Below are 57,671 nucleotides of genomic sequence, written 5' to 3'. Positions count from 1 at the left end.
ACATTAAAACGCCATTAATACAGTCTCAAACGCTTAAAAACACCTATGGGCAGGACGACTCTTTCAAACTTGAGTCGTTACGTCAATTTATTATTTTAAAATGAACATTTCTGAATTATTTTAATATCAAGGCAAACGGACTTGACCTAAGTTATTATCCTCATCTTTATCTGGGCTTAAACTACTTTTTTGCTTATCAAAAAAGCGGTGTTTTACTTGCGACGAATCAACCGGATCAATAGTTGATTTTTTTAAGATTGAAACAATAGCTTTTCTTACTTTAAGGAGCTCTTCTTCATTGTCGGATGACTGGTTTAACGTTGCTAAATACTGATTCAGCTCTTGGTCCAGATTTTTGAATTCAGCAACTGCCACCAAGTTGACATACCTAGTTACAACATGTTCTAAGCTTTTAAGTACCGATAATTCGGAAATCATCACAGCATTCCGCCAATCTTTACACAAAAATACTATTAGCATGGCAATTCGATTATAATTTGATCTTTGTTGCCTATTAGTGCAACTGCAATGAATCGACGCGAGAAATTGACTGGACTCTAAAGGCTGCGCATTTCATTCAGTTTCATATTTAAGGCGAGGGGAATTTATCAATTGAGATATCCTTGTCTGGCTCTTTTTCTGATGAACCTTCTTTCTTTTTCTCTCCAAAAAAAGTTAAATTATATTTTTGTGATTCTAGTGGCTCGATCTTGAGTTGTTTTAAAATAAAATGTACTGCTTTTCGAGCCTGATGAATTTGTTTTGCATCATTAGACGAACTGGTAATTGCTTCAACATAGGTTTTAAGATGCTCTTCCAGTCCTTGCTTTAGTTCTTCTTTATCGTTTTTTCATCAGCATCTGTAGGTAAATTTTTTAGTAATTCAACAAGCGACTTTGCAAGTAAATGCGTTGGGTATTTCTCATTGCTGGATACTCTAAGCAACTGGTTAAAAATTTTGCTGTTTAAGAACAGCTCTTTACTACCTGGCAAATCAGGCATAGTAGGAATAGTGGCATTGCTGATAGCGGGTCGTTCTGCCATGTCCCCTACTGTTTCTGCAAGCTGCCATGGACTAGCTATAAATCCACTGCTTTCCATAAACGTTTTTATTTTTTCACTTTCAACGTGCTGAAATGGATTTAACACAAGAACGCCTATTTGTTGATTTGGGTGAACAATAAACTCATGGTCCAAGTGTTCCAATTGAAACCCATTGAGCTCTTGTTGAATAAATTGAATTGCACTATCCATTAACTGATCCTTTGTGCAATTTTCTAACAAGCTAATCGGAATGTATAATTTATATGGGTCTATGTTTTCAATACCTACCTTTTGACACAGCAATTCCATGATTCTGCCAACTTTATTATCATTACGATGGTATTTGGCTCCTGCAGGAATAAAGGGATTATTCATATAGTATTCAGACTGACTGTCAATCTCTGCTACGTGCCTGCCATACATCAGTGCTGAAAGCATAAGCCTCTTTTCGTCTTGAGGATCAAGCATTGATAGGTATGAAAAATAAGGACTAGAAGTAATAGATTGCGTTATTTTATTGCCGCGCCACGCTCTTAAGATAACCTTCGCCGCTGCTTTCCGCTGCTCTTTGTCTTCGCTATATAGACTCTCTTTAGGCTTATCCTCAGCAGGTTTATCCTCCAGATGCATTGGCAGGCTCTTGGTATAAGAAGCAAGAACATCAACTAATACATCAATTTTCTTGTTTTCATCAAAGATCACTTGGTCTGATAAAAAATTCTCAGTAGTCATATAGAACGGCTATTAAGTACTAATTTTAATGAGTATAGCAAATAACATACTAAATGATTAATAAATAGACAGGACTGGAACTTATGCCCCCCTTCATTAGATGAGAAGGGCAAAGAAATTTAAGAAATTTTTCTATGAAAGGTTGTCGAAAAATTTATTTACAATTGAGTCATGATGATACGTCATCGATGTACAAAAAAATTGTATAAAGCGTTTGTACAAGCCAATAGTAAGAAACACTGGGGTTTAGCCTTATCAGAAGTAAGCTCTGTATCGATATCTTGACTCAATTTAAAGTTAATTCACACATGGATAGACTATGAATACTGATAGTGAGCCTTACGCATATGTTTACCTTCATCTTTCTTCTCTTTTTGTAACACAGGCTTAAAAAACTGTCCAAGAACTATTTGAGATGGTTTATAAATAAAATCAGGAGGATTGTCTGCATCCAGCTGAAAAGAACTTCTCGCCCAAAATGCATCTGCATTTTGCGAGGTTGTTCGAATGGACAGATTTTTTTTATCAGCGAAACTCTGCATTTCCCGGACTAAGAATGCTCCGGCTCCTTTAGCTTGCACATCAAAGACATTAGAAAGAAGATAACGAATAATTAAACCCTTTTTACTGTCATCACCAATTAACACCGCACACAGTTGTTCATCACGTTTAGCTATCCATAAATAACCATGTCGTTCATTTAATGATTCAACTATCTGATTAAAAATAGAGATTGCATTATTCTCAATCTTGTTCATCTTTCTTTTTTTTGAAAACACTGAGTTCCATTTTTGAAGCTGTTCTAACAGGGTATCTGCATTTATTTTTTCTAGTACAAAAGTCATAATTAACAAAACATATAGATATTATTTTGGCATTTTAGCACAAAATAAGATCACATAAAACAATAAAAGTGAACATTTTACTCAGGTGCATCTCAATTACCTTATTAAGATAATCTTAAGGAAAGTTCAGTTATACTGTCATTCATTATTTTTATTCAAATTCAAATGATGTATTCGCATTTTCAACGAATGAATGACTCTGAAAGAAAGAAAAGTTTCGTTAAAGTCTTTGAACATTCTATCTTCATACCGGTCACTACGATTAACGCCAAAGAATTCACAACAAGAAAGAGTTCTGATCCCTATCATCCCGTTGATATTGCAGAACAAATTGCAGCCAAAATAACAGATTACTTCAATGCTCATACCTCTCTAAAGATTCCTAAAGGTTTTGATAATTGGTTAGGGGAACTGGTTGAAAACTCCTATGATGCATTTGCAAAAAGAGGATTAACTATTGGTCACTCCTTACTCTTTAAAATAGTAATAAAAAAATCTGATAGCAATTTAATTGTTAGCATCAAAGACAATGCAGGAGGTTTTTGTGATAAAGTTCCTGGTCAGCATTTTGGCATAGAGGATATTCAATCCGAAGGAAAAGAGGAACACTATTTCATCGGCGGAGTTGGTATAGGTCTTACTAATTTGAATACTTATTTATTAAAACATAACATCCAATTATTCTTTAAAAATAGAGGAAAAGAGAATGGAACAACAGTTTCAATGTTTTTTAATCCAACTTCTTTAACTCCCTCCTGAAAAAACAGGTTCTCATAAATAGTGTTTCCGGTTGGCAAGAGGTTAAGCCTTGTCCATGCAGTTAAGACTCAGATACAGGCCAATCATCAAGGGTCTTTTGAAAAAGTTCCTGCACTGCCGCAATATGGTGGTCAAGATCTTCAAGATTCCAGTGCGTCACATCGATAGGCGGCAAAACACATACCTGCACTGTTCCAGGTCGAAATAGCAACGATTTTCGCACCATGACCTCATAATCATTGCGAATAACCACTGGCACAATAGGTACACCGGCTTGCATTGCGATATGAAAAGCTCCTTTTTTAAATCGACCCAACTTCGGAGTGAGACTTCGTGTACCCTCCGGAGCTATCGCGATGCTTAGCCCAGCCCGTAGTCTATCGACGGCCGGCTGCATTGCTTCTATCGCGCTGCAGGTATTACTGCGATCAATGAATGCAAAGTCCAGACCACGCAATAGCCTTCCTATAAGCGGAGTATTAATGATTTCTTGTTTGGCAACACCGGTAATACCTTGTCGTAGAAGACTAAAAAGAACGTAACCATCAACAAAGCTTTGATGATTAAACACGAACACTGACGGACGATGCTCCCTCAGGTGACGCTCACCCAGAACTTCAATGTGAATACCCGTGATAGCCAACATGGCATCGCTGCTGGTCGTACAGATCCATTCTGCAGCCTTACGTTTTTTCCCTGTCGTCACGCCGTACAGGAAACCAATCATCGACGTGAGCATCAGTGCGGAATATGCTCCCAAACTGCGTACACGCGTCACTACCGATGCCTTACGTCGCGTTGCAAAGCGCAACACTTGCCAGTGTTCATTTTGAGCAACCTCAAGCAGTGATCGCTTCGGATTTACAACTGTCGCATGTCCTACGGTCTTCAGGAAAGCAATATCTTCCTTGCCGTTTGCATAACCATAGCTGCGCGCAAGATCTAAGCGGTGTTCTTTTGCAAAATCTCGCACCGCATCTGCCTTACCTACACCCCAAAACGGCGCCCCCTCAATACCACCCGTCAGAGTACCATCACGCACCATCACACGTGTACACAATAGATGCTTAACCCCTAACGCTTCAGCAAGTGGCGAAATCTGGTAGCGCGTAGCCGAAGATGCGATCACCACTGTATGCCCCATTTTTTGATGTGTTTTCACAAGGAGCCAAGCTTCAGGAAAAAGCAGCCCTGCGATCTTACTCTTGAATAAACGAGACCAGAGTTCGGCCATCTCCTGTTCTGGATGACCAGCCCATTCAGCGATGCTCTTGCCAATAAAAGTAGCAAATTCGTTTTCATCGATGTTGCTGCGCCAGGCCATCCTGATAATGTCCGCTGCCTCGCCCAGCCTCATTTGACGGCGCTTAATCCTGTCTGAATAATAAGGTACCGCGGAATAACCATCAATTAACGTACCATCGAAATCAAAGAAAGCGCCAATTTCGGGTCCTTTCGGACCTGCTTCAACTGCGGCGATGGCTTTGCTTATAGACATCAGAGTAACTCCTCTCCATGATGATGTAACCGATAATCAAGTTCACCAATCGCCGCTACAGAAGCCACGGCAGTTGCAGTTTCTTCAGCAAACTGACGCCGCTTATCCCCAAGATCCTCGACTCCCATCAGCAACAAACTGCGATTAGCTGCTAAAGCAAGAGCATTTCGAAAGAGTTCAAGACTGACACACTCAGGGTTGCGCAAGCGCTTCTGCAAAACATATTGCTTGCCGACCGCAATGCAACGCGCAAGAAAGAGTTCTTCATCGACAGGCACTTCCGATGGGTGCGCAGCCAATTGATCCGCAACAATGAAATAAGCCTCGAGAAATGCTGGCAACACACGATGCGCAATCAAAAACGGAGCCCTCTCGAGAACCGATGAACTGACGGCCTTACCGGGAACCAGATGACGCAAATCAGGATCGATCAACTTCGCTTCATTCTTGATTTCCTCTTCAAAAACAGATTTCTCACTGAAAATGAATTCAAATTTCAACAAGTCGCGCATAGCGAAGGCCTGCTCAAGTCCACATTCAATGGCATCACCTGTTCCTTCGCGCGAAGCGGCCATCACGCCAAGTTCGACAATAGCACGATTGACAAACCAGTGAATTGCGCTGTTACGGTAAAACGCGGCAACCGAATGCTTGCCTGGCTCAATATAGAATACTGATACCAAACCACCGTCATACCGACCAATTACCCCCGATTGAACAAGAGTATTTAACACGTCCTCTACTCCATGCGCGCTGCGTAAATGACCAAGAGCAGTAAGCGGCAAGTCGCGCTGAGCAACATACTCTAATAAAGGCTCAATCACGTCCTGAACCTCCTTTAAAGTGAGTGCATGATCGTGAACGCTGAGCAGTGCAATAGTAACAAGCGCTTGCGCCGTCACAGGCGTAACTTGATTAATACGCTGGAACATTTCAAAAGCAATCTTGTCAATTGTCCATCGAAGGGATTGATTGTCTTCGCTTAGAATAGCCTCGCGTAGGGAAAATGGCTGACCGAAGCGCACATAGACTTTGCCATATTTTCTTTTTTGTGCCTTTACATAGTTAGCGAACCAACGGAAATTCTCCTTTTCCTTGGCGACGCCCATTTCCTCAGCTGCCAACTTTCCCACTTCCTGTAACTGGTCATATGTTGTTGACACAGGAACAAGCAAAATGTCTTCGACAGCATCATTGTTTAACGCTCTGACGAGGTAACTGAGAAGTCCATATCTTGGAGGTCTCAGCTTACCCGTTCGGGACCGGCCGCCTTCCATATACCACTCCAGATTGGCTCTGGAGTTTACAAGGTATCGCATGTACTCACGCACCGCCAGCTTATAGATTTCGTCGTCTTTGAAACTGCGCCGAATGAACACGCCCCCCGCTCGACGACCAATGGTGCCAATAGGGAAGAAACGAAGATTTTCACCGCCTAAAACGTAATTACGCGGCATCCCAATTGATCGCAGAACTTTCGCCAGAATGAAATTGTCGGCATACGAACGATGCGTAGGAAGAAAAACCAGGGATTTGTTAGCGTTCTCTTGCTGCAGACACTTCAGCGCCTCCCAATCAACATCTAGAGACCACGCCCGTGTGTATAGCGCCCCTAATACTCGATCCATCAGGAAGCCAAAATATGGACTCTGGATGCTCACCAAGGATCGAAGTGCGCGATAAGCTTCCCTGCGTGCTTCATTCAGTGGTGTACCTGTTTTCATGGCAACAATGACAAGCTCAGCCTCAAATCGCTTGCTGTTCAACACGTCATATGCGACTGCCTTACGTGTCAGAAACGCCATATTGTGCCCCTTCACCTGACGTGCTGCCGGGTATACAATCTTCCATCACCTCGCACGGCACCATCTCAAAAAAACAGGATAAAGTACCGTAGCTTCTACTTGTTAACCCAGTTCAAAAAGATTGCACACATGATATTGTCTTTCATAGTATCAATTCATCATAAATTCAGTATATAACTGATTAAGTTTATATTCCAATCAGGTATGATGAATCAGAAGTACTGGAGCATGTTGCAGACGAGGCTTCAGTTAAATAAATGTTTCTACAGGATTTTGGCGGTAAAACAGAACTAACAAATCATATATTGCTGGATAATAATCTTTGATAATTATCGGTTTTTCAAAGAATAACTCGGTGAATACTGCAAAAAACTCCCCTGCTGATTCAATAGCATAATGATCAATAGGAATAGGATTGTGCTGTTGAATACGAAGTCCAAAATCAAAATAAGCTTTATTGAATTCTTCTGCCCATTGTTGAGCAGACATACCTTTATGGAGTGGCGGAAAACCGTTTGCCCGACCATTACGCATATCCAGCTTATGCGCAAACTCATGAATCACCACATTGTGGCCATCAATTTCGCCATGGTGTACTGCATCATTCCAGGACAAAATGACTGGGCCACGCTGCCAGGATTCACCACTCAGATTGGTTCTGCCCAGATGTTCTATACCAAACTCGTCCACCTCTCTGCTTTGTCTTGAGAAGGCACCAGGATAGATCACCACTGAGACCCATCCATCATACCAATGCAATCCAAGGTTTAAAATGAGTAAACAAGCCTGCAAAGCAACAGTTAACTGCATGGCGGTAGTGATTTTCAGATCACCAACGCCTTCCAAAGTTTTGTAATAAAGAAATAAAATAGCTAAGCGTTTTAATCGGGCTTTTTCCTGATCGCTCAAGCGATGGAGTAATGGCAAATTTTGAAACGCAACATTCCATTCATCATTAGTTATGAGTGAACGTCGCACAATGCGTTCCTGCCACCATTCTTGTAACCATTGAAACATTAGATAGCCTTTTGAAATTGTGAATGTAAAAATCCATTAATCAATTTCAGAATATCTGATCTGAGCGAGTGTTGAAACGTCAATAGATGAAATTAGATTATCGAAAGCAGTTTGGCTTAACAAGCAATGAATCTAATGAGATTAACGCCACAACTAGAGTATTCAAAACAACACCAGATACTCGTTCAATTAACAATTCATGAACTATTGGCATATCTGGTGAAATTCAAGCGGCACATCTTATCTGAATCTTAGTCACAAATAAGGAATCTTGGGGAAAAGTCCGCCATCCTATACCGCCATTCCGAATGTGTTACCTTGCTTAATCTGCTGGTGCCTGGCTACTTCTTCACAGCATTCTTTGACGCCCTCATCGAAACTTTTAAGATCCGCGGCAGTTTTGTTCTTATGGTTCACAAGAGTACTGTCAACCCGTTCATCCTGCAGTAATCGCTTAACACAACTTAAATGCCCTCGTTCCACAGCATCATGTAGGGCAGTATATCCAACATTATCCCGCTGGTTAGGATCCAGTTTGGGATCAGCAAGGAACAAATCAAGTACTGCGGCATCATTAATGGATGTAGCCATGAACAGGATCGGTTCTGAGCTTGCCATGCATGCATTAATGTCAATACCTGGAGTTTTCATAAGCAATTGGACTATTTCAAATGCTTCATCATAGTCTTTCCCTTTTAACTGAGCCAGATTTTGTATGGCTGCTGCCAACGGAGTAGTGCAATAGAGTTTGCTATTATTGACCACTTTAATATCCGGGTATGCGAGTAAACATCCTCGTATAGCACGGACGTCTTTAAAATGAATGGCTAAAAGAAGATAATCAATATCCTCTTCAACGACACCTGGATTGCTGTTTTTAAAGGTCTCAAAATGCTTCAGATCCGCCTTCTTTTCCTTTTTCTTTAGTTTAATTGTCCGCTGCAGATCGTCGTCTTTGGCCATCTTAACAACAGAATCACCACGATGCGGTGACTTGAATAACGTACCTGGATATTGAAGCAATAAACGAGCGGTATCATTGTGTCCATTTTTAAGGGCTAATTGAATCGGTGTAACCCCATTCACATCACTCGCAGCAGGATTTGCCCCGCCGTAATAAACCAGGGTACGAAGATTTTCATTATGACCACTACGTGCTGCAGCATGAATAGCACTGCTGTGATTGTGAGTAGGTTTTGTAATAGTAGCGGGATAATATTCCATTAAAGACTGTAAAATCTTTGGATCCTTGGTGGCGGCATAATAAGCACTGTATTCACTGGGTTGAGCACCATTTTTAAGTAAAGCACTGACCAAATCGACTCTGTTCGCCTTAATCGCGTAGTCTAATGCATTATCGTCCTCAGTCCTGGATGTACTGGCTCCTGCCTTGATTAATAGATCAATCATTTCAACCGATTGAACCAGGCACAAAGGCTCTTGATCGAACCAGTTTGTTTGATTAACTGCTGAGGGAAACATCTGAATCAACTGAGTAACAAGCGCTGTATTGTTATTCATTATGGCAAAGTGCAATAAATGATACCCCTGGAAGGTTTGCTGATCTGCAGGCCATGATCTCAATTCATCCAAATCATCACCAGTCACTTCATCATTCAAAAAACGCTCCAACAGTTGCAGGCGTCTATTCATGTCAGGTTTGAGCTCCACACCCAGAGTGTGTAGCTGCGTATCAAACCGACCTGTAGACCCGCTATTAAAACGCAGCTTCCATCGATGAATCATGAATTCAACCTGCATAATCTCCTGATTCGCTTGAGAGATAAAATGATCTTTTAATAAGGTACCTGCTAACTCAAGCTGTCCCTCTGGTATTAACTTCTGAATGATTAACCGCATTAATAGATGAGGTAGTGTTGAATTATTGGAATACTGAGACAGGTATTCTGCCAAATAAAACTGTTCGAAAAATCTCACCGTGTCGGTGAATAATTCGTCGGCTATGTGTTCAGGAAAAAACAACCGATATTTTATTTTCAAAGCGATAATCAGGCTTTCAAGACTACAATTACCAACAGTCTGAAATGTTCCGGCAATCATCCCCTCAAATATCAAGCCGAGAATGGCATGCAAATCACGTTGAATGTAGGTTTTATTTGATTCTTGATGACTCTTGCCATAGAGCTCTTCAATCACTGCCGGGGTTAAATTCTCTGGTTTGGAGATTTTGTAATGTTCCGTCGTGGCATCAGTACTGCATCCACCGCCATTATTGCGATATAAGTTATCCTGTTTGACGATGAGGTTAACTGCATGCCCTGTCCAACCAGTGATCAATTCGACACCAGTGTTTTTGCTGTCCTCTATCATAGATGACACAACCCTGTCCCTGGAATTTTTCATTGAAGGATAATAATTTGGCCATGATTTAGACAGAAAATAAAAACGCACTGCTTTTACTGTCATGTTTCGTACTTGCCGAATACCCTCCAGATGTTCACTATGAGCTCCACTTGTCTCGCAATGTGATACGTAGGCATTCATTAAATGCATCAGAAATGGAGCGGTATCCGAGGAAAAACCGCCAGTAAGTTTGAGTGGATGATTATTAACAGGAATTGACCCGCTTAATGAAAAGAGATGTCCCAACATTTTGGAGTCTCTATCAATCCCGGATTTTGATTTGTTTCGCAGATAGTCTGTTTCCAAGGCAAGTATTTCCCCATCGAAACAATCCAGTTGAAGACCTAACTCTGTAACAAAATGTAATCCCTCCGCTCGATCTTCGCTGTTTTCTTTAGTTAACCGCTTCACATGGCTAATAATTGTGTTTAGATTAACTTCCGGGGCGAGCTTTGTAAGACTATTATAGAGTTCCTCTTTTTGGTAAAAAGAAGGATGAATAACAATATGAGCGAGGCAATATTCTAAGTCTATAGTAATATCGGCCTCAATGATTGCTTTGCTTAACGAGATGATTGATGCTTCAGATATTCGTTTGTTCCTAAAATCATCAAAACAATCCGATATTATATTTTTAAGTAACTCAGTACTGTTTTTTTGTTTTTTGCATAATTCAAGAAGAGTACTAAATTCTGAAGTGATGGTATAATCCTGGCTTCTAAATAATTCTCTCAAAATCATCAGGCCACTTGAATTTTTTTCAAAGAGTGATGATGGGTGAAGCTTGAGCATATCCAGGAATAATTTTTTATTTGCATAATCCGATCTGCCCGCTTTATTTTCACTAATTAAATCAAATACTGTTTTTCCCTCATTATTTTTATGCGTAACATCAATACCCTTATTGATCAGTAGTGTTGCAATCTCCTCGCTCTGATATCTGCAATGAATACTCACAAGTTGCAAATAGTTATTACCCTCTTGATCTAAAGCATTAATATCACATTGCTCATGGTCAATTAACGGGGAAATCAAACTCATATTCTTGTATTGAATATCTGACAGAAGCAAGGCCAAAGCGGTTTGTCCATTTTTATTTTTAATATTGGGATTCGTCTTAGCATGTGCTGCCATACCATACATTTGCTGTCTATGTTGATACACAGGCTCAGAGATCATATGCAACAACACGGAATTATGTTTAGAGGTTTTCTGATTAGGGTCGAACTTTTTATGTTCTATTAATTTTCGAAACAGTTCTCTTTGATGATATTCAGTTAAATTATAGAGAAATTCAAACAATGATTGGCCATTTTCAGGTGTTTGATTGATATTAAACTCGTTACTGTCCAATAATAGATCGAAGATTCTGTGCACATCGCATAACCTTGCATTCTTTAAAAAGTCGTTTAAAAAACCGTTACCTTGTTTGTCGACAGCATTGGGATCAGCTCCGGCAGCCATCAATACTGTAAGATATTCTGAAAAACCACTGTTTTTAGCCAGATTTGCCCTAGCCAGTACGTGCAGTATTGAATCGCCTTCCTCCGTAAATTCGGTGACTGCAAAATTCGCTTCGTCAAGTCGAATTAAAAGTTCATCCGGTTGCTTTACTTCATTGAGAATTTCCAGCAGCTTTACACTTTTCATCTATTGTACTCAACCTGTTTTTTTGCGCGTATTATGACAGGCAAATATTAATACAATATTAAGATTCGATGACTCAGTTCTATAAACTCCTAATGCTCTAAATCGCTCAATCCCGACTTCCTCACGAAATTATGGACAATCCTGTAAAACCGCCAATAAAAAAATTCAAAGGCACGAAGTACAAGACTGGCTCCTGATCTGTTGTTTTCCCTATCTGATGCTATTTCTACATCAATCCAACCCTGAAGCCAATGAATTTACTGTTTAATAAAACGCCAAACGGACTAAAATTGGTCTAATATTTTAAGTATGTATTAATCGAATGAGATACATCATGACTGATTTAGCTGCAGCGTCAACTCTCAGCGCTATCCAGATAATAACAGTTCCCAGATCGACCAATCCTATTGATTGGATTAAGGAAAAACGTACCTTTAGTGGCCATACTGCCATAAATGTTGTTAATAATGGGGAAAATATAATAACAGAAGGCTTCTCTCCAAATAATGATCTGGATATGGTTCTTCCAGTTGCCAGTTATTGGCTGGAAAACATACTTCATCATTCAATTGCTCAAAAGCTTAAAGGATCCAAGGAAGCATCATGGCAAGATGATAGTCCTATGTTAATGCACCCAAAGCTGGACTCGCTCAGCTTTGAGATGTCTTCAGACATGGTACATAAATTCCTGAACTATTTTGAAGAAGTTAAAGCTGACAGTAAAAAAAAATATACTCTAATGCCTGGACTGCGTGATGCAGCTAATGATTTAACAGAAAAGAACTGTGTTTTTTCTGCCATTAATGTTTTAAGTGATTTTCTATACGATCATCAAAGCGAATTTTCAGCAGATGAATGGGGCCAGATTGAACCGAAATTAAACGCTCTTATAGAAGATACCTCTAAAAATCTGAATACTCGACAAGGCCATCTCAATAGAAACATTGCAAAATGGAAAGAAGGAAACATTAAGATACGTAAAATGATAGCGAAAGCAGAAAATATGATTCTGGAACACAGCGTAACCCTACATAATGCTACCGAAATGAAATTAAACGAAAAATTCATCGATTTTATACGTGGAATGTCCGTTCTTTTTGATGAAAAGCAACCCGTGTCAGCACAAGCTATTGATATGACAGAGCTGTTTATCAACATTCTGGACGACACAGAAGAAACAAGGGCCATTAAAATGGAATGGGCTGAAATTAAAGGTAAATACGGACTGTCTGCAAGTCATTTAACGCAAATTATCGAGAAAAATAAAAGTGAATTTGGTCCTATTTTAAGTACTAAAGTTCAAGATTTAATCGAAAAATCAGGTGAGATTTTATTTACCAAAAGAGATTCACTGGATAAAAACAGCGAGGAATATAAAGAATATGAACAGCTCTACGGTTTGAGTGAAGGGATAGCTATTTTACTTAATAGCACGCATCACTCAACACCTGCATTCATTGATTTAACAGAACTTTATATAAACAGTTTGGATGATAGTCCAGAAATGACAGAGATTAAAGAAGAATGGAATGAATATAAGAATAAATTTGGCATATCCCCAAGACCGGAGGATCCAACTGATCTGGATTTAATGTCGAAACAAGCAACCAACTCGGATAAAAAGTACACTGCAGAGTTATGTTCCATCTTGCAAAGCGGTCAATTTGTCGAGCCTGGAGTGTCTATGAAAGCGCAGCTGTATCCTAATTTAGTTAATTTAATCAAAGCATTACAAGCCAATGATGATTTTGCAGTGATTAAAGCAATTGCTGAGAAAGGCATCGAAAAGAATACTCAAATACAAGAACAAAATCCCACCAGGAATACAGCGCATATAGATAAACGCTTAACTGTATTTAAAGCCATTGCACAAGCCAATAGACTTGAAGAGGCTCTTGATACCATAAAACACCAGTTGCCTGAATTTAATAAAGAACATGATGCTGGGTTACAACTCTAATGAAGGCTTTGATATCCTGAAGCATCAAAGCTCATACCCTCACTGCTCAGTAAGTGGGACATAAGCTCATCTAATATCTCAAGAATAAAACAATTAAAAGAACTGTTCTCCAGACTCATCAGGTGTATCGTTGCCAACAGGTGAACTATTGGGATCAACGGGGTCTCCAGGAATTTTTCGAGTTTCGTTGGCCCACTCGCCCAAATCAATCAGTTTACATCGTTCAGAGCAAAAAGGTCTGAAGTTATTTTCAGAATGCCAGGTATTTTGTTTGCCACAGATTGGGCAGGAGATTTTCTGTAGTTTATTCATTAGGTTCTTTGTGTATTGATGTCAGGAATGCAGTATGCAATACAGAATAGTGGTTTTTCAACCCAGGAAATGAAGCGTTCTCATAAATAATTAATTAAACCACACTAAAATCCGATATTCTGGATTAAAAATCCCAAAACATCGCACTTTATTGAGGGATGTTCACTACTCACCCACTTTACGCACGCCAAGATCGTGTACGAAGCGCAGCATGTAACCATCCGGATCTAAAACTATAAATTGGCGATTTCCAATCTCTACGTTATCTGCTCGATACCACTTATCTTCAATAGGTAAAAAAATAGTAGCTCCTGATTCTTCGCAGCGTTGATATAACTGTTCAACCTGGTTGGTTTTAATCTCCAGATTAATCCCTCTGCCAAAGGGTGTTTCCATAGGCGCTGAAAGCCATACTCGTTTACTACCCGTAACAGAATTCCCTCTTATTTCATCCAGCATAATACGTGAACCTTGCCGTTCAATCATTGCAAACCCTTCATATTCCCGCTGATATTGAATTTTAAATCCAAGCAACTCAACGTAAAAAGAAAGACTGGATTTAATATTGGAACAACAAAGCTCTGGTGTCAGCGATGTGGTCAGATAATTGCCTGTCATAGTGCCTCAGTAATTTTTTATTAGTTGCCCGATGATATCCATTATTACCTTAACTGAGCAACTCACCACTTCCCCTTGATAATTAATGAACCGCCCAATATGTAGGGTTTGGCATCAAGAAAAACACTTCCGATTTCTCAATAATTATACGTGAATCAAATAGAATGTTTAATGAACATGAGTTCCATAGTATTCTGTCATGAATTCAATAGATAAAAGGCTGATGTTCATGTCTATTTTCAAGAAATTTAAAAAATTTTATCGCTCATCCGCAGAAAATCGCACCCAGATACATCTATTTCTTGGTTTTGTAATTATTCCAGTTATAGGAATGTCTCTATTGTACCTTTGGGTACGATTATTCTGGTTGTAAAACGGGTTTAGAGTAAATCCACACCGATGATTATTCATGTTCCATAATTAAAATTCCTCTAATTTCCAAACTTCATATGAAGGCGTTTCATAGGGATGACTGCTTTTTAAGGCGTCAATAACCTCCTTGATGCATGAGCTCTCACAAACAGTCTCTACTTTATATTCCGCTACTTTTTCTAACTGATTTATTGCACCGATAAATGCATTACTACCAGCTAACGGCATAAACTGGCCTTCCCCTAATATTTGCCATGAACATTTGCAGTAATTACCAATAGCTCCTGCTCCAGCTGCGAAAATGGCATTTTTCACTAGTTCAAGATGTGTTTCAGGAACATTGAAACAAAGTTTATACATAAGATTAAACTCCTGTAGTCGAGGATCAAATTCAATGTGCTTGATCATAATACAAAACACCTCCATATCACGAATACAGTCGAAGGTTTTTTAATTACGTCTATCAATGCGGATTGTTTTGTAGCAAAACGTTTTGGAGGAGACTTGATACATCCCAATTCTTAGAAGTTATGCATACAATTTACGAGACGACACAGATTATGAAGGATGCGCTATCTCCTCAAATAGTGCGGGAGATTGCTGAACTAATACGTTCATCCTTGCGTTCGCTATGCAGAATATAAAGGGCCATAACGATACCCAAAGCCATGAAACCCGCAGCCATGCTTGACAAAGTAACTCCCAGAGCAAAGAGACCAAAAAATCCTAATGGCACTCCTATCATTCCACAAGCCAAACCCACACCAAAGCCGACATTAAGAGCGTACAGCGCATTTTCTTTTCTTAAAGTATGCTCTGATTTCTTATGTCCTTCATTTGAAACCTGCTTTTGCTTTGTTTGTCCCGTAGGTAATGAGGGGGTAAAAAATGCGGCTTGTTGTTGCATTATCCTACTTGTATTTTTTAAATCATGATCCTGATATTCCGCAGAATCAACAGACTGGATATTCGCACTGGAATCAGTTTCCTGCGGTACTAAGGGTGTTTGATTAGACCAGTTGAATTCTTTAATTAATTGTTCCAGTTTATCATTAGCCTCATTACTGAATTCACTACTCTGTAAACTGGTTTGACAGAGATTTATCGCTGATTCTTGCCCGGCACTCACGGGATGCTCCGATCTTACTGTGCGTACCTCATCCATCAAATCAGGACTCCTCTTTAGCAACGGATAGAGATTATATTGAGTGATCACAATAACGGCAATCAGACTTGAGATGACGAAGAGATTTTCATATTCTAATGTCTCTATGGGTGAATTTTAAAAAAGCACATAAAATCATAAGGATACATCTTTTTTCTTCTAAATTCTTGTGGCATAAGTCTGGTTATATAAAATATAAATAACCACTATTCTATTTTCGAATACTGGTTATGAGCGCCTTAGTTTGTCCAAGCCACGAATCCGTTGTCAATCCGTCGTTAAATTTCGATTGAATGTACTTGAATAGGGACCAATTTGCCCAACTCATTTCGGAGAATTTTATTCCGATTACTGCGCGGAATACTGGTCACAAAATACAATTGATTGGGAATTTTATAATCAGTCAAATGCTCTTTAAGTAAATGAATAATGCTTTCAACGACTTCAGCTTGCAATGCGTTGACGACTACATAAGCAATAATTTGATTGCTCCCGGCATTGGGTTCTAAACGCGCGCCACAAGCGGAATCGATTACTTGTGGGTGTAGATTAAGTACATGTTCAATTTCTAATGGTGAAACTCGAAAGCCACTGTTCACTTTTATGATCAAATCAGCCCGTCCTAAATATTCGATATACCCCTCCTTATCCATGCTGACAATATCCTGGGTCAAGAACCAGTCACCACGGTAATGACGTTCAGGATCCGTATCATGCAAGTAGCCAATCATTAACCCTAACTCATCACGATGAATTGCCAACATACCCGGTGTATCTGCGGGAACAGGTTGCTCTCTGCACTCTATCGGCACTACAGCAACTTTTCTGCCCGGTTGAATGATACCAAGTTTATTTTTACGATAAGGAACATTGGGTCCCGTACTGATAAATGTTGAAATTTCTGACATACCTAATGCAATATAGATGGGGAAATGGAACTGATTTATCCACAAATCCTGAGTTTTCTCCATCATCATAGACCCTGCTGCGCCCACCTGTCTTAATTTCAAATTTGGATAATTGGAAAGCAAATTGGAAGCAGCTATAGATTGCAGGATATCTGGAGTGGACGTAAGAATACTGACCTGATAAAAATCAATTATTCTTAACCATTGTTCGGGAGTAATCTGACTTTCCGCAAGAGAAGTATTATTTGAGGCCTTAATTATTACGGCTGTAGCCCCTACCATAAGTGGATCCAGTAGACCTGTATACATGGAATAGGTCCAACACAGATTATCTGTCTGCATTACCCGATCCTCAGCCGTTAATGTCAACCAGCTTCTTATATTAAGCTCTCTTGCCAGAATGGCGTGTTGCGCATGTAATACTCCTTTTGGATGTCCTGAGCTGCCTGAGGTATAAAAAAGAAAAGCCGGGTCGTTAAAATGTGTTTGTGGTACAAAAGGTTCGACTGGAGCTGCTTTTAACTCTTGAAACTCTTTTTGCCCTACCGTTCGTGTTGCAGCAGGATTAGTTATCGGATTTGTTTCAGTTTTTAAGCAAAAAAATAGTGCAGCTTGAGTGTCCTGTAAGATGTAATCGGTTTCATCTTCACTCAAATGATTCAACAATAAACAGGGAATCCATCCCAATCCATTGCAGGCAAAAAACAACAAAATCAAATCGTAAACATCATCTGCCTGTATACAAACGATACTTTTATCCAAAACGCCTAAACGCTTCAATCCGGCAATTAAACAGCATACATCGTGATATAATTGAGAATAACTGATCGATTGATAAAGGCCTACATCATCCACAAGCAACAACGCTGGATGGTTCTGTCGCTGTTGATGATGGCGTAAAACATATTCTGTCACATTGAGTTTCATCTCTGCCCAACCTTTTGACTAAAAAGATAATGTAACCGAATACTCATCTCAGCTTAATGAACAGAACCAACATGATTATTCAGATTGCTACCTAACCTCGAACAATAAAAGTATAGTCGGTAATGGCCTTAAAGTTTTGTATAGTCCTCAGCGTTACCCTGACTATCCCATATTATTAGTGTTTAACTTGCACTCAAATTAGGAATACAGGCACAGAACAGTTCCCTTCTCCCTTTAATAGGAGAGAAAGGAGAAAAGCTAGGCCTGTATTCATTATCTGTGTTCAAATTACGAATACAGGCACAGAACAGTTCCCTTCTCCCTTTAATAGGGGAGAAAGGAGCAAAGCTAGGCCTGTATTCATTATCTGTGTTCAAATTACGAATACAGGCACAGAACAGTTCCCTTCTCCCTTATTAAAGGGAGAAGGGTTAGGGATGAGGGTTCTTGTTCGGTTACAACAAAGCAGGGTTGAATTGACCTTAAATTCAAAAGGATAATGGAAGAAAAATAGCATTTGGCGATCAGGTAGCAATAATGAATTTATTAAAGAGCACCAGGGCGTCTTGAAGCAAGTATTCACTTTACCCGAGAATGTGTTCCCTGATCGGAAACCCTCATCCCCAGCCCTTCTCCCTTAAAAAAGGGAGAAGGGAGCAAAGCTAAGCCTGTATTCATTATCTGTGTTCAAATTACGAATACAGGCACAGAACAGTTCCCTTCTCCCTTATTAAAGGGAGAAGGGAGCAAATCTAAGCCTGTATTCATAATTTGCGTTCAAGTTACGAATTCATGCACAGAACAATTCACTTCTCCCTTATTAAAGGGAGAAGGGAGCAAAGCTAAGCCTGTATTCATTATCTGTGTTCAAATTACGAATACAGGCACAGAACAGTTCCCTTCTCCCTTATTAAAGGGAGAAGGGGAGCAAAGCTAGGCCTGTATTCATTATCTGTATCCAAATTACGAGTACAGGCACAGAACAGTTCCCTTCTCCCTTATTAAAGGGAGAAGGGTTAGGGATGAGGGTTCTTGTTCGGTTACAACAAAGCAGGGTTGAATTGACCTTAAATTCAATAGGATAATGGAAGAAAAATAGCATTTGGCGATCAGGTAGCAATAATGAATTTATTAAAGAGCACCAAGGCGTCTTGGAGCAAGTGTTCACTTTACCCGAGAATGTGTTCCCTGAGCGAAAACCCTCATCCCCAGCCCTTCTCCCTTTTTTAAAGGGAGAAGGGTTAGGGATGAGGGTTCTTGTTCGGTTACAACGAAGCAGGGTTGAATTGACTTTAAATTCAAGCAGAGTCATGCCTATTGTGTGGTACCTGACTAACTTAATTGCTTAAATTCCAGTACACAAACAAATTGAAACACAGCTTGCCAAATCAACTCCAAATTGTAGCCTGTATTAGGCGAAGCCGTAATACAGGAACTATGAAGCTTTGAACCTCCCGTATTACGGCTGCGCCTAATACGGGCTACGTCATTGAAGCAGAGTCATGCCTATTGTGTGGTACCTGACTAACTTAATTGCTTAAATTCCAGTACACAAACAAATTGAAACACAGCCTGCCAAATCAACTCCAGATTGTAGCCTGTATTAGGCGAAGCCGTAATACAGGATCTATGAAGCTTTAAACTTCCCGTATTACGGCTTCGCCTAATACGGGCTACGTCATTGAAGCAGAGTCATGCCTATTGTGTGGTACCTGACTAACTTAATTGCTTAAATTCCAGTACACAAACAAATTGAAACACAGCTTGCCAAATCAACTCCAGATTGTAGCCTGTATTAGGCGAAGCCGTAATACAGGATCTATGAGGCGACTATATACTCCTATTTTGTGATCCCGATACAGAATCAACAAAATCCAGCTCAACTAACTCTCAATAATTAGACGTTATAATTTACGACAAATTTAAAATTTAATAATCAACATGAATAATTGAATACCGATCATCAGATTTTTTTTAATCTACAGGGTTGTTTAACATTTTTAAATTTGTTTTAATCCGCGAGGTGTGTTTAAACACCACTATGGAAAAAAAGTAAGCTTGGTTAGTTCAATAAACAAATCAAGCTGGATGACTGCAAGTTAGAAACTATGGAAAACGGAAGATGTCTAACGATCTGGCAATTTATTTAAGCAAACAATTACTATGGCATAGCCTGCTCATTGCAGCACCAATAATTCTCATTGCCCTGATTAGCGGTTTAGTCGTCTCAATTCTTCAAGTAGTAACTCAAATACAAGACTCCACATTAAGTTTTATACCCAAAATATTAGCAGTAGTGCTGATGCTCATGCTTTGCGGGGAGTGGATGCTGCATACCCTGATTGAGTTTGCTCAGGGAATATTTGTTAGTATTCCAGGAATAATTAAATCATGACGCTCTCCATTACCTGGTTAATCCATTTATTTTTTATCGCGATTCGCCTCGGTACAGTCTTATTGTTTACCCCTGTTCAGGCAATACATCAACTCCCCATCATGATCAGATTAATGTTGGTATTTGCTTTAAGTTGTCTACTGACTTTTAACGTATCGCAACAGGTGCAGCTCGATAACACAGGAATTCTATTAGGTGGTCTGGCAGAGTTTGCCAACGGATTGATACTTGCTACCGGTTTATTTGCCGCTTTTGCAGTATTTCAAATCGCAGGACAGTTAATTGATAATGAAACAGGATTAAACTCGTTAGCGATATTTAACCCTGCCGAACACAACCAGGAATCGATATCCAGTCGATTATTAACTATGTTAGCGGTTTTATTCTTCTTTGGTATGGACGGTCATCTTTGGTTGTTTAAAGGTTTATCTTATTCCTTTATCATCATTCCACCAGGAACCCTTGCACTCTTTGCAGGATTCACCCCCATTATCAAACAGTTTGGTTTTATGTTTACAGTTGGCTTCATGATAGCCAGCCCAATCATCCTGGCATTATTAGCTGTAGATTTATTCGGTGGACTTATCACCCGCAACATTCCCCAAATAAATACCTATTTCCTGATCCTGCCTCTTAAAATTTGTCTCGGTTTATTTTTATTGGCCATGATGCTGGGCTTCATTTACCCAATATCGAATAGGGTGTTTGAACGATGTTTTCAAACTTGGCAGGAACTCATGTCATGAGTGAAAAAACTGAACAGCCCACGCCATACAAATTGCAAAAGGCCAAAGAAAAAGGACAGGTCAGTAAAAGTATTGAATTAACTACATGTACTACTCTGCTTGTAATGGCTGGAATGATCACCGCTTTATGGCCTAAACAATTACTCGAAATTAAATCAATGCTTCGACATATACTCCATTATGCGGCACATCTTCAATTCAATAGTGACAATGTCATGCATCTTCACCAATTCATTTTGTCCCAATTGATCAACTTGTGGCTGCCATTTGCTCTGGCTAGCGGATTGACAATAATACTGTGTACCCTGGCTCAGACAGGAATAATCTGGTCCACAGTACCATTAATCCCGGATTTTAAACGTCTTAACGTGATACAAGGATTCAAACGACTGTTCTCAGTCAAAACATGCGTTGAAGCAATAAAAAGTACCTTTAAATTAGGATTAACCTTCCTTCTATTATTTTTTATCATCAAGGTTCAATTATCCAATATTCTCCACTTAATAATAACCAGCCCCTCTCAGGATCCCGAGTTAATGATGGGATTTCTTTTAAAACTCATGGTTCAATTAGTTATTCTGCTTTTAATCATTGCTTTATTTGACAAACTATTCACCCGCTGGAAGTTCAACAAAGACAATCGTATGAGCAAGCAGGAGGTCAAGGATGAATACAAGCAAAGGGAAGGCGATCCTAAAATCAAAAATAAAATAAGACAGTTACAACATCAACTCCGTCAGAAAACCGCTTCTTTAAATGAAGTAAAAAAAGCGGATGTGGTGGTAACCAATCCCACCCATATCGCTATCGCGCTTCAATATGAACGCGGTTCCATGCCCGCGCCAAAGGTAGTCTGTAAGGCAAAAGGTGAAATGGTCAAAGAAGTAAAAAAATTAGCTAGACAGTTCAACGTACCCATAATAGAAAACAAAGCGTTAGCTCGGATGTTGTACCAAACGATAGAACTGAATCAATGGATCTCAAGAGATTTATATCCTGCCATGGCCAGTATCTTTAGAGAACTCTACGAGCAAGGAAAAACGCATGATCAGTAAATCAAATTTTTTGAATAACAGCAGTGAACTGATCATGATAGCATTCGCTACCGGAATTCTATTTATCCTGTTCATCCCTATTCCGTCAGGTTTGCTGGATCTTCTTCTCATAGTCAATTTCAGCTGGGCATTAACCATTTTACTGCTCACCTTCTACACAGATAAACCATTAAGCTTTTCTACATTTCCTGCTCTGTTACTCATCTCCACTCTGTTTCGGTTAGCGCTCAATATCTCGGCCACCCGTCTGATTTTATCTGATGGTGATGCAGGAAAAGTAATTCAGGCAATGGGACATTATGTCATTCATGGCAATTATGTAATGGGTTTGGTCGTTTTCCTAATCCTCATTATTGTGCAATTTATTGTCGTCACCAATGGAGCCCAGCGTGTAGCGGAAGTAGCTGCGCGATTTACCCTGGATAGTATGCCCGGAAAACAAATGAGTATTGATGCCGATTTGAATATGGGCAGTATTTCTCAAAGTGATGCCAAAGCCAGAAGATCACAAATTGAAAAAGAAGCGAACTTTTATGGTGCTATGGATGGAGCCAGTAAATTTGTAAAAGGTGATGCAATAGCCGGGATCCTGATTATTCTCGTGGACATCATTGGAGGATTTGCAATAGGCCTTATCCAGAAAGGCTTAAGTTTGTCCGAATCAATTCAAACGTACACTCTTCTTACGGTCGGTGATGGATTGGTTACTCAAATTCCGGCTTTAATTATTTCAACAGCTACTGGAATTATAGTCACACGTGCCGCTACCGATGCGCAATTAGGCAGTGAAGTCGCAAAACAAATAAGCTCCTATCCTAAAAGTTTAATTATGGTTTGTTGTAGTTTAGCTGGCTTATTATTTGTAAAAGGTATCCCTGCTGTTCCTGTACTATTCATTTTGAGCCTTTTTGCTGGCAGTACCTGGTTTGCCATTAAAACAAAAAAGAAAGAGGGCATAGTAGAGACAGAAGAGAATCTCTATGAAAAAATTCGCATCCATCCTGTTGAAATAAATCTTAATAAAGAACTTTATAGTCAATTAATTCACTATGAAAAACACTTGCTTGAATCCATTCAAATAATTAGAGAACGAATTGCTTTTGATTTAGGTTTTGTTTTACCTGAAGTTAAAATCAAAACAGATAAAAAACTGGGTTTTCCCTTGTATTCCATTGGCATCCAGGGCAATAACACCGGAACGAATCCCCTGCATTTGGATAAAGCGCTGGCAATAGTTTCAACACGCAGCAAGAATACTCTTTTACCAGCCGGAATTGAAGTACGTGATCCCAGTTATGGACTTCCAGCCATCTGGATTGATCATCAAAATAAACAAGATGCTCTTGATAACGGATTCACCGTCTGTGAACCACTCATGGTACTAACGACGCATCTCAATGAAACCATACAAACACATATTGCTGAATTATTGACTCGAGAAGAAACAGAACAATTATTAGTACAACCAGGAGTTAAAGCATTAAGTGATGAATTAATTCCTTCTCTTTTGCCCTTAGGCCATGTTCAACGCATACTGCAAAACTTACTTAAAGAAAAAGTCTCCATCCGTTATTTAACTCAAATATTGGAACTTTTATTAGAGCACGCAAAAAAAATACCCGACCCCATACAACTGACGGAATTGGTACGGTCTGGTTTAGCCGTTCCAATTTGTCAAAAACTGCTCGTCAATCAAGAAAGTTTGCATGTACTGACACTCGAAGCCACCTTAGAACAAAAACTCAATCAAAACATCCTCAATAAAGAGTTTTTTTCATTGGAGCCCGGCTTAACTGAACGTCTGATTACCTCATTGGCTAATCAGGTAGAGCAAATGCTGGGCGAACGTAAACGCCCTATCCTGCTTTGCTCATCGCAATTAAGACGACATTTAAAACAATTAACCCAAAGAGTGATCCCTCATTTAACAGTGCTGGCAATGAATGAAATTCCGGTCAATGTTCAAGTGGAATCCTTTGGGGTTGTACAATAAGGAAATAAGATGTTCGATGCTATAACGGCAACACAATTCGCTATGGAATTTGATCAATTAAAACTGCAATCGATCAGTCAAAATGTGGCGAATATGAATACGCCAGGATTTAAAAGACAGCTGGTAGAAAGTGCAGGTTTTGATGAACAGTTAGAACCCCAAATCAATAATTCAATTCAGCAAGTACAAAGAGCGCAAATAAACATCCAGGGTACTTTAACTCAAACCCATAACCTGAATGATTTAGCTTTGACTGGAGACAGCTATTTTCAGGTTCAAAGCGATCAAGGTATTTTCTACACGCGACGCGGTGATTTTCAAATCAATAAGCAAGGCGAATTATGTACTGCTACAGGTGAAACGGTACTGGGAAAAGGAGGTACCATAAAAGTAGAAGACAGCTCCTTTACTGTGGATACTCAGGGCGCTCTTTATATTGATCATCATAAAGTAGATCAACTTAATATTGTTCGATTTGAACAACCTCAGTTACTTGACTATGTTGGCAATGGTCTCTATCAAACCAATGAGTCGCCCAATCCATCCGATGGTACTACACGTGTATTACAGGGATTCATTGAACAATCAAACGTTAAATCCATTGACGAAATGATGGACATGATAAAAACCTCACGTCACTTTGAAGCCAGTCAACGAGTCATGCGAACAGCGGATAACCTGCTTTCAACCGCAATTAATCAGTTAGGAGAAGGAAATGTCTGACGCGCTTTCAATTGCCGCAAGTGGTCTAAAATCCGAAGAGTTTTATATAGATAAAATTGCCAATGATTTGGCTAATCTAAATACTGCCAATTACAAAGCCACTAAAATAACATTCGAGGACGTACTCTATCAGAATATCAATGGAGAACAATCACTGTTCAACAACCAAAGCTCTATAAAACTTGGGCTAGGCACTGCTGTTTATAAATCAGGAAAAGATTTTACTACGGGGCCGTTAAAATCCACAAATAACTGGAATGATGTAGCGATCAACGGGGTGGGTTTTTTTCAAATCCTTAATACCGACGGTACTATTGCTTATACACGAAACTCTACGTTAAGTATTGATTCAGAACGCTATCTTACCACCCAGGATGGGTTAAGATTAGCAGATAACATTCAAGTTCCTGATGATTTTACCAAGATAACCATACAACCCAATGGTGATGTCGAAGTCACACTGAGTGACGAAACCGAACCCCAATTACTGGGCACAATTCAACTTGCCAAATTTATCAATCCTGAAACATTGAACCCAATCGGCGCTGGAATTTACCTGCCAACCGATGAGTCAGGTGAACCGCTGACTGACAATCCCGGCAGTAGTGGACTTGGATCTTTAGCACAAAACCAAATCGAAGGATCTAATGTCGACATGGTTAATTCTCTAATGCAGTTAACTATGGCGCAACGTGTGTACCAATTAAATGCAAAAGCAGTACAAATTGCTGATGAACTGGAAAAATTGACTAATGAAATTCGTGATTAATCTGATGATTCCTTTTGTATTTTTTGTACAGGCCCATGCAGAGGCAGTGATGCGTTTTCAAAAGCACATTACACCTCATGCGCAGTACCTGGGTGATCTGGTTGATATCAGTAGTGACAGGAGTGATTTAATGAAATTGCCATTGGACAGTCATCCGAAACCCGGTGAAATCATGAGTAAAAAACAAATTATCGATTGGGTAACGAAAAAAACAGGCTCATTAGATTATCAATGGAAAGGGAAAAGTACTGCCCTGGTTCAAAGGCTGATCCAGACTACAGGTAATGAATTACGTCATAAGGCACAAATTGCTTTAGAACATCAATTTAAAAGCAGGTATGATTCCATGACACTAAGTCCCAAGGGAACAATTAAAGACAGTGAATTTCCATTATCAGAGTTTCATATTGAAATACCGGAAGCATACCCACCAGCTAAACAGATCTGTGTTCGTCTGTCACATGGTAAACATACTATTCCCATCTGGTTCAAGATTAGCGCATTTCAATCCGTACTGGTGGCCAAATACCCGATCAGCAACCGAACCCAGTTGCATAAAACTGATTTTATTCTAAAAAAACGAAATATCGCTGGATTAAGGGATAAACCGCTTACCAAACTGCCACAGGCGATTTGGCTAAAAAAATCCATTACTAAGAACCATATTCTAATAGAAAGTGATGTAGCGCCCACACCACAAATTATCAAAGGACAATGGGTTCAGGTCACCGTAATGAATCGAAGCATTTCGTTACTATCCAGAGCTATAGCAGAACATGATGGATATACCGGTCAGTTAATTCGCATGAAGAATCCCCTGTCCAATAAATATTTTGTAGCGAGAGTTACCGCGCCACATCAAGCAGAGGTTTCATCATGAACCAATTAATCATTCTTTTTCTCATCGTTTATTTTTCGCCGCAAATGAGCTGGGCTGTCAATTTATTCAATGAAGAAGTCTATCGCCCCTTAATTGCCGATCGTGTTGCGTCATTACCTGGGGATATACTTACGGTTATTGTTCTGGAAACATCCAATGCTCAGACCAGTGCCGACCTTTCATCAGGAAAAGAGATAAAATCAGCTCTGGAAGTTGGGTATAACAAGAATAATCATGAAGTAGAATTTGGTCTGAAGGGAAAAGGAAAAACAGCAGCCAAAACAGGACGCAATGGTAAAATTAAAGCCTCGTTAACTGTGCAGATTAAACAAATATTTCCTAATAATACGTATCTTGTAGAAGGCATGCAGACCATTACCATTAATGGTGAACAGCAACACATCCTGTTAAGCGGCATAGTTAGACCCGAAGATATCAGTCCTCAAAATACACTCTTATCTACCCGTCTGGCAGACGCTCATATCACCTATGCAGGAAATGGTTCCGTTTCAGACTCTCAGACACGGAATTATTTCTATAAAATTCTCTCGTTTGTAGGGCTAGTCTGATGAATAAATTGATAACCCTGCTGATGCTCTTCATCTCTATAACTGTACATCAGGATGTATATTCCGCTGTCCACCTGAAATCCCTGGCTCGTCTTTCGGGTTTACAGGAGAACCCGATAAGTGGTTATGGTCTCGTCATAGGATTAGCTGGCTCTGGAGACTCCAGACGGAATAAAGATACAACACAGGCGATTTCCAATTTATTACAGACTTTTGGTGTCAATATCAATCCAAACGAGATTAACAGCAGAAATACCGCCACCGTAATAATTACCGCCAATCTTCCCTCCTTTGCTCATCAAGGCGATAAAATTGACATCAATGTCGCATCGCTGGGCGATGCGAAAAGCCTACTGGGTGGCACCTTATTGGTGGCTCCTCTTAAAGGAGCTGATAATCGGGTTTATGCACTGGCTCAAGGTCCAATTTCCATAGGTGGATTTAAATACGACCTCTATGGCAATGTGATTCAAAAAAATCATCCAACTACCGGCTTAATCCCCGGTGGGGCGGTTGTTGAAAAAACACTTTATAATGATGTAGTCGATAAAACAGGAGACCTTCATCTCATTTTAAATCATCCTGACTTTACTACCGCAGATCATATAGAAACGGCCATTAACAAAAAATTTGGCAAAAATACAGCACTGGCACGTTCTGCCCAGGATATTGAGATACATCCTCCCCTGCCCTACAGAAAGCGCTTTATTCGTTTTGTGAGTCAACTGGAACACATCGAAATTATTCCGGATCATCTACCCACAGTCGTAGTCAATGAACGAACAGGTGTCGTTGTAGCAGGAGCCGATGTCAAAATTGATGCGGTCACTATATCTCATGGCAATCTGCAAATAGCGATTGCCACTGAATTTAATGTATCTCAACCCACTCTAATCCAAAACATGGGAAGACAGGTCCATACAGCTGTAACTCCTTCAACGAATATCCATGTTAAAGAAGCATCGGCAAATACAGTAAACCTGGACCAGGGAGCAACAGTTGCGGACTTAATTACTGCCTTAACCAAGGTACAGACTTCAACCAGAGACATCATTGCAATTTTAGAAAGTCTGCAAAGGGCTGGAGCATTACATGCTGAACTGGTTATTCAATAAGGAACTTAATATGAACTCAGACTCGACTATAGAATTGGTAAGCATGGCACTGGATGCATCTCTGATGCGCCAGACTGCCATAGCCAATAATATTGCCAATAGCAACAGCGCTAATTACCAGACTATGGAAGTGAATTTTGAACAACAATTAAACGAGACTCACTTCATTAGCGGAACGGACGAACTGTCCACTATCAAGCCTTTTTATCAATTGAGCGATCACCAATCATCTATCGATGAGCAAATGGCATTAAACGTTCAGAACATGACTCATTATCGTGCCTTGATCAAAGGCTTAAATCAAAAACTGGCAATCATGAAACTGGCATTACAAGGAACAAATCAATAATGAATTACGATCAAATTTATGCGATTGCAACCCAGGGAATGAATGCAGAAAAACTTCGTGTTGATGTAGTAGCCAATAACATTGCCAACCAACACTCTTTAAAAACTACGGATGGCTCATTGTTTCAGGCCAGTCAGGTTGTAACCACTGCAAAACCCTTCTCTGCCTTATTGGAAGGCGATGAAACAGGGATTGATTCTATTGAAATAGTTTCAAAAGAAGTACCACCCAATAAGGTATATCAACCCTCTCACCCAGCTGCAGACAAACAAGGTTACGTCACCTACCCTGGCATAAGCACCATTGATGAAATGACTACTCTATTACGCGCTTCACGTGCTTACGAAGCGAACATCAAGATCATCAATACAGCTCACAGTCTGTATTTACAAGCATTAAGTATTGGAGAAGAACGATGAACATTACTCCAGTGAATAACTTGCTTTTGACCACAACAACACCGTCGATTGAACGCCTTGAACAACCAAAGGCGACTTTTACCAGTTGGATGGAGGAGAAAATTTCTGAAACCAATAACCAACTCAATGCAGCAGATGAGGCTTTAACCCAATTAGCGAGTGGTCATGCAGAGAATCTGCATCAGACGATGATTACCCTTGAGCAAGCCAAATTATCGTTTCAGTATTTAGAACAAATACGAAACCGCTTGATGTCGGCCTATCAAGAATTATTAAGAGAGCAAATCTAAAGTGAATTATCTACAACTGACTCAACACTGGTTCAATGATTTAACGATACAGCGAAAATTAAGTTTTTCGTGTTCACTGATCCTAATCCTCATTGTTACCTCCCTTTCAGGATGGTGGTTGTTATCACCAACCTATGAAGTACTTTTTAATCATTTGGAAGAAGAGGACGCCAATAAAATTGTAAGTCATCTGGAACAAAACAATATCAATTACCAATTAAAAAACGGTGGCAAAGACATCATGATTGATAAAAATCTGATTGCCAAAACCCGTCTTAAAATTATGGGCAGCGGTGTGCAATTGGCAGGCAGTGTTGGCTTTGAACTCTTTGATAAAAGTGATTTCGGAATGACTGATTTCTCGCAAAAAATCAATTATCAACGTGCTTTACAAGGTGAGCTGGAACGAACCATATCCAGTTTAGAAGAGGTTAGACAAGCCAGAGTTCATCTAGTAATTCCTGAAAATCATCTTTTTGATAAAACAGACAATCAACCAAAAGCCGCAGTGACCCTTCATTTAAAACAGAATCTAAGCAACAGACAAATTCAGAGTATTCAGCAATTGATCTCGGCCAGCATTGCCCATTTGACAGCTCAAAACGTTGTAGTAGTCGATCAAAACGGCAATACACTGTCCCAGGGTGAGACAGATGATTCCTCCAATCACTTCAAAACCAAGAAAACTATAGAACATTATCTCAATGATAAAGTAACGCAAATGCTTCATAAAATATTCGCCAACAAACAGGTTATGGTGAAAATTGACGCAGCCATCAACTACGATGAGTTACAAAGAGAATTAATCAAACCCCAAACTCAAGGATTAATCACTCATGAAAAAGAAATAACCCATTCTTCTTCCGGAAAAACAGATAAAGACAAACGCAATCAAGATGTCACTCTTGAGAAATCGTACCAATTAGGCAGTGAAAAAGAATTATTCAAAAAAGCCAGCGGGACAATTGAGCGCCTTACCATCAGCGTTATTGTGCCGCAAAATACACCAATACAGACTATGGATCAGATACGCAGACTTGTAAAAAGCACCGTAGGCTTCAATGAGCAACGTGGGGATGTAATTAACGTTGAAGCGTTGATTGAACCAATGGATACCCCAAATCTGGAGCCATCCATCATCCCACCTGCTCCAATGGAACAATCCCCAGCACAGTTGCCTCTGTTTTTTTGGATTTTTTGTCTTGCGATAAGTACTACAACAGTTTTGTTGATAAAAAAAGCCCGGCATAAAAAACGCCAACGCTTATTAATCGAATTAACTCACTGGCTGTCTCACCATGAATAAAGAACTTAAAAAATTATTATTAAAAATAGCTGCTTTGCCAAAGTCCGATCAAAAATGGATCCTGAATCAACTAACGGCTAATCAACAAAAACAGTTTGAGCTATTGGAAGGAAATAAATTACTCGCCAAAGCACGACGATTTCGGACTTTAGCCTATGAGGACTCTGTCACAGTCAATCCAGATTTAAAGTTACCCGCACTCTGTCATGATCTGAAGCATCAGGATTCGTTATACATCGCCATCATCCTCGATCAGGGCCAATTTCCATGGAGAGAGCAATTTATTCAATCCCTAAATAATGGTAATGAAATTCAACAAATAATGAATGACCAGGTCAAAACACTGAAACCCGATACCAAGTCCAGTGTATTCAGGCAATGGCAAAACCAACTTAATTTTGATGATCAACTGGTGATGAATTATGGCTAAATTAATTCATCAGGCATTGATCAGTCATGAAACGGTCACTATAGGTACAAAACCTGTAATGACTTCTGATGATATTGACCAGAAACCTGAACTGACACTCCAAACTAATGAAGCCGACTTGGAAGAGCTTCGAGCTCAGGCCTTTCAACAAGGTTTCATAGAGGGACAAAAAGATGGACTGCTCCTTGCAGAACAACAATTGGCTCAATCAAAGCAAGAACTGCAGATTCTGTTGTCAGCAATTCCTCAAGCTGTAGAGCAAAATCGACTGGAATTACACGATGAAATTGCCGATATCATTTTATTAATTACTCAGGAATATTTCATAGAGCAGCAAAAAAAACCCGAAGCGCTCCACCAGCAAATCAATCAAATATTAAGCCAATTAAATAACAAACAAAGCATCGAGTTACACTTGCATCCTGATGAAATCAAAACATTACACCATTCCAATATCAAACTGGAAACTGCTCATCTCAATGGATTACTGATCAAAACGGATCTCAGTCTTGCTCCTGGTGGTTGTGTCATAAAAACGGAACATGGTGTGTTTGATGCCAGCCTGGAAACACGTCTTGAACGATTAAAAGAAATGCTCGTTCAAATGAAACATGGGAGACAACATGCACTCCTGGATTAACCGATTACAATCTGTAGAACGATTAGGGGAAATTGAACAAAGTGTTGGTTTAAAACTGGTAGCCAATGGACCACCACATGCTTTTATTGGTGAAGTTTGTGAACTATTGGATCAAAACCATAAAATAATTACTAAAGCAGAAGTGGTTGGCTTTGAAGAAGGTAAAGTATACCTGATGCCCTATGATACTGTCCCAATTCGTATGGGTTATCGAGTTCGAGCGACTGGTTATCCAGTAACAATTAATGCGTCCCCTTCGCTGCTTGGGCATGTAGTCGACGCTTTTGCGGCCCCCATCGATCACCCCATTCCATGCACCTTTACAAAAAACATAACAACTCAAAACAAAAAAATAAATCCATTCATCCGCGAACCAATTACAGAACGCCTTAATACAGGAATTCATGCTATAGACAGTTTGCTTCCCATGGGAAAAGGACAGCGAATTGGTGTGTTTTCCGGGAGCGGCGTGGGAAAAACGACCTTATTGGCAACTATTGCACAACAGAGTACTAGTGACATCAACATTATTGCTTTAATTGGTGAACGCGGAAGAGAAGTTAATGAGTTTATTCATCATCATTTAAATAAGGACAACCTTAAAAAATCAATTCTGGTTGTCGCATGCAGTGATGAGCCAGCCCTAATGCGGCGTCAGGCAGCTTATACAGCCACAACTCTTGCAGAGTATTTTTGCCAGCAAAGTAAAAACGTTCTGTTATTTATGGATTCCATTACCCGTTTTGCCATGGCGCAAAGAGAAATCGGTTTGAGTTTGGGCGAACCTCCTACAGCTCGAGGATATACCCCAAGTGTATTTTCGCTGTTGCCAGGATTAATAGAGCGAACAGGGAATTTCCAAAATCAAGGAAGTATCAGTGCCATATACACAGTGCTGGTCGAGGGTGATGATTTTAACGAACCACTAGCAGATCATATGCGCGCGTTGTTAGATGGTCATATCGTTCTCAAAAGGGAATTAGCACAACGGGGCCACTACCCTGCTATCTCGGTGCTGCACAGCATTTCGCGTCTGGCCAATCAACTCCTTTCAGACGAGGAGAATAAAATAGTAAAGCAAGTAATTTCTACTCTGAGTATTTATCAACAAAACAAGGATCTGATCGAGCTGGGCGCTTACAAACCTGGTAACAATAAGTTATTAGATCATGCAGTCAGTCGTATTGATTCCATAAATCAGATATTAACCCAGGATGAACAACACAGTTTATCGTTCAGTGCTCTCATCCAAAGCTTTAAGGAGATTCTGCAATGAATCAATCTCTAACGGCTCTCATGACCCGATTAACCTGGCAAAATAATGAGCTTAGTATTCATCTACAGGCTGCAGAAACTGAGTCCCAGACCGTGATGCAACAAATTCAGGACTTGGAACAAAAAATAAATGAATCCTGTATTACGTCAATCAGCATCAATCCAGAACTAGAAATCAATAAATTGAATTTTCTTACTCAGCAACAAGAAAAAAAAGAAGAGCTATTGATGATTTTAAAAAATCACCAGGCATTGGAAACCAAATTAAAGGACAAATTACTCCGCATCAAAACGGAACTCAAAATGTTGGAGCAATACATGGAACGAGAAGAGCATGCAGCCAGGCAACATCAAATGAAATCGCAGGAAAACTCTCTTGAAGAATGGGTGCTCCAAAAAAGGAAGTCAGTATGAAAATAAGCGATCACTCTGTACCTTCACTGAATCAAAACGTCCAGAATAATCAAAAGACGCAACCTGATTTTGAGGATTGGTTAAAGTCGCCAACCAAACAAAACAGCGGAGATGAGTTTTATTGGCAACATCAAGATCAATTGCAGCAATCCAGTTTGCAATTTAATCATCATCCTGAGCATAATCAGCACGGTGAGACTGTATTAGAAATAAGCACAAAGCAGCCTCAGAGCACTAGTTTGGATCCCAAAGCAGTCATTGAAACGGAGCACATACAGCAAACAACGGATTTCTCTAAAACGACTCCCAATAATCGTCTAATCCTGCATTCAACAGAATTAATGAGAGCTCTCACTGAACTGGAACAGAATAATTCACAACCACCTGTTCCAGAATCCAATTCCGCATCAAAAATACAGGCATCGGATGCACTTCAATTCGAAAATACAAGTTCGGTTGAATTCAAAGATCTTTGTAAGGGTCCGCTCAAAAACCACCACCTGTTTATCCAAAACGATGAAGTCGAAATATCCCTTTATGCTGAAGATCTGAATAAAGAAGAACAAATTGAACTGAAACACATGATAAAACTCAATTTAAAAAATAAAGGTCTTTCTTTAAAACAGTTACTAATTAATGGAGTACAACATGACTGAACCCGTGAGTGCCTCCGGTGTTAATCAAGCAGATTATCTAAAACTATTCATGCAGGAATTAACTTATCAGGATCCTTTAAAGCCAGTTGATAACCGTGAATTTATGGCTCAAATGGCTCAATTCTCCGCACTTCAGGAAGCAAGGACTACGAATGAACATTTGACTCAATTACTGGGAATGACCAGTGGAACCCAAAGTCTTGGTTTATTAGGCAAAAAAGTACGGGTAAAGGATATTGAGGGTGAAGGACAAGTCACCAAAATCGAGTTTCATGATGACTCACCTCCACTAGTGACTGTTGCCATGAGTAATGGGGAAGTTCCCAAAGTTGAGCTGGGACAAATAACTGAAGTCCGGGAGAGATAATGAGTAACACTTACTATACAAGCCTGTCAGGAATGCTTGCCGCCAGCTATGGCTTGCAAAATACATCTAACAACGTGGCGAACATGCAAAGTCCTGGATTTAAACGTAATGACGTTTTTTATTCTTCATTAGGTAATGGCAGTGGCGAAGAAGGACTGGGTTCAGGAGTTTGTATCGGTGGCAATGCAACCAATTTTAGTGACGGAAATTATCTCGAAACCAGTAACCCGTCTGATTTAGCTATAGTTGGGCAAGGCTTTTTTGTACTCAGGCTTAAAAGTGGTGAGCTACGCTATACTCGTGATGGGGAATTTGAATTCAATAATGAAGGCATCTTAATCGATAGACGCAGTGGAGGTGAAGTTCAGGGGTATAATAATGCCGGTAACCTGGTGCCCATTCATGGAAAAGGGCCTAAAAGTTCTCAAGGCAAAGCCAGCCATGAGATTTTTTTAAAAGGTCAATTTATCCTTTTGGAAAAATCAGGCTCCGAGTTAGAGCAGCCTGGTCCATTTAAAAACAAATATAAAAACATTAAATTTTCCGTTGCAAAAATTTATGATAAACAAGGCAAAGCACATGAGGTACAACTGGAGTTCGAATCCACTCCTGTACTGGTTAATGGAGGTAATACAACAATAGATGAAGGAAAACCTCCAATAAATGATAATGGAACAAGTTGGGATTTAATCGGAGTGACTTGTGATGATGCAGATATTTCTGCTGTTTTAAGAGATCAGAAAATCATTTTTAATGCCACATCCCAAGGAGCCAATCTGGAGAATTGCTCCATTCACTTTACAATGAATGGCGATCAAGAAATAAAACTGCAATTTGGTACTTTTAAGGATGGATCTGACAGTTCGGTTCAACTCAAAGAATCAAAACAAAATCCCGAAGGCACCCAAATTGAAACCTATCAAAATGATGGATATGGTGAAGGGAAACAAATCGGTTTTTCTTTTGATGAAAACGGGCAGATTTCTTATAACTACGATAATGGCCAAACCATACAAGGCATTTGTATAAGTATGGCTCGCTTCGATGAGTTGGAGCACACCCTGGTCCAAACTCATGACAGTTTATTTCGGGCAAAAAATGATCGAGGAATCCATATTGGTCGTGCTAATAAAGACGGATTTGGCAGCATAAAAGCAAAACAACTCGAATCATCCAATGTTGATTCCACCACCGAATTTGCCAATATCGTCATTTTGCAAAGAATGTTTCAGGCCTGTTCTCAAATAATGGATATAGATAAACAACTATTAGAGGATCTGGAAGCAAGATGATCAAACCCTATAGATTAATTAATGCATTTGAGCTTCAGGAACTTTCTCGACAATGTCTCAGAGCACTAGAGAGTTGGAACAGTTTATACACGCTACATCCTGTAACTATGGATCTTCATGTACCTCCAAAAGAGTACTCACCGGGTGAAGGTTATTCAATTAAGGAGAATGAGAGTACTTTGGCATGTATTGAGACACATTATCTAACTGTTTTAAATCAGGCTTTATTTGGTAAAGACACCCCCTGTTTTAATTCCGTAAGTCAGGAGCTGTTTACAGTTTTTATTCATCAACTCCTGAAAGTAAATGAATGTGCGATTGATTCTGAGACATGCTCGACCCACGGCTGGTTTTACCGTGGTTCAACAAGCCTGCTGCTCAGGATATCTTGTTGTACAACCGAGTTCACCATTATTCTGCACCCCAATTGGGTGTATCAAAACCTGCCTCAACCGAACAACAAAGGCACACAAACGGTTTCTTTGGATGAAGCATTGGCAGACCAAAGGTTAGCCTTAAATCTGGAGCTCTATCCCCTCACCCTGCCTTTGCACCAACTCATTACTTTATCAGTTGGAGATGTAATCGCTACGGATCACCCAATAAGCGCTTCGATGTCATTAACACAAAATCACCAATTGGTTGCCCGTGCCGATTTGGGGCAATCCGATCACTTCAAATCAATCATTTTAAAAGGATCATCATGAATACAACAGTAAAAAAAGTAGTACTGGCTGAACACCATTCCCAACCAGAGGCTCAAACAGTCAATCAAAATTATTTAGGTCTGGTAGGAGGCATTGAAGTTCAATGCAACATACGCATTGGCACTCTAACGGTAACCATCGCTCAGTTAAGGGAACTTAAATCCGGACAAGTCATGCATTTAGAACAAAAAACCAATGAACCTGTCGAAGTACTTCTTAATGATAAGGTAATCGCTAAAGGAGAATTGATGAGTTATGAAGACAAGTTTGCCGTCCAGATTACAGAGGTCATGTGTTGATGGAGCGTTTTTTAATAGTTATTTTAATGTCCTGGATAAATCCGTTATCAGCAAACCAACCCGTGGTGTTTAAAAAGGAACTTGTAACGAATACGCATTGGTCTCCCTATGTGCTGGTACTGTTTGTTTTGCTCGGGGTTTTATTCATTCTTGCCCAATACTCAAAAAATTCAAAGAGTACGAGTCCCAAATGCAAGGTCATTGAACAGGTATCAGTGCATAACAAAACCAAAATCTTTGTTATTGATTATCAAGGGCAACAGTTTTTATTAGCAGATAATCAAAATGCCTTAACCCTACTTCCATTGCAGGACATTGAATCACATCATGAATAATCACTATCTATCCAGTATTGAAGGTTTGTCCCCCGAATCAACAAGCCAAGTTAATGCTCACACTGTATCGCACTCCCCCCTTTCTGCTGCACCAAGCATTCACTCAGAGCAAAGACCCGAGCATCGTTTGCCCAGAAGCATTAGTCACTTTCTTTATTTTCTTTTATTATTCCTCCCTATCAGTAATGCTTTGGCTGGAACCCAATTCGGACCCGTACAATTTGATCAAGATAATGTATCACCAGCCCTGCAGGCTTTCGCGCTTCTGACCGTTTTAAGCCTCGCGCCCAGTATTTTAATTATGCTGTCTTCCTTTACCCGCATTGTTGTTGTTTTATCCATGCTACGAAACGCTCTTGGATTACAGCAAACACCACCCAACACCGTACTGATTAGCCTATCCCTGTTTTTAACCCTGTTTACCATGATGCCTGTTGCCAAAGCGATTTATACAGAGGCCTATCAGCCCTATGAGAATAAGCAGATTAACACCAGCACTGCGCTTAACAGAGCGGCCATACCATTAAAACAATTTATGATTAAGCAAACCAGAGAAAAAGACATGCAGGTTATTCTAGAACTGGCAAAAGAACCGTTACCGGCTTCTGCAGATGAAATCAAACTGTATCAACTCATACCGGCTTTCATATTAAGTGAATTACAAACCGCTTTTCAGATAGGGTTTATGATTTTTTTACCTTTTTTACTGGTTGATCTGATTGTATCCGGAATTCTGATGACCATGGGCATGATGATGATGCCGCCTATGAGCATCTCTTTGCCAGTAAAAATTTTACTCTTCATTCTCATCGATGGCTGGGACTTGGTAGTTCAGGCTCTAGTAGGAAGTTTTAACTGATTTGCTCTCAATAACTTCAAGAATTTCGTCATTAAGAACGCAGTGAAAGAACTCCCCAAAAAGGCGTTTTGCAGGTTTTAGAAGAGATTCCCGTTCGTTCAAAATGACGACTATGCGACCAATTATCGACCACAAAAATTATTCCTGGATTTAAATTAAGTGATCATTGTGATACCATGCCGTTTTATTTTTTATCATTAATTGGGAAAATAATTAATAAAAGATAAGCCAGGACTTTAAAATTCCAACCTCAATTAAATGGGTATATCCAATCTGTATTTACCCCTAATAGATGAAGTTTAATCAGGATTTTACTAAGGAAAAACACGATGAATCAAGAAAGAATACAGGCATTAATTAGTTCTGATAAAGATGACAAGGAAATAGCAAAAAAATTAATAAAATGGTTTATAGCCCAACCGGATTTAATTGATTCACGCTATATATTGGATAGAACTGTCTTTCATCTTTTAGTAATTAAAAAGAAACATCTGGTTCTCGAAGCACTATTAGAAGATACTACCTGGAAAATACTGCAGGATAAGTCCTGGCTTGAAATAGCTGCTTCAGCTGATAGAAATGGATGGACTCTCTTCCACTACGCAGCACGAGGTGAAGAAAATACTAGTGCAACAATGGATGTTTTGTTCAAATATTTTCCCAATAAAATGGATACACAAAATAATTATGGTAACACTCCATTACATGAAGCGATTGTAGCGCAACGACTTTGGGCTGTTAAAAAACTGGTAAGTAAGAAGTGCGATAGATCAATAAAGAATAATGATGACAAAACTGCTCTTGAACTGGCTGAACTCAATAGTGAATTAAGGTTGGCCTTATTGGCTATCGATCTGAGTACAATAAACTCTCTCGATCTAAGATATCGGGCACCGGCTCCAAGCAATAGGGAAGAAAGTCCGACAAGTCTGAACAGCGTACGTGAATCATGCCCACTACTTTCAACTGGACGTTCTTCAGATCCTTCGATATCAAGTTCGAGCAGCCTTGACTCGTTACATTCTTCCTTAAGATATCCAAATTCAGGTGCTTCAGAAGCCAGTTCATCCGATTTAAGTGTAGAGCAGGAAGCAGATGTGGATAAACAGCAAGTTATTGCGAATAAAATGGCTCTTCAACTTTTAAAAAATCTGGTTAAAGCATATCAAACCAATAAACGGTCTGTAATCTCGGTGTCTTTACACAATGAATTCAATGAGTTGTGCATGAAGAGTTTATTAGCTGATGACTTTGATTTAAGTAATGAACCATTATTTAAATTTCCAGAAAACCGGCAAATAATCCATGATACAATCAGTACTTTATATCCTCGTGTTGATGAACTGTATTCACGCATTCAAAATACAACCTATACATCAATTAACAATTTTCTTTACATTCTTGCTTCTCATATTTCGATTGCGGACTCCAACCCCCTGATTCCACCAGTATTTAATACAGGTAAAAAACTAAAAGATCAGGTTCAAGAAACCTTATGGTTGCTCACCGCATGTCAGGTATCTCACGAATCTAAAAGAACATTTGATTTTGCTGCGATAACCCATCGGGCACTGGGAATCCTGAGTTCACTATCACTATTTGAACTATTAGTTAATTTGAGAGCGTTATATCCCTATTTTGATAAGGACCAGAAAATAATAGCCAATGTCGTAGTTTTGCAATTACTTTATTACAACGCAATTGATAGAGTGAACCCCAAATCAAAACTCACGATGCAGATAAGGTTTTTAACTAAATTAAATATTGATGTGGAGAAGGGATTAGGGAAACTTGGAGAAGACATTAATCAACATTTATTAAAAATCCATGACTTATGCTCCTCATACACCAAACGACCTTTGTTACGAAATTATTACATTTTAAACCAGGGGATAAGTCAACCTGATGTACTCAAATTGCATAAATCATTTGATACGATAGTCGATCAGGCGCTTACCAAAAACAGAGCCAAAAGGACTGAAGAAGTAGGAATCATAGCCCATGAACTTAGGATGCTCACTATTTCTTTTTATCAACACGCATCGATTTCAGAATTTCATAATAAAAACTGGGAAAAAACGGATGTTTGTCCTGAAGCTGAAGAAGATGGACATGCATGTGACACTAATTGCGTCAAAGCAGGTAAAAGTACACTGGCACCGCATATTGTTGAATTTACCGAACACTTTAATAAGTTAAGCAATTACTTCGTTGTAAAAATATTATCTCAACCTCGCAAAAATATAAAGAACGCACTACAGCTTCTGATTGAAATAGCCCAGGTCTTATGTCCTCTAAACGATGAACACTACCCAGATATAAATCATTTAATGGTGATCAGCAGTGTCCTAAATAATGTGGATATATCACGACTCATCAATTATGCAACAGACTTATCTGCTGAGGACAATGCTTATCGCATGGAGATTGATACAATAACTTCCAGAAATAAAAACTTTCAGTTGATGCGCAATGTGTACCTTCAGTTCAGAACAACACTTCCCTTTTTAGGATTATTACTTAGAGATATGACCTTTGCACAGGATGGAAATAGCAATTCAGAAAAAATTGTTCGCGCTGAGGCATGTGGTGAAATATTAAAGAAACTGTTAGAAATAAAATTATTAATCAATTTTGAAAAAATCCATTTCCATACTAATTTCCCTGTATTTTTAAGAGAATACAATTGCCTTGATGAAGACCACGTTCAAAGAGCTTCTTCAAGAATAAAACCCAGAAAAAGTCATGAAATCCATTGGGAATATTCCTCTGAATTCTTCAGCTCAAATTTAAACACGTTAATCAAGGATTATTTACCAATTGATATTATTCCATCCATTATCACTCCTAAAAGAACCATCAAACCCAAAAATCTTCCTGTTTTTTTAATCGATTCAATCACTTCAATAATTAAAACGTTCAAAAAAGAATATGAAAAAAATCCATCGAAAAAGCAAGCTATACAGAATAAAGAATTACACGTGTTGTTGAGCATTTTAGGCAAATTAACTATAGCAATTCCCGAGATAGTCAGAATAAATCAGCTGTATTACCATGCGGAACAATACACTGGAACGAAAAGCATGGAATCACTCTTGGCTAAACTTGAGGAATTAAAAAAATCGATACAACCATCAATGCCTTTACTGGAATTGGAAGATAAAATAGATCCAGCAGAGAGAAGAGCTCAGATAGACAACGGATCGTTCAAAAGAAGAAGTGCTCATTTCTTACAAGGGCACAGTATATTTAAATCAGGTAAAGTAAGCAGTGATGTTTCGGTCGCCGCATGCAGTACGGATGTATCCACGTTACCCGAACAAGGATTCATCTAATAGTTCATCTTTACAGATCGAGCTTTCCTGATAATCCTCCAATAGTGTCTTTGCGAATGAAGCATAACTCATCTTCGCTAACATTCGCAAAGTCATATTCCTGGACGTCTTAACATGCAGAAATTATGTATCTTACTGAAATCAAATAATTTATCCTTGCCAGTTACTTGACGATACACAATGAAATGATAAGCTTCTACCAATTTTAAGTTTGAATAAAAAACGTCACATAATTAATAAGGACAACATATGAAATCGAACTACTGTGGTTTATTAATAATGATTTTATCCTCAGCACTACATGCTCATGCACCTATAGATAATGTAGCTTTGGCCAAAAAAACACACGCACTTTCTAATGAAATCTTAGAAACCAGGCTCCAGGAAAGTCACGAGATATGTCGTTCAGCACTCATGGAATCTGCCAATGCCACTAAAAAATCCAGTAGTCTCATAAGAGAAACACAATATTTATTAGCATCCTTTAGTCTAGGTGATGCTCGACGCGCATTGCGTAAAGGAAGTGACTGTTTACAACAAACCAAAATTCAAAACTTTACGAATGAGCTTAACTACATCAGTGATCAAATTGCAGGATTGGATTAATCCTATCAAGCAGGATAACACAACTAATTTCCAGGAATACCACCAACAAGGCAGATTTAATCTGCCTTCTCTCCTTCCTCAATACTCATGTGTTGGTGAATACTGAATGGTATATATAATTATGACTTCCCCGGATAGATCACTGAATTATCATGACTCCCATACCATATTTCTTCTTCACTTAAAGTTGTCTCGATAAACTCGATAGGTGCACCCTGTTCAGCTATCATAGCCACTTTAAAACCAGAAAAAGGTTCATAAGGTTCCAGAATCACTTCCTTACCTTTAATTGCCATCTCCAGATTATCCACTTTAAAGGCAATATGAGGCTTCGCTTGAATCAAGGGATGTAATGGACAGTCCTCTTCAAATCGGTGATATTGAACCCTGAACTCACTTTCCTGGCCACCACTGGTATAGACTTTAAAAGTAGAACTGTATTTTTCACCCTCTCTAATCTCAGTAGTCGGTATCCCGGTATGATGATACTCATATTTAATTGTACGTACGGTCATAATGCGCTCCTGTGTTAACTCAATATAGAAATTGTATTATTTAACACCTGAGGTTGTAAATTGACATAAATTCCATATACTATGAACTTATAGTTCATAATTAGAAATGCCATGCACTTTTATAATCGAGGTCAAATCCTTTGCTTTCTTAAAGTAACGGAACTGGCCAGCTTTTCATCAGCCGCACATGCCATGCATTTAACTCCAACCGCGGTAAGCAAACAGATTAAAAATCTGGAGCAAGTTATTGGTGAACAACTTTTTCTCAGAACCACCCGCTCGGTACAACTTACCGAATTTGGTGCTCTGTTTTATAATCGATGCAAGTCCATTGAACAAGAGATCGCCTCTGTAAACCGTTTTATCGAATCCAATCGAGAAGTACCACAGGGAGAGCTAAAAATACTGGTATCGACCATCACTTCCAAAGAATGGGTATTAGAGCATTTGGCTGATTTTATGAAAACCTATCCATTGCTCGAACTGGAATTGATCTTTTCAGAAGAAGATGATGCATTAGCTCAACCCGACATTGATATTATGGTAGGGTTCCCTGTTATTCCCCCCTCTACGGAAACGTTAAAATACAGAACAATGTATCGGGTCAATAACATCCTCTGTGCTTCAAAAGACTTTGTATCTCAATATGGCAAACCGGAAACTGCCGAGGACTTACCCAATTTTAAAATAATATCCCATACCTTACGTAAACCCGCTCATTTTTTACCCCTGGCCAATGGTGGACAATTGCATTGTGCCAAGCCCATTTTATACATGAATACTTTTGAGGCGTTAAATAAGGCCTGTCTTGCAGGCATAGGAATGTTCCTGACTGGTGATAGCCTGGTTAAATCATGGTTGGATAATGGGGAGTTAATTCAACTGCTGCCACAATACACCTTCAGACACTATGATATTTATATGTTTTATCGTGCCTACGATTTCGAATTACCCAAGATTCGTGCTTTTTTGGATTTTTTTAATAAATAAACTAATTGATTAAGAACTGTTTCCAATTCACGAATAGTCAACACTGTTTTAAAGTTCTTTCAAAGGGTACAGGTTTTATAAACATCGGATTTATCAGCCATTTCCCATCAGAATTTTGAACCGCATCGCAAAGTAGCTCAGGATTGTTTTTATTAATAACCAACCTTCCACCGAGTGCGTCGCGCAAAAAAACACGATCCCCAGCTGAGTCCCCTGCTGCAAAAATAATCGGTGTTGGCTTGTATAGTTGTTCTTCAGCCCTCAGTTTGAATACCACTTTATTAAGCCAACACCGTTTACCGATACGATTGCTGATAATTTCTTTATTACCATCGGGAAAAGTGCCACACCCTTGAAAGCGGTCAGTCAATTGTCCTTGTTCATTCAACACGTGACGGACTCCAATGACATGGTCTTTGCGAATTCCCACACGTTTGGCGACGACTTCAACGCTGGGTTGTATCGAGGCAGAAATAATCCAGACATCAAAACCGTTTTGTTGTAACACGGATACCAGATGGTTCATTGGCTTATAAATACGGACATAGGCAGGATAATCCTTACTCCCTACCTTCTGTGTCGCGCCAATATTGTTAGCCAAATTGAAGTCCAGGGCACGTTTGGTGAACTCGGTTATCTCATCTGGAGTATATCCTGCAAAAAGTTGTGCATAAAAAAAATAAGTCGGTACAATGCGTTCAGGATCAGGTGAATCATGCCATGCGGTGGCCCCATTCTCCAATGACTGATTATGATAGATATTCATTAAGGTATCAGCACAGGCAGGATTTTGACGAGTAGGCAAGTATTCCGATTTGCCCCCGCAGTTTTTTTCCAGCTCGTTTAACGCGTCAGAGGTTAACCAGGGATTCATCTGTTTGAAATCAGAATTACGCTTCAGTGTTCCATGCGATACCATCCATAATAACGTTGCGTCACCTATATCATTTTTCATCATGGTATTATCCCAGTCAAAAGCTGCGACGGGTTTACGATGTACCTGATAACCTGGACTGTTAATTCCGTATTGCTTGATGATAGCATTCAATTTCATGGAGTTAGTTCCAAACCACTCGTTTTCCGGAATTAATTGAGTTATTGAATTGCTAGAAAAGACGGCAAAAGAAAATGAACTTAATACCGTGAATAACAAATAAATCGTTTTTGTTCTACTCATGAGCATTTAAGTTCCTTTAGGAATAAATACCTTCAAGAATCAAATATTAAACCAATACCCCGCGAATAAATAGAGTTTGCTTATATGAGTCATGTCTTGCATGGAATTTAATCGCGCGCGATTTAGAAAGACAAGCCATTAAATATCCCTATGATAACCATGAATTTTTACACAATTTGTTAATAATCAGTTAATGTAAATGAGTTATATGGAAGACCATTTTGGTACTTCCTGTACGCTGTTATAGTCAGATTTATAATTATTATCAGGCATTGATACCCGTATTACGGCTTTGCCTAATACGGGCTACGTTTGATTTTCTCCTTAACCTGATGGCTATGAGGCGAGACCCAACTTACGCTCACTGATCAGTAACCCTCATCCCCAACCCTTCTCCCTTAAAAAGGGAGAAGGGAGCGGTTGGGTATAAACCGGGTAAGCTGGTAACACTGAAATAGTTACTACTCCTGCTTATCAAATAACCTTAATCTTTTTGACGCAATGATCCATGTTAAATGTTCAATTTCAGACGTTATTGAGATCTTGCCAGAATGGCCTTCTCCCTCAGGGAGAAGGTGCCGACAGGCGGATGAGGGGATCTTAGAACGATTAAGATTATAATTAAAATACTTAACCCAACGAACAATAGATAAAATGCATGGAGGTACTTGATAAAGCAAAAAGCAAGTAGCTTGGATCGCGACTCATAACCGTCAGGCTAAGGATTTTTTGTATCTACATCATTGGTAGACCTGCGCAGCTGTAATACGGGACTACTGAACAATAATCTAAACGTTATCCAGCAAACATATCACGAGGTGTCTCTTTAATAGAGACTACTCCAAAGTTAAGAAATTCCAAGCTACGCCCCCCTTAGCTTAACCCTATTTTTCTTTCCTACTCTGATTTATAGCAGACATCGCAGATACAACAATACCTTCAGTCGATCATTGTGATCCGCTTTGTACTCATTTCTTGTTACCGGTACAGCCCCTCAGAATGAGGATGAAAGCACTATAAAACCCATTAATCGCACAAAATCATACTATAATGATTAATATATGATCACTAATTATGTTGTCATATTTTTTTCAAAAAATTAAAGATGGGGCAACTATGAGTTTTGAAAAAATAGATGTCAGCTTAGAACAGATAACACAATTGGTATCCAATAGCACAGATCCAATTAATGATGAACTCTCATCACAAATTATTAATGGATGTATTGCTGTTTTTGATCAGCTTTTTGCAGATGGTCTGGAAAATAATTCTATAGAGGCCAGGATCGAAAATCTAATAAACGAAAAAACTTCAGAAACTGAATTAGAAGCCCAGGAATTAACTTTTGAATACATAAAACGAATAATAACGTTAAAAGATCATCTGGACAGCTTACCAGATAATTTCCCATCAAAAGAAAAATTAAATGCGCGCTTACTTGGACATTGTTCTTCAGACTGGATGCGTACATTTAGAGCGGGTACAGCTGCTAATGCCGCAGAGAACTTCAGTTTGTTCAGGAAGGAATATTTTAAAGATTTTAATGAAAGTACTGTAGAGGTCCGTACCTGGGGAACTAAAGAAGAACTCGGAAATGGCTTAAATAATGTGTTGCGGCAAAAATTGCAAGGCGACAATGTTGGTCATGTAGCCATAATGATGAGATTTCCTGTAAATCAACACAATAAAGCACTGATTGAAAACTATTGTTATCATGAAAATGGAAAACAGAAGATCCCGGTGTCAATTGAGCGTAGTGGTACTGGGTTAGTTTATAAAGTCTATTGGAGTTATTGGCCAGGAAGATTAAGCACTCCCAATAAGGACATTAAAGAGGAGCGCACTGGATTCGAATTTAAAACTCAATCTGATGTACTAAGCAGAATGCCTCCAGAGTTAAAGGAACGCCATATATTTCAAAAACAAAAAAAGGATTTTTTCGAAAGGCAACAGACTATTAATTTAGCTCCAGTGGCTACTACTGTTATATCTGAGCAAAAATACAGCACAATGCAGCAGGAATATCTCAGTTTAAAACTTAAAAAATACAAAATTGATGAAGAAATTCAAACACTGGCAACACTCATGAAAAATTATCTCAATGAAGGTAAAGAGTTTAGTGCCAAAGGTGATTGGACAGAAAAATCAATTAAACCCTCATCGAATCTTCTGTCCATTTTAGCTCGATTTAAAAACGAAATTGGTGATCGAAAATTATGTGCAAATATTTTAAAAAACAAGAAAATTACCAAGGAACAAGCAGAACTTATCACCAGGAAGGTTGATAAACTATTGGACGACAAATTCAAAGAAGTAGTAACACTCAACACACAAATAAAAGAGGTGATGCAAGAGATCTATGCTCCGGCAGTTGAAATTAAAAACATCAAAAAAGAGATCAAAGAAATACATCAGGAACTGAAGCGTCACACTAAATATAATGATTTATATAAAGAAATTGAGGCATATAAGCAGCAAGAAGGAACAAAACGCCCTCCTATGACGATACTTCGTGACTGGTGTGACGCTATTGATACTCCCACAGAAAACCGACTTAAATTGTTTAACGGCCCATTCACTCACGAAAAAATTGATGAGTTACTGGCTGAAATAAAAAAGAAACAAAATGTTCCTCCAACCCAAGAAGTATTGCTGGAGAAATTGCACAAGGCAAATCAAAGTTTAAATGCGTTATTAATATCTCCTAAAAAAGAAACTATTAGAATTCATGAAGAAAAACTTAAAAAGAAAACAGAGCAAATCAAAACTATTGAAGAAAAAATTGTAGAACTACAAACACAAATCAAAAAAATTGAATTAAATCAAACTAATGCAATTCTCCTTGGCAACGCTAAAATTGCTGAGCTTGAACAGATGCATTTAAAATTTGAAAAAGATAAAACCGTTTCTCTTGAGCCAATTAACAAAAAAATTAGCACACTAAAAACCTTATCTTTAAAAATAGAAGCAGATCAAGCTCAAGCTATTGCTAACACAGACCATAAACTGGAAAAATTGGAACGATTATTAGCACATTTCGACACTATTTCAGATAATCACAATGTCTCAACTAAAGGGATTAAATTTAATTATAAAAATAATCGTGAACGATCAGAATCAGAGAAAGAATTATTTGGGAATAGCCCCAATTATTGGAGAGTAAAAAACAAGGAAGCTGTTGTTGCTCTTATTAATATAGTAAAGGAAGATAGGAACAATCTACAACTGGGCAAACTACCAAAGCCCATAAACTTTGTTTATACCAGGGATAAAACAGAAGAAGAAATTGAACGGTTTGGAAACAACTGGTATCCCAAAACTGGTGAAGATATTTGGAAACTATCAAATAAAGAAGATGTCGACACACTCCTTAAGATACTCGATGATGATCGAGCAAAGGCTGCAAAGGAATTCAAATTTCAACCCGTTGATTTTTCTTATGGAAGTACCAGAGATCGACCCAAAACACCTGAGGAACAAAGTGCTTATGGCGCTCTGGTTTATGATTCCAGTGGTACGCATCACTGGGCAATTAAAAGCCAGGAAGATCTTGATAAATTAATAGAAATAATCAAAGCGGATCAAGCCAAATTACGTGATAACCCCATATCAAAACCAATTAATTTTAAATACGGAACCCCGGAACTTCACAAAAGAACTGAAGAAGAAAAAAATGCATTTGGATCAAATCGATATAAAACAGGTGAATTTAATTGGGCAATCAAAGACATTGCACATGCGCAGCGAATGATTGAAATCATGCAAAGTGATATAGGACGATTACAGGAGGAGTCACGTATCATAGCTAAAAAGATCGAAAACATTCGATTACAATCAAGAGTTCATCAGGTTAGCAAAGATCAAATTATTCGAGGTATTCCAACAAGAAATGCTGTATTGCATGATTTTAACATTGAGGAAATGCTTAAAACAGCCAGTCAACTGGCGTCGACTACATCGGCTTTCGACTTAATAGAGGAGAACTGTTCTACTACTTCTATGAAATTATTAAGAGCCGGTGCTCCTCCAGACATGAGTCATATGTTTACATGGACGCAGAATACTGCCGATAATCCTGCTTCCAATGCGTTTCTCACCAATCCTCAGGCAGTGTATTCAGCAGCAACTTTAGTAGCAAAATCCCAAGGTGGGGATAAAGACGCCATTGATCGTGTCAAAGCTGAGGCATTGATTAAGCCAAACACGAACTACTATCTTAAAATCAACAGACTACTTGCCTTCAAAGACAATAAAACTCAACTACTCAACACATTGAAATCCAATGTGTTCAGTTATCTCAGAATTGTACCGCAACTGATTAGTGATTTATGGGTTACTACTGATACAAAACATGCTCCCAAGGATGAACAGGAAATTGATAAATATCTTAATAAAATTAATGATGCGGTCAGAGCACAAGGACATTCAACTATTAAGCATGAACATCCTTTATTAGCAATTCAAAGCATGAAGGAAAAACTACAAGAAGCACCGGATAATATTCCTTTTTTTGATGAAAAAACATTGAAAACGGTTAGAGAGTATTTTTTGAATTTGGAATCTAAAGAACCTCAAACTGAAGAAGAAATCCAGTTACTAAAAGATTATTCCGATATCATCAACGAACGAGATGAACGCTTGTCTTGTGTTGAGCTGGCGGTAATGAGAACTAATGATCCGGCTGCACATTTACTAAGCCGTACGGATAAATCTAAGGATTTAAAATGGGCGCAAGCCCCCTCTCAACAAGCTGAGATCATGCTGGCCAAATTTATTGAAGAATATAGCAGTATCCAATCTTCAAAATACTTCCAGTTTATGCGTAGTAATTTCATTGGCACACTGCCTTCAGCGGCAACTGCAGAGGAGCGATTACAAATAATTCAAAAACATATTCTTGAAACCCCTTCATCAACATCAGCACGGGCTTGGGATAACTGTAAGTTCACTAAAGAAACCTTGGATTTAGTGGGTATTAAGAGTGATGTTACAGCGCCAGAAAGCTCTAATTCGGTATTAATTAAGCCTAATGATCCAGCAGCTACTGCAGCAAGTCTTAGAGATCGTTATAGACTTATGAAAGAAGAGAGTGTCAGTCCTGTCACGGAACACAAAATTCAACCATGAAAAGCGTCTGCATCTTATCCATTGTTAGTTGGCCTAAGGATTATAATTATAAATTTAATGTTTTAAGATCCCCTCATCCGCCTGTCGGCACCTTCTCCCTGAGGGAGAAGGCCATTCTGGCAAGATCTCAATAACGTTTGAACTAGTCGACACCTTCTCCCTGAGGGAGAAGGCCATTCTGGCAAGATCTCAATAACGTTAAAACCAACCGTCATCCCGAGTGAAACGAAGGATCTTCTGAATGTGGCAGAAAGTCGTGTTCAGTGCCCGTATATGGAGATCCCTCACTGTGTTCGGGATGACGATAAAACCAACCGTCATCCTGAGTGAAACGAAGGATCTCCTGAATGTGGCAGAAAGTCTTGATTAGTTCCAGTTTGAAGAGAGTTCATATGAGGTTAGCGAATACCTTGTTCTGTTCAACTAAGCAGTTATCTGGTTATTTAATGGTAAAAGTGAGTGCCTTCGTCTGATGTTTTATCACAACGAAGGCTGGATTTAGCTCTATCGGCCATTACTGGTTGCAGGGTTCACTTCAGTAGACTCTATTGGGTGGTGATGACGTGAACGATGTTTTTTCTTCTCTGCATGAAGTCCCAGATTTTTTATGTGATGCGCATGCTTGCTGGGTTTTTCTTCAGTCTGCCCATTATTCGGTTTTACAGAGACTGTCTTAGATGATTTGTTAGCCGGTATTTCTTGTTCCAATCGTTGTATTTCATTCCCTTGTCTCTTTAACAGGGCTTGATACTCTTCTTGGAGGCCATTAAATTTATTCTGAACAATGAGAAGTTCTTCATTACGTTTCTCTATTCGCTTAGCCACTTCTTCAAAGCTTTTTTCTCTGTTTGTTACAAACTCTGTTAACCTGGATTGAAATATCGTTCTATCTTGTTCATTTTTAATTATTTGATCCGCATAAGTTTCTACTACTTTTTGTAGGGATTGAGCCACTCCATTAAGGTTATTCAATTGTTGACCCATATCACGTTGAACTCGATTTAATTCTAAAGTTTTTTGAGACAATTCCCGCTGATTTTTTTCAAAGGCTAGAGTCACCTTATTTATCTCTGTTTTGATTTGTTCATACAACTTGGTTTTTTCCTCCAGAGTGAGTTTTAACTCCTGATCTGTTTGTTCCAAACTCTGTTGAATGGATCGTAATTCCTGTTCAGTTTTTTGGAGTTCCACGGCTTCATTCGTAAGTTTAGACACTTGCTCAGATAAATCACTGATCGCGTCAGTCAGTCGCTCATTCTCCTGTTGAAATTGTTCAATTTCACCTGCTAATTGAACACTCAGGTGTTCCATTGTGTGGATGAGATTGACCAACGATTGAGCCAATCCTTCCATACTTTCTTTCAAACGATCAGTAATTTGTTCATCGTGGTTGTAATGATTATCCAGAACAACACTGCTTGGTATATAAGCAATCAGAGTCAAGGCACTGATGGCAATAAGCATGTATATCTGTAGTGCAATACCTAAAATCAGCGTAGGGGCTATCAATACAGTACCCAAACCAATTTTTTGCCAGAGCGGCACTTTTCCCCAGAGCAGTGCCGCTCGGGTCAGCATGCTTTGATTTTTGGCCATATTATCGATTATTGAATTGATGAGTGTTTTAATCTCAGAAACACCCTTTTGAGTTTCTTCTACTTCTTTCAGGGATTTATTCACTTTTTCGACATCTATGATCGTGGATGACTGATCAAAGATCGCTTTTATCTTGGCGGAATGTTCTTGCGAGTCTTTTAATGCGTCCTGAGATAAAAGAGTGTTATCGACTTCTATGTTAGAAGAGGGTGTATCAATGGTAGCATCCAATTCTGTTCCATTGATTTTATCATTACTAACCGGAGTGTCTGTCATATTCGCTATCCTTATATTTTATGGTGACTTCATGCAACCGAACTCAATTCCTGGACAGGTTATTCCTATTGATTCTATCGGATAAATTTAAGTCAGTCATTGTTTTATTTAACCGACTTACTCTATTTTATTACCCATTGATTTCATTGATTTTTTTTCATATATCAAGACGTCAATCGAAATCAAGGCTCGGATTTACTCAGATGAGGATACTGTCATTTTCGAGTGATCTAACAAACGATTGGTGTATGCAATAGCCAAAGCGGATATTATTAATGTAACATGAATTATTACTTGCCACATTACCGTAAAGTTGCTTAATTTTGAAGGATCGATAAAGGTCCGTAATAAATGTATTGACGATATACCAACTAGAGACAGAGCTAATTTAATCTTCATAGCGCCTGCATCGAGATGATCCAGCCATTCCGGTTGATCCGGGTGCGCATCAAGTTGCAGATGCGACACAAACGTTTCATAACCTCCCATAACCACCATAATGAGGAGGTTTGCTATCATGACCACATCGATCAGATCTAAAACTCCCAACATGATGTGCGTGTCATCAAAACCATTGAGATGGATAATTAATTCAAATAATTCACCGATAAAACGATAAACATAGGCTGCTAAAATGAGGATAAGCCCCAAATACAAGGGAAGTTGTAACCATCTTCCCATGAAAATTAAACTACTGATACCACGTTTAATGTTATTCATTACTTACCTGATAAGACCATACTGATGAATATTTTAATGAATAGTAATCGTTCCTGTTACTTTTGTTAATACTTTTATTGTATTAATTAAAGGCAATTGAAGATCATGTGAGGAATTTTTTTCTCAGGTGAGTTAAGTCAAGGAAAAATCAATCAAAATCGAATGGTTCTTACTGTAAATATTTCGTAAAGAACTCTCTCTTTAAGTTTCCCTTAATGTTTGATGACTAAATTTAAATAAAGATGAATATTATTTTCTCGCTGTGAAAAACATCGAGCCAGGAGGGGGTATGACTAAGATCGTTTTTTGTTTTGCTGGAACAGGTGATCCGGGTGAGGACTATGCAAATAGTTTAGAGAAAACAAATAGCTTTAAGCCTGATGTAATCCGGGTTTATATGAGAGGATGCCAGCATGATAAAGTGGGCGGAGGTCTTCTTTTTCCTGATTTGGAAATTGTATCGAATTCTATACGCAACGCATTTAATAAAGACGATCAAACAATAGATCTTGATAAACTGCAGGAACTGATGGGGGATGGAATTTGCCGTATTGAAGGGCCAAAATACTTGAGTAATCACAAAATAACGGATATTGGTTTACAAGGATTTAGCAGAGGCGCTGTTACTACCTTTGCAGTAGCAAAAAAACTCGATGATCTCAATATACCTATGGATATTATCGCCAATCAACCTGTTCCAGGTCAAATTGCTGAAAACTCACCTGGGTCTTTATTTTCAAAATATCATGATCTGTCAAAATGCCAAAATATCCGATCAGCTACAACATTTTTAGCGTCACATAATTTGGAAAATGGTGTTATTCATAATTCTTTTTTTCAACAAATGGCAGCTAAATTTTCTTCAACTACGCAATCGAATACCTATATCATGCCACATCAAGCACATTTGGAATGGTTCCGGCATTGGATAATTCCTGTTCATATAAACAGACAGTTTACCCAAGCTGGTTTTTCAGAGGCGAAATGGGCAGATTCTGCGTCTGTCTTGAAGGATCAGTATCGGCAAAAAGACTTGTATTTTACACCCAAGGAGTTTTCCCAAAAGGTATTTGGTATTGATTTGGCTACTGTTTCCAAAGATCCAGTTTATCTGGAAATGATTCAAGAAAAAGCAAAAGGGTTATTACAAAACACTGCTGTTCAATTAAGCGATGAACAGGCAAGTGCTGTTGTAGCTATTTCGGAAGTGAATGACCTTAGTCAAGAGCAAAAAAAGCAACAAATGAATCTAGTGGCGCAGGATAATGAGGCAGGAAAAACATTTACCCAAATTATTAATAAAACTCATGATGTTGTTAGGTATTTGTCTCATGTCACAAGGGACGATCCGAAAAATAAATCAGTAAAATCAAAATTAATAGATGCGCACTCCGACGCGTATAAAAAAGAAATATATTCAAAGAGTTTTGATTATTTAAGTAAACCAGCGCCTACCGATGAGGATAAAAAATCGTTTTTGGTGGGTATTAATAAAGCAGATAAGGAATTTGAAGGTAAAGCGCTTAATGTTGATAGAGGTGTTATGCGTAAAGCAATGAAAATCATTGCTAACACCATATTGCACGTAACCGGTTTATTTTTGATTGCGAATACCATCAATTTGGCAGTAACAGGTGATTGGTTTTTCTTTAATAAAACTCGTTCAGCAAACGTTGTTAACGCGGCTTCCAATGAGATAAAAACTCTGGCGAGTTCAACACAAGACACTATAATGAAAAATCAGGATATAAAAGCACAATATCAGGATACGAAAAACGAGGATGCGCAATTAGATGGTACTCAAGAGCAGAAAGTAAAAATCTGATAAAAATTCTACATGAACGTTGAGTACTGGCGTGTATGGTGCTTTGAGCAGTACAAATTAACTCTTTGAGGGTTATTGAGTCTTTTTTGCCCTCATACTTACTAATAGATAACCTATTACAACTACAGCAATAATTAATCCAATGGATACTAGTGGCCTGGTAGCAAACCAGGCTATAGCAGTTGTGACTAACCACACGCTCAATCCACAGATAAAGGCGATGAAGCCAGTACCAAAACCAACAATACTGCCCAGGAATGGCAGAACATCTGCCAGGACAACCAGTGGATTAAGTATTAAGGAAAAGCCACCGATTAACATGATTAAACTGACCAGACGTAAAATCCAGGCTATCATTTTGTTTTGTGATTGTGCATCTTCAATCATTTGATCCGATGAGTGCTGCCCAGTAGAGAGTAGAAATACTGGTTCACCTGCCGGAGCAAGAAATGCCTGGAGGGTAGTTCCTGTTTGTTGCGCGATAATGCTGACCGTTTGTGGATACGCGGCAGTCAGATTGATGCGGATATCACCGGGTTGTGGGGTCTCAGGATTTTGCCCCAAATACAATTCGTTATTAATTAAATGAACTGGTTTGTCATATTGTGATTTTAATGTCTCTTTATTAACCTTGGACAAATCAACAGGTTGACTGACATTAATTTGTTTCACTAATTCGTATGGGAGTGTGAAATCTCCTAAAGTCACTGATTGAGCGTATTGTTGCACTGATTGGATGGGCATCGATTCTGGATTTTGATGTCCTTGAGGGTTTTTAAATTGTGCGCTGTTTATCAAACTACTTGACCATATTTTATTATATGAATAGGTTTTCGTCTGTTTTTCCGAGCCACCCATTTGTGATTCTGTTTTCGTTTCCGTTTTTTCTTCCCACTGATACATTTCTACTTGACGGTTGAGGTTAATCGCATTTACCGACACATCCAATAGAGAATCCTTCAATTGATCTTTAGTCGTTGCCAAACCATTCAAATAAACAACCTTCAGATTATTTTGACTGTTGATCGGTGATGACGGCACTGAAATGAGGATCTTATGGGCTTGTTCCAGGGATTGGGCAGTGTGTAAACTATGCTGTTCATTCCAGAAGATAAGCACGATAGCGCCAATTATTAATCCTATTCCGATCAATATACCTACAAAAGCGTCTTTTATACGACTCCACCAGGAGCGAGTTGTAATTTCTTCAGTCATACTGGCTAACTCCATTTAGCAAATCTTCCTTTAATTACTTTTAATAATAGTGCTAATTTCGATAAATGGTTGTTGTTTCTGTTAATTTTCTTTTTGATTTTTAGTTTGTTTCAAATGGAGTGAGTTATACTTAAAATACATGTTTCAAGTAAAGGAGCTTATGTGACTGTTTCATTACATCAATATTCGTCCTTGCCTGAATTGATTGAATTGGGTGAAGAGGGGCTCAAAGGAGTTTTTGAAGAAATTACTTATGGAATTACGGTTACAAATGAGCATTCCCAAATCATTTATGTCAATCGCGCCTTTACATCCATTACGGGTTATGAAGCTCACGAAGTTATCGGCGATAATCCTGGTATGTTCCATTCCGGTCGTCATGATAAGCAGTACTATCAGAATATGTGGGATACTTTAAATCAATGCGGGCGTTGGCAGGGAGAGATATGGAATAGGCGTAAATCGGGTACTGTTGTTCCGGAACTTTTAACGATTACTAAAATAGTTAATTCAAAACAACATGTATTTTATATCGGTATATTTTCTGATATTTCATTCCTTGTTCAGGAAAATGAAATGAAATTGAATCTTGCGTTGCACGATCCACTGACGGGATTATGTAACCGCACTCTGTTAGAAGATCGATTTCAAGTTGTCCAAAATGAGTATAAACGCCATAGTGCTGAAGTGAGGTTTAAAAATAAGCAGGTGGCATTACTCTTTATTGATTTGAACCGTTTTAAACAGATCAATGACACCTATGGTCATTTGGTTGGCGATTCTGTTTTAATTTTTGTTGCTCAAACTCTAAAAAAATGCGCACGAAGTATGGATACCGTTGCGCGGATTGGAGGTGATGAGTTCGCTGTTATTTTATCAGATATCACTAAAAATGAGCATGTAGAAGGATATTGCATGAGGGTTCATCAGGAGCTTAGCATTGGAACTCATATTAATAATGTGCTTTTAATTCCTGAGCTGAGTATTGGTGTCAGTTTGTTTCCAACTGAAGCAATAGATTTTGATAAACTTATTGATTATGCAGATAAAGCGATGTATCACTCTAAAAAACTGCGTAGTTATTTAACCTTTTATTCTGATCTGTCCAAAAAAACTGGTTGCGTTTGAAGCGGTGTGGTGTGCTACAATACATCCTTTATAATAAATGTAACTTGTGATTTTATTCGATATAATATGGCGACCCTTAATACAATATTACAAACCTGTTCCGACAATGATGAAAAACTCGAGTTTATGTTTAAGTTTTTTGAACGGATTAAAATCAAAGTTGATGAAGTACTTACATTTGGTGCATACAATAGTGCGGCAGCCATAAGAACCCGCAATAAATATGTTAAACAAATGGAACTGGCAGGGCGAGATAGATTTTTTAAGGCACATTTTGACGTGGTGGATTTACACGCTATTCCCGCAATTTTGGCTGGTAATAAGATATTTGAAATTGAGCCTAAATCCATGACAAACTCCCCAGAGCAAAATTATGAGGAATTTTTGAAGATTGGTTATCTGTATGGAACAGGAACATGTGAGATTTTTGCTATCATGGGCGCTTATTTTATGGCTTTGGAATTTGATTTGGAGTTGTCCATTGAAACACTTTATTCAGATAGCAGTCATACATACATCAGAGTCCATACTAATCCTGAGTACATTATAGACTTCTGGGGGCCAATGCTTTGCGTCTATGAAGATACCGTATCCTGGAACGAGTTTTTTGGTCAGGCTCTGATGCGTGATGGAAAAGCTACAGTTAAAACAGAGGTGAAATTTAACAGTGAGCGACTCATTGAGTTGGGACATAGGATTTTTACCCAAGACAATTCGGAACAAAGGTTTATAATACATAATGAAATTAATGAACAAGTTCATTATGCAAGTTCTTCAATGTCGAATTGCTGAATAATTTTTGATTCTTTGTTCATCTAACAGTATAAGTACCCAACTTGATGAATGAACACCTGATTTTAAAAATCAGTACAAATCAAAAAACACATAAATTCTAAAAATCTCTTGACAGTTTTGAGGTAGCTCTTTAAACTGCGAGACTTATTTTGGGGCTATAGCTCAGCTGGGAGAGCGCTTGCATGGCATGCAAGAGGTCGGCGGTTCGATCCCGCCTAGCTCCACCATCAACATCCTGGTATGTTGATGGCAAAATAGTTCAGGGTCCCCATCGTCTAGAGGCCTAGGACACTGCCCTTTCACGGCGGTAACAGGGGTTCGAATCCCCTTGGGGACGCCATTATTTGGTGTTGTTAGTAGTAAAGTGGTAAAGTAGTAAATTAAGTTCCAGGTCCCCATCGTCTAGAGGCCTAGGACACTGCCCTTTCACGGCGGTAACAGGGGTTCGAATCCCCTTGGGGACGCCATTTTAGTCAAGAGCTTTCTTGATTGGAATGACTGCAAATA

The 57,671-nt window shown here is 38.9% G+C and carries 51 protein-coding genes and 3 tRNA genes; 37 read left to right on the top strand and 17 right to left on the bottom strand.

The window, feature by feature from the left end:
* Positions 1-126: 126 nt before the first annotated feature.
* From IZU94_RS04320 to IZU94_RS04310, 3 genes are all read right to left on the bottom strand, one after another.
* The gene (locus tag IZU94_RS04320; protein WP_203108356.1) at positions 127-480 is read right to left on the bottom strand and encodes a hypothetical protein; all 354 of its coding nucleotides are present in this window, start codon (positions 478-480) and stop codon (positions 127-129) included.
* Between the two features lie 348 nt (positions 481-828).
* Positions 829-1,776, bottom strand: coding sequence for a hypothetical protein (locus tag IZU94_RS04315; RefSeq protein ID WP_203108354.1), 948 nt, complete (start codon positions 1,774-1,776; stop codon positions 829-831).
* 317 nt (positions 1,777-2,093) lie between these two features.
* The gene (locus IZU94_RS04310) at positions 2,094-2,621 is read right to left on the bottom strand and encodes a hypothetical protein (protein WP_203108352.1); all 528 of its coding nucleotides are present in this window, start codon (positions 2,619-2,621) and stop codon (positions 2,094-2,096) included.
* Between the two features lie 189 nt (positions 2,622-2,810).
* On the opposite strand from IZU94_RS04310, the gene IZU94_RS04305 reads away from it, so the two are divergent.
* On the top strand, positions 2,811-3,380 hold the full coding sequence (locus IZU94_RS04305) for an ATP-binding protein (RefSeq protein ID WP_203113978.1): 570 nt from the start codon (positions 2,811-2,813) through the stop codon (positions 3,378-3,380).
* A 61-nt stretch (positions 3,381-3,441) separates the two neighbouring features.
* On the opposite strand, the gene IZU94_RS04300 is transcribed toward IZU94_RS04305, so the two are convergent.
* The 4 genes from IZU94_RS04300 to IZU94_RS04285 form a co-directional block, all read right to left on the bottom strand.
* Positions 3,442-4,878, bottom strand: a complete 1,437-nt coding sequence (locus IZU94_RS04300) for an HAD-IB family hydrolase (RefSeq protein WP_203108348.1) — start codon at positions 4,876-4,878, stop codon at positions 3,442-3,444.
* Positions 4,878-6,683, bottom strand: coding sequence for a 1-acyl-sn-glycerol-3-phosphate acyltransferase (locus IZU94_RS04295; protein ID WP_203108346.1), 1,806 nt, complete (start codon positions 6,681-6,683; stop codon positions 4,878-4,880). Before IZU94_RS04295 ends, IZU94_RS04300 begins: the two co-directional genes overlap by 1 nt.
* Positions 6,684-6,932: 249 nt before the next feature.
* Positions 6,933-7,700, bottom strand: coding sequence for a M90 family metallopeptidase (locus tag IZU94_RS04290; RefSeq protein ID WP_203108344.1), 768 nt, complete (start codon positions 7,698-7,700; stop codon positions 6,933-6,935).
* Positions 7,701-7,991: 291 nt separating this feature from the next.
* A complete protein-coding gene (locus IZU94_RS04285; protein WP_203108342.1) occupies positions 7,992-11,714 on the bottom strand; it encodes an ankyrin repeat domain-containing protein in 3,723 nt (1,240 codons plus the stop codon).
* Positions 11,715-12,048: 334 nt separating this feature from the next.
* On the opposite strand from IZU94_RS04285, the gene IZU94_RS04280 reads away from it, so the two are divergent.
* Positions 12,049-13,674, top strand: a complete 1,626-nt coding sequence (locus tag IZU94_RS04280) for a hypothetical protein (protein WP_203108340.1) — start codon at positions 12,049-12,051, stop codon at positions 13,672-13,674.
* A gap of 93 nt (positions 13,675-13,767) precedes the next feature.
* On the opposite strand, the gene yacG is transcribed toward IZU94_RS04280, so the two are convergent.
* The 5 genes from yacG to IZU94_RS04255 form a co-directional block, all read right to left on the bottom strand.
* On the bottom strand, positions 13,768-13,986 hold the full coding sequence (gene yacG, locus IZU94_RS04275; protein WP_203108338.1) for a DNA gyrase inhibitor YacG: 219 nt from the start codon (positions 13,984-13,986) through the stop codon (positions 13,768-13,770).
* A gap of 165 nt (positions 13,987-14,151) precedes the next feature.
* Complete coding sequence (locus IZU94_RS04270; protein ID WP_203108336.1) at positions 14,152-14,604, bottom strand: bleomycin resistance protein; 453 nt, start codon at positions 14,602-14,604, stop codon at positions 14,152-14,154.
* A 420-nt stretch (positions 14,605-15,024) separates the two neighbouring features.
* Complete coding sequence (locus IZU94_RS04265) at positions 15,025-15,336, bottom strand: YqfO family protein (RefSeq protein WP_203108380.1); 312 nt, start codon at positions 15,334-15,336, stop codon at positions 15,025-15,027.
* Positions 15,337-15,556: 220 nt separating this feature from the next.
* The gene (locus IZU94_RS04260) at positions 15,557-16,141 is read right to left on the bottom strand and encodes a hypothetical protein (RefSeq protein WP_203108334.1); all 585 of its coding nucleotides are present in this window, start codon (positions 16,139-16,141) and stop codon (positions 15,557-15,559) included.
* A 278-nt stretch (positions 16,142-16,419) separates the two neighbouring features.
* Positions 16,420-17,976 carry a class I adenylate-forming enzyme family protein gene (locus tag IZU94_RS04255; RefSeq protein ID WP_203108332.1) on the bottom strand — a complete coding sequence of 519 codons (1,557 nt, stop codon included), beginning with the start codon at positions 17,974-17,976 and terminating at the stop codon, positions 16,420-16,422.
* Positions 17,977-20,098: 2,122 nt separating this feature from the next.
* Between IZU94_RS04255 and fliQ the strand changes: the two genes are divergently transcribed.
* The 26 genes from fliQ (at position 20,099) to IZU94_RS04125 (ending at position 41,800) form a co-directional block, all read left to right on the top strand.
* Positions 20,099-20,371, top strand: a complete 273-nt coding sequence (fliQ, locus tag IZU94_RS04250; protein ID WP_203108330.1) for a flagellar biosynthesis protein FliQ — start codon at positions 20,099-20,101, stop codon at positions 20,369-20,371.
* Positions 20,368-21,117 carry a flagellar biosynthetic protein FliR gene (locus IZU94_RS04245; RefSeq protein ID WP_203108328.1) on the top strand — a complete coding sequence of 250 codons (750 nt, stop codon included), beginning with the start codon at positions 20,368-20,370 and terminating at the stop codon, positions 21,115-21,117. The genes fliQ and IZU94_RS04245 overlap by 4 nt, the downstream gene beginning before the upstream one ends.
* Positions 21,114-22,172 carry an EscU/YscU/HrcU family type III secretion system export apparatus switch protein gene (locus IZU94_RS04240; protein ID WP_203108326.1) on the top strand — a complete coding sequence of 353 codons (1,059 nt, stop codon included), beginning with the start codon at positions 21,114-21,116 and terminating at the stop codon, positions 22,170-22,172. Before IZU94_RS04245 ends, IZU94_RS04240 begins: the two co-directional genes overlap by 4 nt.
* Positions 22,162-24,165 (top strand): flagellar biosynthesis protein FlhA, encoded by a 2,004-nt coding sequence (locus IZU94_RS04235; protein WP_203108324.1) that lies wholly within the window; start codon positions 22,162-22,164, stop codon positions 24,163-24,165. The genes IZU94_RS04240 and IZU94_RS04235 overlap by 11 nt, the downstream gene beginning before the upstream one ends.
* A 9-nt stretch (positions 24,166-24,174) precedes the next feature.
* The gene (locus IZU94_RS04230) at positions 24,175-24,888 is read left to right on the top strand and encodes a flagellar hook-basal body protein (RefSeq protein WP_203108322.1); all 714 of its coding nucleotides are present in this window, start codon (positions 24,175-24,177) and stop codon (positions 24,886-24,888) included.
* Positions 24,881-25,657 carry a flagellar hook-basal body protein gene (locus IZU94_RS04225; protein WP_203108320.1) on the top strand — a complete coding sequence of 259 codons (777 nt, stop codon included), beginning with the start codon at positions 24,881-24,883 and terminating at the stop codon, positions 25,655-25,657. Before IZU94_RS04230 ends, IZU94_RS04225 begins: the two co-directional genes overlap by 8 nt.
* Complete coding sequence (gene flgA / locus IZU94_RS04220) at positions 25,641-26,537, top strand: flagellar basal body P-ring formation chaperone FlgA (protein ID WP_203108318.1); 897 nt, start codon at positions 25,641-25,643, stop codon at positions 26,535-26,537. The genes IZU94_RS04225 and flgA overlap by 17 nt, the downstream gene beginning before the upstream one ends.
* Positions 26,534-27,106 carry a flagellar basal body L-ring protein FlgH gene (locus IZU94_RS04215; protein ID WP_203108316.1) on the top strand — a complete coding sequence of 191 codons (573 nt, stop codon included), beginning with the start codon at positions 26,534-26,536 and terminating at the stop codon, positions 27,104-27,106. The genes flgA and IZU94_RS04215 overlap by 4 nt, the downstream gene beginning before the upstream one ends.
* Entirely contained in the window at positions 27,106-28,221 is a 1,116-nt protein-coding gene (locus tag IZU94_RS04210; protein ID WP_238400500.1) for a flagellar basal body P-ring protein FlgI, read from the top strand. The genes IZU94_RS04215 and IZU94_RS04210 overlap by 1 nt, the downstream gene beginning before the upstream one ends.
* A gap of 10 nt (positions 28,222-28,231) precedes the next feature.
* Complete coding sequence (locus IZU94_RS04205) at positions 28,232-28,570, top strand: hypothetical protein (protein WP_203108313.1); 339 nt, start codon at positions 28,232-28,234, stop codon at positions 28,568-28,570.
* On the top strand, positions 28,570-28,989 hold the full coding sequence (flgC, locus tag IZU94_RS04200) for a flagellar basal body rod protein FlgC (protein WP_203108311.1): 420 nt from the start codon (positions 28,570-28,572) through the stop codon (positions 28,987-28,989). The genes IZU94_RS04205 and flgC overlap by 1 nt, the downstream gene beginning before the upstream one ends.
* Positions 28,986-29,279, top strand: coding sequence for a flagellar hook-basal body complex protein FliE (fliE, locus tag IZU94_RS04195; RefSeq protein ID WP_203108309.1), 294 nt, complete (start codon positions 28,986-28,988; stop codon positions 29,277-29,279). Before flgC ends, fliE begins: the two co-directional genes overlap by 4 nt.
* A 1-nt stretch (position 29,280) precedes the next feature.
* Entirely contained in the window at positions 29,281-30,585 is a 1,305-nt protein-coding gene (gene fliF / locus IZU94_RS04190; protein ID WP_203108307.1) for a flagellar basal-body MS-ring/collar protein FliF, read from the top strand.
* The gene (locus IZU94_RS04185; protein WP_203108305.1) at positions 30,578-31,015 is read left to right on the top strand and encodes a hypothetical protein; all 438 of its coding nucleotides are present in this window, start codon (positions 30,578-30,580) and stop codon (positions 31,013-31,015) included. The genes fliF and IZU94_RS04185 overlap by 8 nt, the downstream gene beginning before the upstream one ends.
* Positions 31,008-31,655, top strand: coding sequence for a FliH/SctL family protein (locus IZU94_RS04180; RefSeq protein ID WP_203108303.1), 648 nt, complete (start codon positions 31,008-31,010; stop codon positions 31,653-31,655). The genes IZU94_RS04185 and IZU94_RS04180 overlap by 8 nt, the downstream gene beginning before the upstream one ends.
* The gene (locus IZU94_RS04175) at positions 31,639-32,931 is read left to right on the top strand and encodes a FliI/YscN family ATPase (RefSeq protein ID WP_203108301.1); all 1,293 of its coding nucleotides are present in this window, start codon (positions 31,639-31,641) and stop codon (positions 32,929-32,931) included. Before IZU94_RS04180 ends, IZU94_RS04175 begins: the two co-directional genes overlap by 17 nt.
* Positions 32,928-33,344 (top strand): hypothetical protein, encoded by a 417-nt coding sequence (locus IZU94_RS04170; RefSeq protein WP_203108299.1) that lies wholly within the window; start codon positions 32,928-32,930, stop codon positions 33,342-33,344. Before IZU94_RS04175 ends, IZU94_RS04170 begins: the two co-directional genes overlap by 4 nt.
* A complete protein-coding gene (locus IZU94_RS04165; RefSeq protein ID WP_203108297.1) occupies positions 33,341-34,000 on the top strand; it encodes a hypothetical protein in 660 nt (219 codons plus the stop codon). Before IZU94_RS04170 ends, IZU94_RS04165 begins: the two co-directional genes overlap by 4 nt.
* Positions 33,993-34,367: a flagellar hook assembly protein FlgD gene (locus IZU94_RS04160; RefSeq protein ID WP_203108295.1), complete on the top strand. Its 375-nt coding sequence runs from the start codon at positions 33,993-33,995 to the stop codon at positions 34,365-34,367. The genes IZU94_RS04165 and IZU94_RS04160 overlap by 8 nt, the downstream gene beginning before the upstream one ends.
* On the top strand, positions 34,367-35,659 hold the full coding sequence (locus tag IZU94_RS04155) for a flagellar hook-basal body complex protein (RefSeq protein ID WP_203108293.1): 1,293 nt from the start codon (positions 34,367-34,369) through the stop codon (positions 35,657-35,659). Before IZU94_RS04160 ends, IZU94_RS04155 begins: the two co-directional genes overlap by 1 nt.
* The gene (locus IZU94_RS04150; protein ID WP_203108291.1) at positions 35,656-36,366 is read left to right on the top strand and encodes a FliM/FliN family flagellar motor C-terminal domain-containing protein; all 711 of its coding nucleotides are present in this window, start codon (positions 35,656-35,658) and stop codon (positions 36,364-36,366) included. The genes IZU94_RS04155 and IZU94_RS04150 overlap by 4 nt, the downstream gene beginning before the upstream one ends.
* Entirely contained in the window at positions 36,363-36,665 is a 303-nt protein-coding gene (locus IZU94_RS04145) for a FliM/FliN family flagellar motor switch protein (protein WP_203108289.1), read from the top strand. Before IZU94_RS04150 ends, IZU94_RS04145 begins: the two co-directional genes overlap by 4 nt.
* 26 nt (positions 36,666-36,691) lie before the next feature.
* Positions 36,692-37,000: a flagellar biosynthetic protein FliO gene (locus IZU94_RS04140; RefSeq protein ID WP_203108287.1), complete on the top strand. Its 309-nt coding sequence runs from the start codon at positions 36,692-36,694 to the stop codon at positions 36,998-37,000.
* Positions 36,993-37,859 (top strand): flagellar type III secretion system pore protein FliP, encoded by an 867-nt coding sequence (gene fliP, locus IZU94_RS04135; RefSeq protein WP_238400499.1) that lies wholly within the window; start codon positions 36,993-36,995, stop codon positions 37,857-37,859. The genes IZU94_RS04140 and fliP overlap by 8 nt, the downstream gene beginning before the upstream one ends.
* Positions 37,860-38,188: 329 nt before the next feature.
* A complete protein-coding gene (locus tag IZU94_RS04130) occupies positions 38,189-41,194 on the top strand; it encodes a RasGEF domain-containing protein (protein WP_203108285.1) in 3,006 nt (1,001 codons plus the stop codon).
* A gap of 249 nt (positions 41,195-41,443) precedes the next feature.
* On the top strand, positions 41,444-41,800 hold the full coding sequence (locus IZU94_RS04125; RefSeq protein ID WP_203108283.1) for a hypothetical protein: 357 nt from the start codon (positions 41,444-41,446) through the stop codon (positions 41,798-41,800).
* Between the two features lie 119 nt (positions 41,801-41,919).
* Here IZU94_RS04125 and IZU94_RS04120 read toward each other — a convergent pair whose 3' ends face one another.
* A complete protein-coding gene (locus IZU94_RS04120) occupies positions 41,920-42,315 on the bottom strand; it encodes a hypothetical protein (RefSeq protein ID WP_203108281.1) in 396 nt (131 codons plus the stop codon).
* Positions 42,316-42,426: 111 nt separating this feature from the next.
* Between IZU94_RS04120 and IZU94_RS04115 the strand changes: the two genes are divergently transcribed.
* Complete coding sequence (locus IZU94_RS04115; RefSeq protein ID WP_203108279.1) at positions 42,427-43,305, top strand: LysR family transcriptional regulator; 879 nt, start codon at positions 42,427-42,429, stop codon at positions 43,303-43,305.
* A gap of 37 nt (positions 43,306-43,342) precedes the next feature.
* Here IZU94_RS04115 and IZU94_RS04110 read toward each other — a convergent pair whose 3' ends face one another.
* The gene (locus tag IZU94_RS04110; RefSeq protein ID WP_203108277.1) at positions 43,343-44,482 is read right to left on the bottom strand and encodes a haloacid dehalogenase-like hydrolase; all 1,140 of its coding nucleotides are present in this window, start codon (positions 44,480-44,482) and stop codon (positions 43,343-43,345) included.
* Between the two features lie 1,116 nt (positions 44,483-45,598).
* Here IZU94_RS04110 and IZU94_RS04105 point away from each other — a divergent pair.
* Entirely contained in the window at positions 45,599-49,609 is a 4,011-nt protein-coding gene (locus IZU94_RS04105) for a coiled-coil domain-containing protein (protein ID WP_203108275.1), read from the top strand.
* Between the two features lie 241 nt (positions 49,610-49,850).
* Complete coding sequence (locus IZU94_RS18290) at positions 49,851-49,979, top strand: hypothetical protein (protein WP_255541668.1); 129 nt, start codon at positions 49,851-49,853, stop codon at positions 49,977-49,979.
* Positions 49,980-50,113: 134 nt separating this feature from the next.
* Here the strand turns inward: IZU94_RS18290 and IZU94_RS04100 are convergent, their stop codons facing one another.
* Positions 50,114-51,481, bottom strand: a complete 1,368-nt coding sequence (locus tag IZU94_RS04100; RefSeq protein ID WP_203108273.1) for a LegC2/C7 family Dot/Icm T4SS effector — start codon at positions 51,479-51,481, stop codon at positions 50,114-50,116.
* A gap of 195 nt (positions 51,482-51,676) precedes the next feature.
* Positions 51,677-52,201 (bottom strand): TIGR00645 family protein, encoded by a 525-nt coding sequence (locus IZU94_RS04095; RefSeq protein ID WP_203108271.1) that lies wholly within the window; start codon positions 52,199-52,201, stop codon positions 51,677-51,679.
* Positions 52,202-52,490: 289 nt separating this feature from the next.
* On the opposite strand from IZU94_RS04095, the gene IZU94_RS04090 reads away from it, so the two are divergent.
* Positions 52,491-54,026 (top strand): hypothetical protein, encoded by a 1,536-nt coding sequence (locus IZU94_RS04090; RefSeq protein ID WP_203108269.1) that lies wholly within the window; start codon positions 52,491-52,493, stop codon positions 54,024-54,026.
* Positions 54,027-54,098: 72 nt separating this feature from the next.
* Here IZU94_RS04090 and IZU94_RS04085 read toward each other — a convergent pair whose 3' ends face one another.
* Entirely contained in the window at positions 54,099-55,241 is a 1,143-nt protein-coding gene (locus IZU94_RS04085) for a TMEM43 family protein (RefSeq protein ID WP_203108267.1), read from the bottom strand.
* A gap of 162 nt (positions 55,242-55,403) precedes the next feature.
* Here IZU94_RS04085 and IZU94_RS04080 point away from each other — a divergent pair, with 162 nt between their 5' ends.
* The 5 genes from IZU94_RS04080 to IZU94_RS04060 all read left to right on the top strand — a co-directional run bounded on the left by IZU94_RS04080 (position 55,404) and on the right by IZU94_RS04060 (position 57,631).
* Positions 55,404-56,369: a diguanylate cyclase domain-containing protein gene (locus tag IZU94_RS04080; protein ID WP_203108265.1), complete on the top strand. Its 966-nt coding sequence runs from the start codon at positions 55,404-55,406 to the stop codon at positions 56,367-56,369.
* Between the two features lie 66 nt (positions 56,370-56,435).
* Positions 56,436-57,161: a hypothetical protein gene (locus IZU94_RS04075; protein ID WP_203108263.1), complete on the top strand. Its 726-nt coding sequence runs from the start codon at positions 56,436-56,438 to the stop codon at positions 57,159-57,161.
* A gap of 154 nt (positions 57,162-57,315) precedes the next feature.
* Positions 57,316-57,391: transfer RNA gene (locus IZU94_RS04070), tRNA-Ala, on the top strand.
* Between the two features lie 37 nt (positions 57,392-57,428).
* Positions 57,429-57,504 (top strand) — tRNA-Glu (locus tag IZU94_RS04065).
* Positions 57,505-57,555: 51 nt separating this feature from the next.
* Positions 57,556-57,631 (top strand) — tRNA-Glu (locus IZU94_RS04060).
* Positions 57,632-57,671: the final 40 nt, after the last annotated feature.

This window comes from Legionella bononiensis (assembly GCF_016786215.1).
GTDB classification, from domain to species: domain Bacteria; phylum Pseudomonadota; class Gammaproteobacteria; order Legionellales; family Legionellaceae; genus Legionella; species Legionella bononiensis.
This window is presented reverse-complemented; position numbering and strand designations above follow the sequence as displayed.

Excerpts from the sequence above, each read along its gene's own strand:
- IZU94_RS04115 (WP_203108279.1), top strand. The coding sequence starts at position 42,427 with ATGCACTTTTATAATCGAGGTCAAATCCTTTGCTTTCTTAAAGTAACG.
- IZU94_RS04280 (WP_203108340.1), top strand. The coding sequence starts at position 12,049 with ATGACTGATTTAGCTGCAGCGTCAACTCTCAGCGCTATCCAGATAATA.
- IZU94_RS04245 (WP_203108328.1), top strand. The coding sequence starts at position 20,368 with ATGACGCTCTCCATTACCTGGTTAATCCATTTATTTTTTATCGCGATT.
- yacG (WP_203108338.1), bottom strand. The coding sequence starts at position 13,986 with ATGAATAAACTACAGAAAATCTCCTGCCCAATCTGTGGCAAACAAAAT.
- IZU94_RS04100 (WP_203108273.1), bottom strand. The coding sequence starts at position 51,481 with ATGACAGACACTCCGGTTAGTAATGATAAAATCAATGGAACAGAATTG.
- IZU94_RS04300 (WP_203108348.1), bottom strand. The coding sequence starts at position 4,878 with ATGTCTATAAGCAAAGCCATCGCCGCAGTTGAAGCAGGTCCGAAAGGA.
- IZU94_RS04320 (WP_203108356.1), bottom strand. The coding sequence starts at position 480 with ATGCTAATAGTATTTTTGTGTAAAGATTGGCGGAATGCTGTGATGATT.
- fliQ (WP_203108330.1), top strand. The coding sequence starts at position 20,099 with ATGTCTAACGATCTGGCAATTTATTTAAGCAAACAATTACTATGGCAT.
- IZU94_RS04125 (WP_203108283.1), top strand. The coding sequence starts at position 41,444 with ATGAAATCGAACTACTGTGGTTTATTAATAATGATTTTATCCTCAGCA.
- fliE (WP_203108309.1), top strand. The coding sequence starts at position 28,986 with ATGAACATTACTCCAGTGAATAACTTGCTTTTGACCACAACAACACCG.
- IZU94_RS04110 (WP_203108277.1), bottom strand. The coding sequence starts at position 44,482 with ATGAGTAGAACAAAAACGATTTATTTGTTATTCACGGTATTAAGTTCA.
- IZU94_RS04155 (WP_203108293.1), top strand. The coding sequence starts at position 34,367 with ATGAGTAACACTTACTATACAAGCCTGTCAGGAATGCTTGCCGCCAGC.
- IZU94_RS04145 (WP_203108289.1), top strand. The coding sequence starts at position 36,363 with ATGAATACAACAGTAAAAAAAGTAGTACTGGCTGAACACCATTCCCAA.
- IZU94_RS04215 (WP_203108316.1), top strand. The coding sequence starts at position 26,534 with ATGAACCAATTAATCATTCTTTTTCTCATCGTTTATTTTTCGCCGCAA.
- fliP (WP_238400499.1), top strand. The coding sequence starts at position 36,993 with ATGAATAATCACTATCTATCCAGTATTGAAGGTTTGTCCCCCGAATCA.
- IZU94_RS04315 (WP_203108354.1), bottom strand. The coding sequence starts at position 1,776 with ATGACTACTGAGAATTTTTTATCAGACCAAGTGATCTTTGATGAAAAC.
- IZU94_RS04285 (WP_203108342.1), bottom strand. The coding sequence starts at position 11,714 with ATGAAAAGTGTAAAGCTGCTGGAAATTCTCAATGAAGTAAAGCAACCG.
- IZU94_RS04165 (WP_203108297.1), top strand. The coding sequence starts at position 33,341 with ATGAAAATAAGCGATCACTCTGTACCTTCACTGAATCAAAACGTCCAG.
- IZU94_RS04185 (WP_203108305.1), top strand. The coding sequence starts at position 30,578 with ATGAATAAAGAACTTAAAAAATTATTATTAAAAATAGCTGCTTTGCCA.
- IZU94_RS04120 (WP_203108281.1), bottom strand. The coding sequence starts at position 42,315 with ATGACCGTACGTACAATTAAATATGAGTATCATCATACCGGGATACCG.
- IZU94_RS04205 (WP_203108313.1), top strand. The coding sequence starts at position 28,232 with ATGAACTCAGACTCGACTATAGAATTGGTAAGCATGGCACTGGATGCA.
- flgA (WP_203108318.1), top strand. The coding sequence starts at position 25,641 with ATGAAATTCGTGATTAATCTGATGATTCCTTTTGTATTTTTTGTACAG.
- IZU94_RS04255 (WP_203108332.1), bottom strand. The coding sequence starts at position 17,976 with ATGAAACTCAATGTGACAGAATATGTTTTACGCCATCATCAACAGCGA.
- IZU94_RS04130 (WP_203108285.1), top strand. The coding sequence starts at position 38,189 with ATGAATCAAGAAAGAATACAGGCATTAATTAGTTCTGATAAAGATGAC.
- IZU94_RS04290 (WP_203108344.1), bottom strand. The coding sequence starts at position 7,700 with ATGTTTCAATGGTTACAAGAATGGTGGCAGGAACGCATTGTGCGACGT.
- IZU94_RS04270 (WP_203108336.1), bottom strand. The coding sequence starts at position 14,604 with ATGACAGGCAATTATCTGACCACATCGCTGACACCAGAGCTTTGTTGT.
- IZU94_RS04235 (WP_203108324.1), top strand. The coding sequence starts at position 22,162 with ATGATCAGTAAATCAAATTTTTTGAATAACAGCAGTGAACTGATCATG.
- IZU94_RS04105 (WP_203108275.1), top strand. The coding sequence starts at position 45,599 with ATGAGTTTTGAAAAAATAGATGTCAGCTTAGAACAGATAACACAATTG.
- IZU94_RS04210 (WP_238400500.1), top strand. The coding sequence starts at position 27,106 with ATGAATAAATTGATAACCCTGCTGATGCTCTTCATCTCTATAACTGTA.
- IZU94_RS04225 (WP_203108320.1), top strand. The coding sequence starts at position 24,881 with ATGTCTGACGCGCTTTCAATTGCCGCAAGTGGTCTAAAATCCGAAGAG.
- IZU94_RS04265 (WP_203108380.1), bottom strand. The coding sequence starts at position 15,336 with ATGTATAAACTTTGTTTCAATGTTCCTGAAACACATCTTGAACTAGTG.
- IZU94_RS04095 (WP_203108271.1), bottom strand. The coding sequence starts at position 52,201 with ATGAATAACATTAAACGTGGTATCAGTAGTTTAATTTTCATGGGAAGA.
- IZU94_RS04180 (WP_203108303.1), top strand. The coding sequence starts at position 31,008 with ATGGCTAAATTAATTCATCAGGCATTGATCAGTCATGAAACGGTCACT.
- IZU94_RS04075 (WP_203108263.1), top strand. The coding sequence starts at position 56,436 with ATGGCGACCCTTAATACAATATTACAAACCTGTTCCGACAATGATGAA.
- IZU94_RS04230 (WP_203108322.1), top strand. The coding sequence starts at position 24,175 with ATGTTCGATGCTATAACGGCAACACAATTCGCTATGGAATTTGATCAA.
- IZU94_RS04240 (WP_203108326.1), top strand. The coding sequence starts at position 21,114 with ATGAGTGAAAAAACTGAACAGCCCACGCCATACAAATTGCAAAAGGCC.
- IZU94_RS04150 (WP_203108291.1), top strand. The coding sequence starts at position 35,656 with ATGATCAAACCCTATAGATTAATTAATGCATTTGAGCTTCAGGAACTT.
- IZU94_RS04170 (WP_203108299.1), top strand. The coding sequence starts at position 32,928 with ATGAATCAATCTCTAACGGCTCTCATGACCCGATTAACCTGGCAAAAT.
- flgC (WP_203108311.1), top strand. The coding sequence starts at position 28,570 with ATGAATTACGATCAAATTTATGCGATTGCAACCCAGGGAATGAATGCA.
- IZU94_RS04260 (WP_203108334.1), bottom strand. The coding sequence starts at position 16,141 with ATGGATGAGGTACGCACAGTAAGATCGGAGCATCCCGTGAGTGCCGGG.
- IZU94_RS04295 (WP_203108346.1), bottom strand. The coding sequence starts at position 6,683 with ATGGCGTTTCTGACACGTAAGGCAGTCGCATATGACGTGTTGAACAGC.
- IZU94_RS04140 (WP_203108287.1), top strand. The coding sequence starts at position 36,692 with ATGTCCTGGATAAATCCGTTATCAGCAAACCAACCCGTGGTGTTTAAA.
- IZU94_RS04160 (WP_203108295.1), top strand. The coding sequence starts at position 33,993 with ATGACTGAACCCGTGAGTGCCTCCGGTGTTAATCAAGCAGATTATCTA.
- IZU94_RS04090 (WP_203108269.1), top strand. The coding sequence starts at position 52,491 with ATGACTAAGATCGTTTTTTGTTTTGCTGGAACAGGTGATCCGGGTGAG.
- IZU94_RS04085 (WP_203108267.1), bottom strand. The coding sequence starts at position 55,241 with ATGACTGAAGAAATTACAACTCGCTCCTGGTGGAGTCGTATAAAAGAC.
- IZU94_RS04310 (WP_203108352.1), bottom strand. The coding sequence starts at position 2,621 with ATGACTTTTGTACTAGAAAAAATAAATGCAGATACCCTGTTAGAACAG.
- IZU94_RS04305 (WP_203113978.1), top strand. The coding sequence starts at position 2,811 with ATGAATGACTCTGAAAGAAAGAAAAGTTTCGTTAAAGTCTTTGAACAT.
- IZU94_RS18290 (WP_255541668.1), top strand. The coding sequence starts at position 49,851 with ATGTGGCAGAAAGTCGTGTTCAGTGCCCGTATATGGAGATCCCTCACT.
- IZU94_RS04175 (WP_203108301.1), top strand. The coding sequence starts at position 31,639 with ATGCACTCCTGGATTAACCGATTACAATCTGTAGAACGATTAGGGGAA.